Genomic DNA, 55,962 nt, shown 5'->3' on the forward strand with positions numbered 1-55,962 from the left:
GCACTGGCCTGCAAACGCTGCCAGCCTGCCACCGGTTCGGGCGGTGTGTCGCCGGGCAGGAACTGGCGGACCACGTCAAGCAGGTGCCGGACGCGGTAGACCTCGGTACCAGGCACCAGTGCGGCTTCCTCGGCGCTGCCTTCCGGCAGCACGAGCCGGGGCTTGGCCGCGGTGGCATCCAGCCCCGGCAGGGCCAGGCTCATGGCCAGTGCCCCGCGGATCGGTCGCAACTCGCCGCCCAGCGACAGCTCGCCGGCGAATTCGTAGCCTTCCAGCTTGCGGGCGTCGAGCTGCCCGCTGGCCGCCAGGATACCCAGCGCGATCGGCAGGTCGAAGCGGCCCGAATCCTTGGGCAGATCGGCGGGCGCCAGGTTGACCGTGATGCGTTTGTTGGCCGGAAACTCCAGGCCGGTATTCTGGATGGCGGAGCGCACCCGCTCCCGGGCCTCCTTGACTTCGGTTTCTGCCAGCCCCACCAGGGTGAAGCTCGGCAGTCCGTTGGCCAGGTGCACCTCCACACACACGGGATGCGCCTGCATGCCCAGCAGGGCACGGCTTTGCACTAAAGACAGGCTCATGGCTGATTCCTCCCTGTTATGCACCACAAATGCGCATTCTGGTGCGCACCAAAGAAGTGCAAATCTTGTATTTATTTCCGTTCTCTTCAACGTGGCAGCCTTTGCAGGCGACGACAACAAGCTACAAGCCTACAAAATTTGGCACGCTCTGTGCTAAAGGAAACCCGTATTCGACAAACACGTCTTTTCCACCAACTCTTTATTCTGGAGCCATCGATGAAATTCAAAGCCACCCACATTGCCGTCGCCGCAGCTTTGCTTGCCGCGGGCAGCGTGTTCGCCCAGGCCGCAGCGCCGGCGCCCGAATCTACAGTGTCCTACAACATCGGTGCCACCACCGACTACCGCTATCGCGGCATTTCGCAGTCCGGCAAGAAGCCGGCAATCAATGGCGGCATCGACTATGCGCACAGCAGCGGCTTTTACCTCGGTACCTGGGCTTCGACCATCACCTGGCTGAAAGACACCACCGCCAACCCCAACACCACCAAGGGTCCGGTTGAAATCGATTTCTACGGCGGCTACAAGGGCTCTCTCGCCGAAGGCGTCGGTTACGACGTGGGTGGCCTGTACTACTGGTATGCCGGCAACAACATGAAAAAGACGGCCGGGCAGATCAGCCCCAACACCTTCGAGCTGTACGGCGCCCTGACCTTCGGGGTGGTGACCGCCAAGTACTCCCATGCCACGACCAATCTGTTTGGTGCTGCCAACAGTAAAAACAGCAGCTACCTGGACTTGAGCGCCAACTTCGATCTCGGCTCTGGCTGGTCGATTGTTCCGCACATTGGCGCGCAGAAAGTCAAGAACGGCAACTCATACACCGACTATTCGGTCGCCGTGAACAAGGACATCGATGGCCTGATCTTCAGCTTGGCTGCCGTCGGCACCAGCGGCCTCGGCCCAATCACCTTTGCACGCACGGGCACCCGCGACATGGCCAAGGATGGCCTGGTGTTCTCGATCAAGAAAAATTTCTGAAATAACACGCATTTAGCTGAGGTAAAGGAGAACTCATGAAACTCGTAACGGCCATCATCAAACCGTTCAAGCTGGACGAAGTGCGTGAAGCGCTGTCCGGTATTGGCGTGCAGGGCATCACCGTGACCGAAGTCAAGGGCTTCGGTCGCCAGAAGGGCCACACCGAGCTGTATCGCGGCGCTGAATACGTCGTCGACTTTCTGCCCAAGGTCAAGATAGAAGCGGCTGTGTCCGACGAACTCGTTGACCGCGTGATCGAAGCGGTCGAGGGCGCAGCCCGCACCGGCAAGATCGGCGACGGCAAGATTTTCGTCTACAACCTGGAGCAGGTCGTGCGCATCCGTACCGGCGAGACCGGCAAAGAGGCGCTGTAAGCCCTCCATCCATCAAGAGAACACCCATATGAAAAAACTACTTGCCTCCCTGGCTTTGGGTTTGAGCCTGTTCACCGGCACCGCCGCTGTGCTGGCCCAAGCCCCTGCTGCCGCTCCCGCCGCGTCCGAAGCCGTGGCACCCGCTGCCGCTGCCGAAGCCGCACCAGCACCCGCTGCAGCCGCTCCGGCTGCAGCTGCTGAAGCCGCGCCCGCTGCCGCTCCAGTGCCCAAGCTTGATTCCGGCGACACCGCCTGGATGCTGACCTCCACCATGCTGGTCATCCTGATGACCATCCCCGGCCTGGCGTTGTTCTACGGTGGCCTCGGCCGCTCCAAGAACATGCTGTCGGTCCTGATGCAGGTCTTTGTGATCTTCTCCCTGATTAGCATCCTGTGGGCCGTCTACGGCTACAGCCTGACCTTCTCCGGTGACGGCAACTTCTTCGGCGGCATGGACAAACTGTTCCTCAAAGGCGTCACCACCGAGACCTTCGGCGCGCTGATCACCATTCCCGAATACGTCTTCGTGGCGTTCCAGGGCACGTTTGCCGCCATCACCGTGGCGCTGATCGTGGGTGCCTTCGCAGAGCGCGCCAGGTTCTCCGCCGTGCTGCTGTTCGCTGTGTTGTGGTTCACTTTCAGCTACATCCCCATGGCGCACATCGTCTGGGGTGGCGGCTACCTGGGCAAGGAAGGCGCGCTCGACTTCGCCGGGGGCACCGTGGTGCACATCAATGCCGGTATCGCTGGCCTGGTGGGCGCCTACATGGTGGGCAAGCGTATTGGTTACGGCAAGGAGGCCATGGCGCCTCACAGCCTGACCCTGACGATGGTGGGTGCTTCCCTGCTGTGGGTGGGCTGGTTTGGCTTCAATGCGGGTTCTGCCGGTGCTGCCAACGGCGGTGCAGGTCTGGCCTTCATCAACACCATCCTCGCCACCGCAGCGGCAACGTTGTCCTGGATCGCTGGTGAAAGTCTGCTCAAGGGCAAGTCGTCGATGCTGGGCGCTGCTTCCGGTGCCGTTGCTGGCCTCGTCGCTGTGACGCCGGCTGCAGGTTTTGTCGGCCCCATGGGCTCCATCGTTATCGGCCTGCTGGCCGGCCTCGTCTGCCTCTGGGGTGTGAGCGGCCTGAAGAAGATGCTCGGCGCAGACGACGCGTTCGACGTGTTCGGCGTGCACGGTGTGGGCGGCATTCTGGGCGCCATCCTGACCGGTGTTTTCGCTTCGCAAAGCCTGGGTGGAACCGGCGGCCTGACGCCCGACACCTTCGCCATGGGCCCGCAAGTCTGGATCCAGCTCAAGAGCGTGTTGTTCACCATCGTCTGGTCCGGCGTGGTTGCCTTCATTGCCTTCAAGATCGCCGACGTGACCCTCGGTCTGCGTGTCAGCGAGGAAGACGAGCGCGAAGGTCTCGACATCACCTCCCACGGCGAAACTGCCTACAACCGTTAAACGGCACACGCCACGGCTGCCAGCAGCCGTGGCAGGATTTTGAAATAGCGAGAGTCTCCTTTGGATGTTTGGCCCGCAAGAACTTCGGTTCCTGCGGGCCACTTTTTTTTGCCCGCGCGCCCAGGTATTTCTTTTCAAGCAGGGGCCGCGGGTCCGGCCCTGGCGGCCCGCAGGCGCAGCGCCGCCGTCGGGGCCTCCTTCGACAGGCTCAGGACGAACGGGAATCCGCGTACGAACGTGGGGGCACTGATTTGCACTGCACAATGGCGGCAGGAGACGCCACATGACCAACGATTTCATCACCCTGTCAGGAAGCGGCCTGCGCTGTGAGGTCAAGCCCGCGCTGGGTGGGTGTATTGCTGGCCTTTGGTTCGATGATGTTCCGGTGCTGCGCTCCACGCCGGCCGCCGAGCTCGCCACCGTGCGACTCGCGGGCAGCTACCCGCTGGTGCCTTTTTCGAATCGCGTCGGGCACGCCACACTGAAGTGGCAAGGCACCAGCCATCCGCTGGTGCAGAACAATGGGCCCGAGCCGCACGCCATCCACGGCATCGGCTGGCAACGGCCCTGGGAGGTGTTGGAGCAAGACGGACAAGTGCTGATGCTGGCCTGCGAACACCGCGCCGACGCGGCCTGGCCGTTTGCTTTTGACGCCTCGCAGACCTTCTGCATCCGGGGCGATGTGCTCGAGCTGACGCTGAGCATGACCAACCAGTCGGCCGTGCCAGCGCCAGCCGGCCTCGGTTGGCACCCCTACTTTGTCAAACGGCCCGGCAGCCACATCAGCTTTGAGGCCGCGGGACGATGGGAGATGAGCGGCGAGAAATTGCCCACCCATCGCCAGCCGTCGCGCGGCCTGGACACGGACTGCGCGGGCCTTGATGTGGATCATTGTTTTGATGGCTGGGGCAGCACCGTCCTGCTGCGCGACGAACTGCTGAATACACGCATTGCTTCCAGCCTGAGCCGGCTGGTGGTCTTCACCAACAGCACGCGCGACTTTGTGGCGATCGAACCGGTCAGCCATGTCAACAATGCGGTCAACCTGTTGCAGGCCAGCGCCGCAAGCGCCGAGGACCTGGGGCTGGAAGTGCTGGCGCCGGGCGAATCGATGAGCGCACAAATGAGCATCAAGGTGGAGCGCGCGCCGTGAGCTCTGACTGGCAGGTGGTTTCAAAGACGCCCTGCGAAGTCGGCGAGTCACCGTTCTGGCATCCGCAGGAGCAACTGCTGTACTGGGTCGACATCGCGGCGAAGAAGATCCATCGTTGCAATGTATTCATGGGTACGGTGGAAAGCTGGGCCATGACCGCCCCGCATGACCTGGAGCCCGGCTGCATCGCGCCCGCCGCTGGTGGCGGGCTGGTGATTGCGCTGCGCGACGGCATCTACCGCTCGAAAAGCTGGGGCGGGGCGCTGCAACGGCTGGCAGCGGCCAGCCACCACAGCACGACCACACGTTTCAACGACGGCAAGTGCGATCCGCTGGGCCGCTTCTGGGCCAGTACGATTTACGAGCCACGCGATGCGCGTCACGCCGCACTGTTTTGCCTGCAGGGCGGCGCGCTGGCCCGTATAGCCGGTGACGCCACCGTCGGTAACGGCCTGGCATGGTCCGCCGACAGCCGCACCCTGTACTGGTCCGACACCACCGCCCATGTGATCCGCGCCTGGGACTGGGATAGCGTCGGCAATACCCTGTCCAAAGCGCGCGTGTTCATGCAGTTTCCCTTCAAACCTGCGGGCTGGCAGCCCGGCAAGCCCGGTTATGGCGGGCGCCCCGATGGCGCGGCGGTGGACAGCGAAGGCAACTACTGGGTCGCCATGTTTGAAGGCGCGCGCGTGCTCAAGCTGTCGCCTGCCGGTGAACTGCTGGCCGAGATCGCCACCCCGGTGCAATGCCCAACCATGGTGTGTTTCGGTGGCGACGACCTGCAGACCCTGTACCTGACCAGCGCGCGCCATGGCCGTCCGGCCGCCGAGCTGCAGGCCATGCCCTTGTCGGGTGCCGTGTTGTCCCTGCGGGTGGATGTGCCGGGGCTGCCGGTCAACTTCTTTGCCGGCTGAGGCAGCAGCTATCAAAAACCGAACGCCCGCCGTTCAAAAAAATCAAACTGCCCCGCAGCAGCCAGCCTTACCATCACCGCCATGGATTCAGCACTTCAATTGATCATCGACCAGGTGCGGGCGGCCGCAGCCTCCCGCACCGCCCTGCAAATCCGCGGGGGCGGCAGCAAGGATTTTTACGGCGAACCCGCTGTGGGCGAGCTGCTGGACACCGCCGCCTTGACGGGCGTCACCAGTTACGAGCCGACCGAGCTGGTAGTGACCGTGCGGGCCGGCACCAAGCTGGCCGAGCTGGAGGAACTGCTCGCTGAGCGTGGCCAGTGCCTGCCGTTTGAGCCGCCACGCTTTGGGCCAGGCACAACGGCAGGTGGCATGGTCGCCGCCGGGCTCAGCGGCCCGGCGCGCGCCAGTGTGGGGGCAGTGCGCGATCATGTGCTGGGCTTGACCTTGCTCAACGGCAAGGCGGAGCTGCTCACTTTTGGCGGACAGGTCATGAAAAACGTGGCTGGGTACGATGTCTCGCGCCTGATGACGGGTGCCATGGGCACGCTGGGCCTGCTGACAGAAATCAGCCTCAAGGTGCTGCCGGTGGCGCCTGCCGAGGCCACGTTGAAATTCGGGATGAGCCAGGCCGAAGCACTGGCGCAGCTCAACATCTGGGGCGGGCAGCCGCTGCCCCTCAACGCCAGTTGCTGGGTCGATGACGCAGGTACCGCGACGCTATACCTGCGCTTGCGCGGTGCCGTCGCCGCCGTAGAAGCAGCGTGCAAAACACTGGGTGGCGAGCGCCAGGACAACGCCGCCACCGCGCCCGACTGGACGCTGTGCCGCGACCAGCAACTGCCCTGGTTCGCGGAGCGCGGTGAGCGTGACCTGTGGCGCCTGTCGGTACCGCAAACTGCGCCGGTATTGGATTTGCCAGAACCGCCGCTGGTGGAGTGGCATGGCGGTTTGCGCTGGGTGCGTGCCACGTCTGATGACGCGCCCCGCCTGCGGGCTGCGGCCTCAGCTGTGGGCGGAATTGCTACGCTTTTTATAGCTGGCGGCACAAATCAGCAAAGGGCTGGAGGCCGATTTGATGCCTTAAAACCGCCGCTGAACCGAATCCACCGTCAGTTGAAGAAAGAATTCGATCCGGCGGGCATCTTCAATCGTGGCCGACTCTATCCAGACCTTTGATACCCGACTTCTGATGCAAACCCACCTCGCCCCCGAATTCAAGAACACCGCCGACGGCCAGGCCGCCGAGGCGATTTTGCGCAAGTGTGTGCACTGCGGTTTTTGTACCGCGACCTGCCCGACCTACCAGTTGCTCGGTGACGAGCTCGACGGCCCGCGCGGACGTATCTACCTCATCAAGCAGGTGCTCGAAGGCGAAGTACCGACGCGCAAGACCCAGATGCATCTGGACCGCTGCCTGACCTGCCGCAACTGCGAAACCACCTGCCCCAGCGGCGTGCAGTACGGCCACCTGGTCGATATTGGCCGAAAGCTCGTCGATGAGCGGGTGCCGCGCCCGGCCGGCGAAAAAGCGTTGCGCTGGGCGCTGAAAGAAGGCTTGCCCTCGCCCCTGTTTGCGCCGGCCATGAAACTTGGCCAGGCCGTGCGCGGCCTGCTGCCGGCGGCGCTGAAGACCAAGGTGCCCGCGCGCCAGCCGTCTGGTGTGTGGCCGCAGCGCGAACACCCGCGCAAGGTGCTGATGCTGGCCGGTTGTGTGCAGCCCGCGATGATGCCCAACATCAACAGCGCCACCGCGCGTGTGCTCGATGCTGCCGGTATCCAGGCGCTGTTGGCACCGAAAGCCGGTTGCTGCGGTGCCGTCAAGTTTCACCTGAACGACCAGGACGGCGGCAAGGCCGAAATGAAGAACAACATTGATGCGTGGTGGCCGCATGTGCAGGCAGGTGTGGAGGCCATCGTCATGAACGCATCGGGCTGCGGCGTGACCGTCAAGGAGTACGGCTACCACCTCAAGGACGACGCAGCCTATGCGGCCAAGGCGGCACGCATCAGTGAGCTGACCCGCGACTTGAGCGAGCTGTTACCTGAGCTGGTGGCGGCTCTGCGGGGCAAAGTGTCGGCCCAGGCCAGTGCCATCGCCTTCCACCCGCCCTGCACCTTGCAGCACGGCCAGCAATTACGCGGCGGGGTGGAAAAATATCTGAGTGAACTTGGCTTCAAGGTCAGCACTACTCCGAATGAGGCCCACCTGTGCTGCGGCTCGGCCGGCACCTACTCGGTACTGAACCCCGGACTCGCCACCCAGCTGCGTGACCGCAAGCTGTCGAATCTGGGCCAGATGCAGCCAGACGTGATTGTGTCGGCCAACATCGGCTGCATCACCCACCTGCAAAGCGGCACCGCCACACCGGTGCGGCATTGGGTCGAGGTGGTCGATGACGCGCTTTTGCTATCAATAAAATAGCTGGTTACGTACCTGACCAAAGGGCTGGAGGCCGATTTGATTGACGTTCAGCTGCCAAGCGCGTCGCGGTAACGCCGACTGCAGGGCACCTGGCTACCGCCTTTCATGCGCAGACGGGCGTCGCCGCTGTCCAGCGGCTCAATTTCGGCCACGCGGTCCAGGTTGACGGCGAAGCTTCGATGCACCTGGACAAAACGGGCCGGGTCTAGCTGAACGAGGAAGTCCGACAGGGTCGAGCGCAGCAGGTAGTCGTGCCCGTTGACGTGTATGCCGACGTAGTTGCCCTGGGCCTGCAGCCATTCAATGTCCGCCGCAGCAATCAGGAATTCGCTGCGCAGCTTGCGCACCAGAAAACGCTCGGGCCGCAGCAGTGGGCCGGGGGCAGGCGTGGTGTCGCTCGCAGGTTCCGGCGCATCCAGCACGCGGGCTTCTCCCTGCGCGCGCAGCAGCAGCAACCGGTAGCCAAGCAAGGCGCTCAGGATCAGCACGTAGCTGCGCACGTCCTTGAGGTACTCGTAGGCGAAGACGCTGGCCCAGGGGCCGGTGGTGTAGCTGGTGCCCGCGGCTGCATAGGCTGCCTTGCGCAGCGCCATCATCACCAGCACATGCGCGCCGCAGAACATCAGCGTGCCCGCCATGTGCCAGGGCAGGTTGCGGCCCAGCGTGTCCCAGCTCAGGGGGAAACGCCGCTCGAACGCGATCAGGAAAGGTATCAGCAGGCCAACGGTCAGGTTGCTCGTCAGCTCCCAGACCAGGGGCTGGGCAAAAGGCGTGGTGCGAAGGTCGATCCAGGTGGTGATGCTGTTGGTCAGCATCTGGATCAGCAGCACAAGCACCCAGAAGCCGATTTCGGCCCGGCGCCGGTAGGGCTGGTAACGCGCCAGCCAGGTGCTTGCTTGGTCGGACATGGCTCGAGTCTAGAAGAATTGCGCCGGTTTTCGTCCCCGACCGCCACCGCTTGTCACAAAAGGCCCTCGGCTTGTCCCATGGGTTTGCTTCCCGCCACCGCGCCGTTTCATGATCACGGCCAATTGCCTCGTATTCCGGAGAACAGCATGAACCGCCGTCATGATATCGACGCCTTGCGCGCCCTCGCTTTTGGCCTCGTCATCCTCTATCACGTCGCCATGTACTACGTGGCCGGCTGGCCCTGGCATCTGAAGAGTCCGCACGCGGCCGAATGGCTGCAGATGCCGATGAGGGCGCTCAATTTATGGCGCATGGACCTGGTCTTCCTGATCTCAGGGCTGGCTCTCAGCTTTTTGCAGCGTCGCCAGGGGGCTGGGGCCTTGCTGCGCGGACGCAGTGGGCGCCTGCTGCTGCCGCTGGTTTTTGGAATGGCGGTGGTGGTGCCCTTTCAGGCGTATGCGCAGGGCGTGGCCAATGGCAGTATCGCGCCAGGCTTTGGCGCTTTCCTGCTGCGTTATGCCGGAGGCGGGCCCTGGCCGAAAGGCGCATTTGACGGCTCAGACTTCGGCGTGACCTGGAACCATCTGTGGTACCTGCCCTACCTGTGGCTCTACACCTCCGTGCTGGTCCTGCTGCTGCCGCTGCTCTTGTCGGCGGTGGGTCAGCGCTTGAGCCGGGTTTTTACCGGCTTGCGCGGCGCAGCCCTCCTGCTCGCACCAGCCCTGCCGCTGATGGTCTGGTCCTTGCTGCTGTGGCCGCACTTTCCCCCGACGCACGATCTGGTCGGTGATGGCTGGCTGCACGCGGTGTATTTCACGCTGTTCCTCTACGGCTGGTGGATAGGGACGAACGAACAATGGTGGGCCGAGGCGGCCCGGCTGCGCTGGCCCGCGCTGGGTATCGTGCTGGCATTACTGGTGGTTTTTACCATGCTGCGCGAGGTGCTGCCGGTACAAACACCAGGCCCTGCACGCCAGTTTCTGCGCCTGATCGGTGACCTGTACATGTGGACGACAATCCTGGCGATTCTCGGCTGGGCCCATGTAACGCTGAACCGCCCGTGGCGCTGGCTGCCGTGGGCCAACGCGTCGGTTTACCCCTGGTATGTGTTGCACCAGACGCTCATCATCGTGCTCGCCTGGTGGCTGGCACCGCTGCGGCTCGGCCCGGTGGTCGAGCCGCTGCTGCTGATCGCTGGGACGTTGCTCGGCTGCTGGGCGCTCACGGCGCTGGTGCGCCGCTCGGCCTGGCTACGGCCGTTGTTTGGGCTCGGTCCCCGCGAGGCGGCCGTGAAGCTCAGGCCGCCAGGGCGGCCTCCACGTCTTTCGACAGATCAGCCGGCTTGTCGGTCGGCGCATACCGCCGGATGACCTGACCGTCCTTGCCGACCAGAAATTTGGTGAAATTCCATTTGATGGCCTGGCTGCCCAGCAGGCCTGGTGCTTCGGAAGACAACCATTTGTACAGTGGGTGCGCGGCCGGGCCGTTGACGTCGATCTTGCCCATCATCGGAAAACTCACGCCGTAGTTGACCTGGCAGAACTCGGCGATTTCGCCATCGGCGCCCGGGTCCTGCGAGCCGAACTGGTTGCAGGGAAAGCCCAGCACCACCAGGCCCTTGCCGGTGTAGGCCTTGTGCAACTCTTCCAGGCCGCCGAACTGCGGCGTGAAGCCGCACTTGCTGGCGGTGTTGACTATCAGCATGACCTTGCCCTTGAATTGGGACAATGCAATGTCCCTGCCGTTGATCTGCTGGGCCTCAAAGTCGTAGATGCTGCTCATGGGTCACTCCTGTAGGTGAGGGTTGGTGGCTTACGGATGTTGCGCTTTTCCGGTCTGAGCGGGTGCCATGGCTGCCAGCAAGGCGGCCAGCACAATCAGGCTGCCGCCCACCAGGGTGCGGGGGCTGAACTCTGCCGCGCCCAGGGCTGCAGCGGACAGACTGGCAAACAGAATTTCAGTCAGCATCACCAGCGCTGTGGTGCTGGCCGCCAGCCGCGCCGCGCCATATTGCAGCGCCATGTTGCTGATCAGGAAGGCCAGCCCCAATCCGAGCGCCACGGGCAGCCACGCCGTCGTCCAGACCGGCGCTGAGACGATGCCGCCGGCCAGCCCCAAGAGCGCCGCAGCACTGGCCAGGACGCCGCCGCCGCCGAACATGGCCAACATGCGCGATGCGCTGGGCGTGTATTCAAGCTTGCGCAGTAATACGTTGGTAGCGGCAAAACTCAGGCCGCCCATCAGCGCCAGCCAGTCCGCGATGCCCTGCGGAACCGGCCAGGGGGAGCCAGGCGCTTTGAGCACAATCAACACGCCGGTCATCGCCAGCAGCAGTCGAAGCAGTGAAGCGCGGGTCGGTGTTTCCCCGAGTACGGCCCAGGCCAGCAGCACCGACCAGGCCGGCATGAGGTAGAACAGCAGCACCACACGCACCACATCGCCCACCGTCACCGCCCAGTTGAACCCCACGTTGGTCAGGCCGGCCGCAAGGGCCAGCAGCCACAGCTGCGGATGCTGTACAAAGCTGCGCCAGGCGCCTGGCCGCCACACGACAATACAGCCCAGCGAGAAAAAGTAGATCAGCGCCGTGGACCACAGCGGATGCAGTCCCAGCGACTGCAACTCGCGAAATGGCCACCACGACATGCCCCAGACGGCGGCGTTGATGATCAGCGCAGCGACTGGCAGCGCAACATGCGGTCGGTTCAGCGCAGCTAAAGCGTGATGCACGGAAGAAAGGGCCCGCGTACGCAGCGAGCCGACTTGGCTGCAATGGTCGGCATCAGTGAGACTTGTCGCTGCGGGCGATGCTCAGCAAGTGGTCCACCTGCTCTTTGTGCTTGATGCAGTTGCTTTTGTGCCAGCGCTGAATCAGCCACATGAAGCCCGCCACCACCACGCCAAAGGTGGTGATCGCGCCGAAGGCCGACAGGCCCATGCCGGTGGACAGGCTATAACCTGCCCCGAGTGCCAGAATGCAGGCCTGCTCGTTGAAGTTCTGCACGGCAATCGAGCGGCCGGCACCCATCAGGTTGTGGCCCCTGTGCTGCAGCAGCGCGTTCATGGGTACCACCAGAAACCCGCCGAGTCCGCCCAGCAGAATCAAAAACGGCGCAGCCACCCAGACGTTGGAGATGAAGTTCATCAGGATCACCAGCAATCCCATGGCGATGCCCAGCGGCATCACGCTGGTGGCGTGTTCCAGCCGCATGCGCATGGACGCCAGGATGGCCCCCGCGGCCGTGCCAATCGCTACCACGCCCACCAGCGACGACGCCTGTGTGGTGCTGTAGCCCAGCGCGGCGGCGCTCCATGCCAGCACGATGTAGCGCAGGTTGCCAGAAACACCCCAGAACAGGGTGGTGGTGGCCAGCGAGATTTGCCCCAGCTTGTCGCGCCACAACGCCGAATTGCAATTCCAGAAATCCGGCAACAGCTCCAGCTTGTTGCGCGGCATGGGCCGCATCTCGACGCCGGTCAACGGTATGCGGGTGTTGAACCAGGCGGCAATCGCATAGAGAACGATGAGTGAACAGATCGCCGCCTCGGGCGGGGTGTCGATGCCGGTGCTGATGACCGGGAAGTCGAACGACAGCAGCAGATGCGAGACCGAGTGCCCGACCAGCTGGCCGCCCAGCAACACGCCCAGAATGATGGAAGCGATTGTCAGGCCCTCTATCCACCCATTGGCCTTGACCAGTTGTGAAGCCGGCAGCAGCTCGGTGAGGATGCCGTACTTGGCGGGCGAATAGGCGGCGGCGCCGAGGCCGACAATCGCGTAGGCCAGCAGCGGATGTGTGCCGAACAGCATCATCAGGCAGCCCACCACCTTGATGGCGTTGCTGATGAACATGACCTTGCCCTTGGGCTGGGCGTCGGCGAAAGCGCCTACAAAAGGCGCCAGCACCACATAAAACAGCGCAAACATGGGCACCAGCGCCGCCGGCTGCCACTTGGGCGCCCCACCGCTGCGCAGCAGCTCCACGGCAGCCACAAACAGCGCGTTATCAGCCAACGAGCTGAAAAACTGGGCTGCCATGATGGTGTAAAAACCGGGCTTCAGCTTCATTGAACCGTTTTGATCACTGTGCGCATACATCAGAAGTCCTGATGCGGCACGATAGTTGTGAATGTCTCCTGACGTTGAAGGTTTATAGCATGCGGCAAGCTGGCAGAATCGACAAATAGCCCTTGACAAGCAGGGCGTAAAGCCACGCGATCCGATTTTCTGTTTCAACCAGCCACAGGCCGACATGCCCCGTCCCATTCTTGCCACTGTCCATGCTGCTGCCCTTGGGCACAATTTGTCGCGCGTGCGCAGCAGCGTGCCGGACGCCCGCATCTGGGCGGTTGTCAAGGCCAACGCCTATGGCCATGGCATCGAGCGTGTGTTTGATGCGCTGCGCAGCGCCGATGGTTTTGCCTTGCTGGATCTGGCTGAGGCCCAGCGCCTGCGCGCGCTGGACTGGCGTGGTCCCATCCTGTTGCTGGAAGGCTGCTTCGAGCTGCGCGACCTGGAGCTGTGCTCGCGCCTGGGCCTTTGGCATACCGTTCACTGCGATGAACAGATAGACATGCTGGCCACGCACAAGACCCAGCTGCCGCACCGCGTTTTCCTGAAAATGAACTCGGGCATGAACCGCCTCGGCTTCACGCCCGGGCGCTACCGAGCCGCCTGGACGCGCCTGAATGCGTTGCCGCAGGTGGAAGAGATTTCGCTGATGACCCATTTCAGCGACGCCGATGGGCCCAAAGGCATCGCCGCACAGGTGCAGGCGTTTGAAGCGGTTACGCATGACCTGCCTGGAGAACGTACGCTCAGCAACAGCGCCGCCGCCTTGCGCCATGTCGCGGAAATGGGAGAAAAGTCGGACTGGGTGCGACCGGGCATCGCGGTGTACGGCAGCGCGCCCGATTACCCCCAGCGCAGTGCCGCAGACTGGGGCCTGCAGCCGACCCTGACACTGGCGTCAAAAATCATTGGCCTCCAGCAGCTGCAAGCGGGCGACACGGTGGGCTACGGTTCCAGCTTCACCGCCGAGGGCCCTTTGCGCATCGGCGTGGTGGCCTGCGGGTATGCCGACGGTTATCCGCGGCACTGCACCACCGGCACGCCGGTACTGGTCAATGGCGTGCGTTGCCGCATGGTGGGGCGCGTCAGCATGGACATGATCACGGTGGATCTCACGCCCGTGTCCGAAGCCGGTATGGGCAGTGACGTGGTCTTGTGGGGACGGTGTGCAAGCGGTGTAGTGCTGCCGATTGATGAAATCGCCCAGTCGGCCGGTACCGTGGCCTATGAGCTGATGTGTGCACTGGCGCAGCGGGTACCGGTGGTGGCTGCGGAATGATCAGCCTGTCGAACTGGCGATCGGTTCGGCTGTGGGAAAGCGGCGTGGAGAGGCGGTTGCGTCAAACGCACCGGCTGTGGCTGCACGGGGCTTGCATCGGCTCCATCGTGATGGGGGTGATGTGGGCGTCGGCGTATTTGCAGATGTTGTCGGGCCCGGATTCACTGGCTTTGCGTTACGCCATTACTCTGGGCGTCGGCTACCTGGCTTACCTGGTGGTTCTGCGCCTTTGGGCAGCGGCGCTGATTGGGCGTGGGTCTCCTCTGGATGGTTCGCATGCCGATGTCCCTTTGCCAGATCCGGGAACTCGAGTGAACCCCGCCGGGCCAGCCCGGGACGCTGATTTCCAGTCAGGCGGTGGTGGTGATTTCGGCGGTGGCGGCGCATCAGGTGATTTTTCAGCAGGGACCGAGCTCTCCGGGAGCCTGGGAGACGTCGCCAGCGGCGCGCTGGAAGCTGCCGGCAGTGCCGACGAAGGGGCCATTGTTGTGATCCCCGTGGTGGCCGTTTTCCTGATCGGTTGTGCCGTTTTCCTCGGGGCCGGGTCGATGCTGCTGCTCTACTTCGGTTGGGAAGTCCTGCTCACGGTAGCGGTAGAGCTGGCGTTCTCCTATGTTTCGGCGCGCACCGCGGTGCGTGTGGTGCGCGAAGGCTGGTTGTCGGCCGCCGTGCGCCTGACCTGGAAACCCTTGTTGGGTGCCTTCTTTTGTGCGGTGTTTCTCGGTGCCATGCTGGATTATTTTGTTCCGGCTGCGCACTCCCTGCCCCACGCGATCAAGCTGATCAGGGCAGGCGCCTGAACAGGCGGGTACCGCTGGCCTGAGCCTCAACGCTTGCGCAAACCCAGCACCATCACTGCACCCACCACCAGCAGGGCGCCGGCGACCTGAACCGGCGCAATCGCCTGGCCAAGAATCAGCCAGGCCAGTACCAGCGCGAACACCGGCTCTACATTCATGATGGCCGAGTTGCCAACCACACCAAGTCTGGGCAGCACGGTGAACATGATGGTGAATGCCGTGCCGTACAGAACCGTCAGCGCCGCCAGGCCGCCCCAGCCGGCCGGGGCCTGCGGCAACTGAAAGCCGCCCTGCAGGCCGACCATGCCGAGTGCCATGAAGCCGGCGATCGCCATGGTGGTGGCGGTACGTACCCGGCCGTCTACGTCGCCGGTCTCATGTTGGGTCAACACCAGCGCCAGGCCGAAGGTGCCCGCTGCGGCCAGTGCAAAGGCCACACCAACGCCGATGCGGCTCCATTGGCCGGACGCGCCCAGACCCGAGGCGGCGCCCAGAACGTCAAGCGCGAGCGCCAGGCCGAGCAGGATCACCGGCATGGCGATCAGCATGGCACGTTCCGGCCTTTGCCGGTAAACCACCCAGGCCCACAGCGCTGTCCAGATCGGATAGGTGTTGAAAGCCAGCAAGGCCAGCGCCACCGGCAGGCGCGCCACGGCGGAATACAGGCACAGGCTTTGAACGCCGATCAGCAGGCCAATCACCGGCAACATGTATTTGTGGCGTGGGCTGAAACGGATACGCACCCGCTGGATGAGCAGAATGGCCACAATCACGGCGGCGGTGACCGCGCTGCGAAAGACCACGGCCGTAGCCACATCCACGCCGTTGTTGAACGCAATACGCGCCGCCACATGGTTGGCACCCATCATCAGCGCGACAATCAGCAGCGTGGCAAACGCGGTGCCACCGATGGCTTTGCCCCCGGTCATGAATAGAGTCGGTGAACGCGGGCATGCAGGCGGGAGAGGCCTAACAGCGCATCCGTGAAAGGCGTCGGCACCTGCGTCAGCTGACCCAGTTCCCGCACCACAGTCACCAGCGCATCAATCTCGACCGCCTTGCCGGCTTCCACGTCTTGCAGCATGGATGTCTTGAAGGCGCCCAGCTTGAGCGTGACGGCATGGCGGTCTTCGGGTTGCTGGTTGATCGGGATGCCGATACGTGCGCCTATCTCTTTGGCTTCGAGCATGACTTTCGAGATGAAGTCGCGCACCAGGTCATCGCCCAGAATCAGGTCGGTTGTGGCGCCGGTGAAGGCGCTGATGGGGTTGACCGTCATGTTGCCCCAAAGCTTGTACCAGGTGTCTTTCTGGATTTGTGCGGACACGCTGGCAGTGAAACCCGCGCGTTGCAGCAGTTCGGCCAGCGCTTGCACCCGTTCGCTGACTTGGCCCGACGGCTCGCCGATGATCAGCCCGTTGCCAAAGTGGTGGCGAATCAGGCCAGGCGCGTCGACCGAGCAGCTCGCATGCACGACGCAGCCGATGATGCTGGAGGCGGGGATAGCTGCGGCTATCTCGCCGGTGGCGTCCACCGCCTTGAGTGGTGCGCCTGCGTAGGGACCACCAAACCCCTGAAAAAACCACCACGGCACACCGTTCATGGCGGTCAGGACGATGGTGTCGGGGCCGATGAGTGGCGCAATCTCGCGTGCCACGTCAAGCAGCGCCGGCGCCTTGACGGCGATGACCACCAGGTCCTGCACGCCAATTGCGGCAGGGCTTGCGCTCGCCTGCACAGCCGCAGAACGGGTGTCGGGACCGCTGGACACACGTAAGCCCTGCGTGATCAAGGCATCGAGCGTCGCGCCACGTGCAACCACGCTGACGCTACATCCCGCCGCCGCCAGCCCGGCGCCTATCCAGCCGCCAATCGCGCCAGCACCGTAGATGCATGTTTTCTGAATATTTTTGTAAGTCATTTTGGCCTGTAGCCCTTGTCTAGGCTGCGTGAGCAGCTCTAATTTTGATAGCTGATGTCAATTTTGTTGACCTGTCGGACCAGTGCATCGAACACGTCCTGACCCGCGCCGAACTGCGCGTCGAACTGGAATGAGTCGTGGGTGGTTTTCCTGGCGACAGCCTCGGGCACCCTGATGGCTGGGCCCATTGCCGCCTGCGCCATCTGTATGTCGCAGGCGCGTTGCAGGGTCCACAGCCTAACGAAGGCCAGCGGCAGGGTTTTGGCCCAGGCCAGCAGGCCGTGGTTGCGCAGGATCACCACCGGCTTGTCGCCGATGTTCTTCAGAAGGCGTGGCGCTTCGTCGGCATGGATGGTGATGCCTTCAAAGTCGTGGTAGGCCACCAGCCCATGCAACTGGGCCGAATAAAAATTGTTCTGCGCCAGCCCGCCCTCGGTACAGGCCACCGCAATGCCGGAGGTGGTGTGCGTGTGCATCACGCAATGCGCGTCCGGCAGGCCGTCATGAAGCGCCGCGTGTACGGTAAAGCCCGCCGGGTTGACCGGCCAGGTGTTGTCGTCCAGCTTGTTGCCCTTCAGGTCGATCTTGAGCAGATTGCTGGCGGTGACTTCTGAATAGTGCAGGCCAAATGGGTTGATCAAAAACTGCTTTTGCCCCTTTGTCGAACTGTCCGGCAGGCGCACCGTGATGTGGTTGTAAATCATCTCGGTCCAGCCGAGCATAGCGAACACGCGGTAACAGGCGGCGAGCTCGACACGGGCTTTCCATTCGTCGGGGTGTATGCCGGGTTTTGGAAGAATGGCGTTCATGGCTGTCTCCCCGTCAATAGGTTTTGCTGGCCGGCAGCACCGGTGCACTGGCCTTGAAGCGCGCGGCCAGCGCGCTGGTGTGGCGCACCAGCAGATTGGTATCCAGTCCGACGGCCACAAAAGTGGCGCCCAGGTCCAGGTAACGCCGCGCCAGGGTTTCGTCCGGTGTCAGGATGCCGGCGGCCTTGCCAGCCTTCACGATGGTGTTGATCGCCGCTTCAATGGCCGTCTGCACCTCGGGATGGTTGGGGTTGGCCACATGGCCCATGGACGCAGACAGATCAGCCGGGCCAATAAAAACGCCGTCGATGCCGTCGGTGGCAACAATCGCTTCGAGGTTGTCGAGTGCGGCCTGGGTTTCTGCCTGCACCAGCAGACAGACCTGCGCATTCGCTTCATGGGCGTACTGCGGATAGCGGCCCCAGCGAGAGGCGCGGGCACCACCCATACCGCGAATGCCTTGCGGCGGGTAGCGACTGGCCCGCACCAGCGCGGCAGCTTGCTGCGGCGTGTCCACCATCGGCACCAGCAGCGTCTGTACGCCAATGTCGAGGTACTGCTTGATCAAGGCCTCGCCCACATAGCCGTGGCCCATGGGGACCCTTGCGATCGGGTGCGAACCCGGGTAGGCCGCAATCACCTGCAGCTGCGCCAGGATGCTGTTGATGTCGTTGGGTGCGTGTTCGCCATCCAGCAGCAGCCAGTCGAACCCGGCGCCAGCGCAGATCTCGGTGCTGTAGGGGTTGGCCAGCCCGAGCCAGAGGCCAATCTGGGCCTGTTTGTTCTGCAGTGCCAGTTTGAAAGTATTGATGGGTGTTTGCATATCTTGTGCTCAGTAGAAAGAAAATTCAAAGCGGCCCAGCGGGCCATAGTCGGCGTCGAAGCGGTCGCCGGTTTTGGCGACGACCGGGCGGGTGAAGGAGCCGGCCAGCACCACCTCGCCGGCCTCCAGGCATTCGCCCCAGGGTGCAAGTTTCATCGCCAGCCAGGCGACACCGATAGCCGGATGGCCCTGCACGCCGGCGGCCAGGCCGGTTTCCTCCACCACGCCGTTTTGCCGCAGGATGGCGCCGACCCAGGGCAGGTCCACCTCGCGCGGCGACACCTTGCGCCCGCCCAGCACGATGCCGGCATTGGCGGCGTTGTCGCTGATGGTGTCGTACACCTTTCGCGGCGCTTTGGTGTGGCGGTCGAACTGCTCGATGCGGCCGTCGATTATCTCGATGGCCGGTTGCACGTACTCGGTGGCGTCCAGCACGTCTTCGATGCTGATCTGTGTGCCTTCCAGTTTCTTCTTCAGGATGAAGGCCAGCTCGACCTCGACGCGTGGGGCGATAAAGCGTGCCGCCGGCATATCGCCAGGCTCAAAAAACATGTCGTCCAGCAAGGTGCCGTAGTCGGGCTCGTCAATCTGGCTGGAGATTTGCATGGCGCGCGAGGTCAGGCCGATCTTGTGGCCGCGCGCGACCCGGCCTTCGGCGATTTTCATCTGCACCCAGGCGCGCGAGACGGCATAGCCGTCCGCTACCGTCATGTCCGGATAACGTTTGGAAAAATGCTCGACCTGCACGCGCGTTTTTTCGCTCTGGTGCAATTCAGCTGCAAGCTGACGGATGAGATCGGTGGGCAACATGGCTTATTTGCTGAACAACGTGTGCAGGTTGCTGTGTTTGCCGTCATAGACCTGCACGCCCTCATCAATTTGCAGCGTGATACCCAGCGTTCTCTCTGAAAACAATGAAGAAAAATGGGCCTTGGCCCTTTCCAGAAGCGCGTCACCAGCTATCGTTTTCATAGCGTCGCTGCGCCCGATGGCGATCCGCAGATTCAGGTACACAAAGGCATGGTCGCCACCGTCGGCCACCGCATGGTGCGGTGCCGGGTAGGCCAGTACGCGCGTGCCGCCCAAGGGGAAAAGCGGCAGGCCTTGTTCATCCTTCAGGCTGCCCAGCACCTGCGCCAAGCCCCGGCATAAGGTGCCCATGTCGGCCTGTGCCTCGATGTTGTCGGTGTATTCAATTTTCAGGTGTGGCATGTCCGGCCTTTTTTTGCGTGATTTCTGGCGTGGTTTCAATCAAGGGCGTGACCGGGAAAATCGCATTGATCTGCCCAGTGCCCGAACTGCCGAAGTAAGGCGTGATGACTTCCACTGGTGCGCTGTAGCTGTCCCAGCCGAGCAGGCCCAGCAGCATGGCGGTGTCGTGCATGTCGCCTTCGCCCCAGCATTTCTCGGCATACATGGGCAGCATGCCGATGAAGGTTTTCCAGTCACCGGCTTTCCACAGTTCGACCACGCGCTGGTCCACCTGTTCGAGGAAAGGGTTGTAGACCTTGTGCATGAACTCGGGCGCGCGTCCGTTGTCGGCAAAGTGGTGCGACAGCGAACCGCTGGCAAACACCGCTACCGTGCCGTCGTAGCTGTCCTCGATGGCCTTGCGCACGGCCAGGCCGAAACGCCCGGACTCGGCCAGGTCGTGCCAGTCACACCAGCCGCTGATGCTGATGACCTTGTAGTGCTGGTCGCTGTTCATGTAGCGCATCGGCACCAGCGTGCCGTAGCCGAGCTCCAGCGTGGTGTCCGAATGCGCGCGGCTTTTCACCCCCATGGCATTGGCCATGTCGGCCATCAGGTGGCCGAGCTCCGGGTTGCCGGGGTAGGCATAGGGCATGTTCTTGATGAAGTGCGGCAGCTCGTTGCTGGTGTAGTTGCCGTCGAACCGTGGCCCGCAGTTGATGTGGTACTCGCTGTTGACCTGCCAGTGCACGTCGAACACCACAATGGTGTCCACGCCAAGCGCGCGGCAGCGGCGGTCGATTTCCCTGTGACCCGCGATGGCGGCGTCGCGGCAGCCGAAGTTGGGCCCCGGAAACTCCGACAGGTACATCGACGGGACGTGGGTGATTTTTGCTGCGAGTGCTAGCGTGCCCATGTTGATCCTCCTGCGTGGTTGGCGCGTGCGGCTCGCGCTTCGCTGCTGGACGGTGCGATTCCCGCACGTGGCCCGCGTGCCAGCGGCACCAGGCGCCCGCCTCCGCTCCTGTCCCCCGTGCCGGGCTGCGCCCGGCTCTCCTCCTTGACCTCGCTGCGGCGGGCACCTGGCACCGCTGGCACGCTCCGCGATGATCTTGCAGCCGCGTTTCCCTCCAACAGGCAGAGGGCGGAAGGGCGGGGTATTCTGCGCAGCGCAATCAAGGAGGAGGGCGGGGCGAAGCTCTGCCCGGAGGACATGCGCGGAGCAGAGTGCCCCGCCCTTCCGACCGGGGCAAACCACCAAAGCAGATGTGGCCACATCTCACACCCCCCAATGCGGAATATGGTGCGAACCGAGCGACACCGCCACGTTTTTCGGCTCGCAAAATACCTCATAACTCCAGGTACCGCCTTCGCGGCCCGTGCCCGATGCCTTGGTGCCGCCAAAGGGCTGGCGCAGGTCGCGCACGTTCTGGCTGTTGACGAAACACATGCCGGCTTCGACGGCCGCGGCGACGCGGTGCGCCTTGCCAATATTTTCGGTCCAGACATAACTGGACAGGCCGTACTGCGTTTCATTGGCCAGGCGAATGGCCTCGGCCTCGTCCGTGAAAGGAATCAGGCAGGCCACGGGGCCGAAAATTTCTTCCTGCGCAATGCGCATGCGATTGTCTACATCGGCAAACACGGTGGGCAAGACATAGTTGCCCATTTTCACCCGGTCCGGCAGGTCCGGCGTGCCGAGCCCGCCGCACAGCAGGGTGGCGCCTTCTTTTGGGCCCAGCTCAATGTAGCTGCGTACCTTGGCCAGGTGAGCCTGCGAGATCATCGGGCCGATGGTGGTGGCCTCATCCAGCGGGTCGCCTACCTTGATGCGTTTGGCGCGTTCGACAAACTTCGCAGTGAAGTCGGCATAAATGGATTGCTGCACCAGAATGCGTGAGCCTGCGGTGCAACGCTCGCCGTTGTTGGAGAAGATCATGAAGATCGCTGCATCGAGGGCGCGCTCCAGGTTCGCATCCTCGAAAATCACAAACGGTGATTTGCCGCCGAGTTCCATGCTGAATTTTTTCAGGCCGGCGGCCTGCACGATGCGGTTGCCGGTGGCCGTCGATCCGGTGAACGAGATGGCGCGCACATCCGGGTGGCTGCACAAGGGCTCGCCCGCTTCCTTGCCGTAGCCGTGCACGATGTTGAGCACCCCCGGTGGGATGCCGGCTTCAAGTGCGAGTTCGCCCAGGCGAGCCGCGGTCATCGGCGAGAGTTCGCTCATCTTGAGCACAGCGGTGTTGCCGAAGGCCAGGCAAGGCGCCACTTTCCAGGTGGCCGTCATGAAAGGCACGTTCCACGGCGAGATCAGCGCACACACGCCGGTCGGGTGGTACAGCGTGTAGTTCAAGTGCGTTTCGGTCGGGTAGCTGTGGCCATCGACCCGGGTACACATCTCGGCGAAGTAATAGAAGTTGTCGGCCGCGCGCGGAATCAGCTGCTTGCCGGTCTGCGCAATCACCTGGCCGCAGTCATTGGTCTCGGTCTGCGCAATCTCCGGCACATGCGCGGCGATCAGGTCGCCGAGCTTGCGGATGATTTTTGCGCGCGCCGGCGCGGCCATGCCGGCCCACATTGGAAAGGCGTCTTTGGCGGCGGCGACGGCAGCGTTGACTTCGGCCTCGCCGCCGGATGCGACTTCAGCAAGAACTTCCTGCGTGGCAGGGTTGACCGTTTCGAAGTAGCTCCGGGCGGTGACATTCTTGCCGTTGATAAGGTGATCAATTTGCATGGTCATTCAATGGTATTGATGAGGTTGCCCAGGCCTTCGATGCTGGTGACGATGACGTCGCCGGCCCGGCAATCGACCACGCCGTCGGGCGTGCCGGTCAGGACCAGGTCGCCCGGTTGCAGGGTCATGAAACTGCTGAAGTACTCGATCAGGAAGTCCACGCCGAAGATCATGTCCTTGGTGTTGCCCGACTGGGTGAGCTTGCCGTTGACAGTGGTTTGAAGTGCCAAGGCCATGGGGTCAGCGATGTCGGCGGCATCCACCAGCCAAGGGCCCAGCGGCGTGCAGGTATCGCGGTTCTTCACGCGCAGGTTCGGGCGGTACCAGTTTTCCAGGTAGTCGCGGATCGCGTAGTCGTTGGCGATGGTGTAGCCGGCGATGAAGTCAGGGGCATCAGCGCGCTTGACGTTTCTGGCAGTCTTGCCGATCACGATGGTCAGTTCACATTCGTAATGCATGAGCTGCACGTCGGGCGGCCGGTGTGTCCGTTGCCTGTGGCCGATAAGCGTGCTTTCGCCCTTGATAAAAACCAGCGGTTCCTCGGGCGCCTTGAATTCCAGTTCTTTCGCATGGTCGGCGTAGTTCAGGCCCAGCGCGAGGATGGTGCGCGGGCGCGGCGTCGGCGCCAGCGGTGGCAACCAGGTCACCACTGTTTCGGCGACGAGTTGTCCGTTGTCCAGCAGGAGCTGGCCGTCGCGCTCGGTGGCCGCATGCACCTGGCCTTGATAAACGACGCGGGCGTGTTTCATGTGGCCTCCGCGACGAGTAGGTTGCTCAGCGTGCCGAAACCTGGCGCCGCGATGTCAACGCGGTCACCGGCTTTGGCCCGCGGCCTGCCCAGTTCACAACCGAGCATCAACACATCGCCAGGCTGCAGGGTCATGAAGTCGTTCACATCGGCCAGCAGTTGCGCAACGGGGCGAACCAGCTTTGAAAAATCCACGGACTGCTTCAGCTCGCCGTTGATGCGCACTTCCAGCGAGAAGGTTGACGGATCGCCGGCCTGTTCCACCGGCAACATGCGCTCGCCGATGCCCAGGAAGCCGTCCAGGCATTTGAACTTGACGGGTGGACGGAAAAAACTGGTGTGCGGCACCGACAGGTCGTTCATCAACACATAGCCGGCAACCTGCCCGTGATCACCGATCACCATCGCGATGGTGGCGCCGACTTCGACTTCCGGCACACGGGTAGGCACGGCGATCGCCGCGCCGTGTGCACTCCATGTGTTGGCGGTTTTGACATACAGCACCGGTGCTTTCGGTGGCGCCTTGTAAGGCGGCTGGTTCATTTGTGGTGTCAGCGCCTCGACCTCGGCGCGGAAGTTCAGCAGCGTGCCGTAAACCGTTCCCTCAGGCATCCAGCTCATGGCTGCTCCAATTCAATCAATTGGTCGAGCAGTTCATAGAGTTGGGCAAGGTTCTGTTTACCCAGTGTTTTTTCCATCCAGGCGTAATGCGCTTCAATGGTTTGCGACAGGGTGTGGACCAGCCGCGCACCCTTGTCGGTGGCTTCAACCACGGTGCGGCGCTGGTCGGCCGGGTCGCGCGCGCGGCGGATCAGGCCGTCGCGCTCCATGCGGCTCAGCACGCCGGTCAGGCTGGGGCCGAGGATGAAGGCTTCGCGTGCCACTTTGCCGGTTTCGACCACGCCGTGTTCGCCCAGCACGCGCAGTACCCGCCATTGCTGGTCGCTCAAGGCATGTTCGCGCAGGCGCGGCCGGGTGTGCGCCATCACGGATTCGCGTGCCTGCAGCAGCAGGCGGGGCAGATTGCGATGGGTAAAAGGGGTGGTCATGCGGGGGCCGTCAATTATTTAACATGTTAAATGAATTGACGCTTTCCTGCCCAGTCTCTTGCTCTCCAGAGTTACCCGCACTGTGATTAATTACAGTAATATCGCCGCATGGCCAAAGACAAGACAATTTTCAGCTGTACCGAATGCGGCGGCAGCAGCCCCAAGTGGCTGGGCAAGTGCCCGCAATGCGGCGCCTGGAACACCCTGATTGAGTCGCTGGCTGAGAGCCAGTCGCCTGTCAAAAACCGTTTCGCCTCGCTGGCCAAACCTTCGGAAGTCGCCACCCTGGCCGACATCGAGGCCACCGACATGGCGCGCACGCCCACCGGCCACGAGGAGCTGGACCGTGTGCTGGGCGGCGGCATTGTTGAAGGGGGTGTGGTGCTGATTGGCGGCGATCCCGGCATCGGCAAATCGACGCTGCTGCTGCAGGCGCTGGATTCCCTGCAGCGCGCCGGTCTCGACACCCTGTATGTCACCGGTGAGGAAAGCGGCGCGCAGGTCGCCTTGCGTTCCCGTCGGCTCGGGCTGGATGGCTCGCAAGTCAAGGTGCTGGCGGAGATTCAGCTTGAAAAAATCCTCGCTACGCTGGAAGCGACCCGACCGGCGGTGGCCGTGATCGACTCCATCCAGACGGTTTACTCCGACCAGCTCACGTCTGCGCCGGGTTCGGTCGCGCAGGTCCGCGAATGCGCCGCCCACCTGACGCGTGCGGCCAAGTCCAGCGGCGTCTGCATCATTCTGGTCGGGCACGTGACCAAGGAAGGTGCGCTGGCCGGCCCGCGCGTGCTGGAGCACATGGTGGACACGGTGCTTTACTTCGAAGGTGACACACATTCGAGCTTCCGGCTGGTCCGCGCGATCAAGAACCGCTTCGGCGCGGTCAACGAAATCGGCGTGTTTGCCATGACTGAAAAAGGCCTGAAGGGCGTGACGAATCCCAGTGCCATCTTTTTGAGCCAGCACAGCGAGCCGGTGCCCGGTAGCTGTGTGCTGGTCACGCTGGAAGGAACACGCCCGCTGCTGGTTGAAATTCAGGCGCTGGTGGACAGCGGCGGTCCGAGCCCGCGCCGGTTGTCTGTGGGCCTGGACCGTGACCGCCTGGCCATGCTGCTGGCGGTGCTGCACCGTCACGCCGGCATCGCCTGCATGGACCAGGACGTGTTTGTCAACGCGGTCGGTGGTGTGCGCATCAGCGAGCCGGCAGCCGATCTGTCGGTGATGCTGGCGATCACTTCCAGCCTGCGCGGCAAGCCGCTGCCCAAGGGTTTTATCGCTTTCGGCGAGGTGGGGCTGGCTGGCGAAGTGCGCCCCGCACCGCGCGGCCAGGAGCGCCTGAAGGAAGCGGCCAAACTCGGTTTCAGCGTGGCCGTGGTGCCCAAGGCCAACGCGCCCAAAAAGCCTATTGAGGGCCTGACCATTCATGCGGTGGAGCGGGTCGAGCAGGCCATCGAGTTGGTGCGCAGTCTGGCTTGATCGCCGGCTTGACCTGGCGTGCTCCTGAAATGATAGCGAATTACGCCCGTTTGGCAGGGGCTAGCGACTCTTTCGATACCCCCAGTGCGTCGCCTGGCGTCACTACGCACTCCCCGCAGCCGACCGGTTGCCGGGGCCTGCGAAAATGGTGCCATGAACTTCCAGAAAATTTTCGTCCCGATTGCCGGTGCGGCGGCGGTGGCCATGGCCTACCGTGTGTACGGCTGGGCCGGTGTTGCGGTCGTGGCCACGGTGGTCGTGATGTGGGTACTGCTGCATTTCACCCGCATGATGCAGGTCCTCAAACGCGCCGCCGACCGGCCTGTCGGTTACGTGGACAGTGCGGTCATGCTCAATGCCAAACTCAGGGCGGGGCATACGCTGTTGCACGTGCTGGCCATGACAAGGAGCCTGGGCGCACGCCAATCTGAAAAAGATGTGCAGCCCGAGGTCTTTCGCTGGACGGACGGCAGCCAGTCGCATGTAACCTGTACCTTTGTCGGCGGCAAACTGGCAAGTCATGTGCTTTTCAGGCCTGCGCTGCCTGATCCCGTGCAGGCTACAGACGGGTCGTCCGACGCCCCGTAAAATCAGCCTTTCCGGTTTCTCCGGGGCTCCTGCCGCAATGAGGACAGTCCGTTCCGGCTTCGCCCCTTATTTCATGACATTTATCACAGGATCAGCACCATGTCCCCAGTAGCCCCCTCCATGGAAGACCGCGACGGCAAAATCTGGATGGACGGCCAGATGGTCGAATGGCGCGACGCCAAAATCCATGTCCTGACACACACACTGCATTACGGCTGTGGCGCGTTTGAAGGCGTGAGGGCTTACCAGCTGCAGGACGGCAGCACCGGCATCTTCCGCCTGGAAGAACACACCGAGCGCCTGTTCAACAGCGCCAAAATCCTGCGCATGAAAATTCCGTTCACCCCGGCCGAGGTCATGCAGGCCACGCTGGATGTGGTGCGGGTCAACAAGCTGCCAAGCTGCTACATCCGCCCCCTGACCTGGATCGGCTCCGAAAAACTAGGTGTCTCGCCAAAAGGCAACAAGATTCACCTGATGGTTGCGGCTTGGCCCTGGGGTGCGTATCTGGGTGATGAGGGCTTGCGGCGCGGCATTCGTGTGAAGACATCAAGCTTCACGCGCCATCACGTCAACATCACCATGATCCATGCCAAGGCGGTGAGCAACTACACCAACTCGATTCTGGCCAACATGGAAGCCACCGACGAAGGTTACGACGAAGCGCTGTTGCTGGACCCGCAGGGTTTTGTCTCCGAGGGTGCGGGTGAAAACGTGTTTGTGGTGCGCAAGGGGGTGGTGTACACGCCGGATTCCAGCGCCGGCGCCCTGAACGGCATCACGCGCAACACGATTTTTTCAATCTGCGCCGACCTTGGCATATCCATCCGTGAAAAGCCGATCACGCGCGATGAAATCTACATCGCCGACGAAGCATTTTTCAGCGGCACCGCCGCCGAAGTCACACCCATACGCGAGTTGGATCGGGTGGAGATCGGCAACCGCGGCGATGGCGGCTCGCGCGGGCCCATCACCGAGAAAATCCAGGCAGCGTTTTTTGACATCGTGAACGGGCGCAACCCCAAATACGCCTCCTGGTTGGCCAAGGTTTGATCATGACGACTTCTTCTGTAGTTGAGTTGCTGGCCCAGGACCTGAACCCCCAGGGCGGTGTGTTCTGCCCCAGCCCCAAGGCTGCGATGGCGGTCTGGAGCAATCACCCCAAGGTCTACCTCGACGTGGCGCGCACCGGCCAGGCCAAGTGCCCGTACTGCGGTACGGTGTACAAACTCAAGGCAGGCGAGCACGTCGGCTCTGGCCATTAGAGACCCTCGGCATCACTCCCGCCATGCGCGTTCGGGTCCACAACGGGATGATTTGCTCGCCAACACCACGCAGCGTGTGCCGAGGCACACGCAAGGGGTTTGGTGGGCAAAGCGCCCGTTTTGGTCCGAACCCGAAGGGGCGTGGTTTTGCGGGCGATCCACTTCGTTCCAAAACCAGGCAAGGCGGTAAGCCTTGCCTTGGGTTTTGCGCCTCGCGGCTCATCCCGCAAAACCACGCCGCGCTCGGCGCGAGTGATGCCGAGGGTCTCTAACGTGTCTGTTCCCCTTCAAGCGGCCGCCGCGGAACCGGCTTTGCCGGGCCGCAGGCGGCGCCCCCCTGGGGGGGAGCTGGCCGAAGGCCGCTTCGGGGGGGCATCGTTAGTCATTGCGCCGCAGTGGATAGGCGACGCGGTGATGACCGAGCCGCTGCTGCGGCGCCTGTACGCGCGTGGTGAGCAGATCACCGTTGGGGCCTTGCCCTGGGTGGCGCCGGTGTACCGCGCCATGCCGCAGGTACACGATGTCATTGAGTTTCCATTCGCCCACGGTGGCCTGCAGCTAAGGGCCCGGCGCCTGCTGGCAGGTCGCATCGCCGGCCAGTTCGACACCGCCTATGTGTTGCCCAATTCGCTCAAAAGTGCCTTGCTGCCTCTGCTGGCTGGCATTCCCAAACGCGTCGGTTACCTCGGCGAAGCGCGAATCGGCCTGCTCACACACCGGCTGAAAAACCCGGCCAAGGGCCAGCGCCCGCCCATGGTGGCGTTTTACTCGGCGCTCAGCGGCGACACCGCGCTGGACGCAGACCAGCCAGAGTTGCGGCTGCCGCCAGCCGACGTGGATCAGGCGCTGGCCGAACTCGGTTTGCAGCGCGGTACTTACGTGGTGTTTGCGCCGGGCGCTGAATACGGGCCTGCGAAACGCTGGCCGGCCGCACACTTTTCGGCACTGGCGCAAAAGCTGAATCTGCCGGTGGTCCTGCTGGGCTCTGGCAAGGAGGCCGCGTTGTGCGAAGAGATCGCCGCGCCCGTCAACGCCCTTCGTGCAGGCCAGTGCCTGAACTTCGCCGGGAAAACCACGCTGGTGCAGGCCTTGTGTGCGATTTCTGCCGCCAGAAGTCTGGTCAGCAATGACTCGGGTCTGATGCATGTGGCGGCCGCTTTTGGCGTTCCGCAGGTGGCAATTTTTGGATCGTCCAGCCCCCTGCATACACCGCCACTGAACGAACGCGCCACCGTGTTGTGGCTGAAAACCGATGCAGCCTACCAGCCACCGCTGGACTGCGCGCCTTGTTTTGAACGCGAGTGCCCGCTGGGCCATACGCGCTGTCTGAATGACATCAGCGCCGAGAGGGTGCTGGCGGCCCTTCCGGTTTAAGCGGGAAACGCGTCCAGCGCGCTGAAGCCGGCCTGAGGCTGGCCGGGCGTGCGCGCCACATTCATCACCCAGCACACAAGGGTGAAGTACCCGACCAGTGTGGTGAGTTCAACCACACCTTGCTCGCCGAAAAGCGCCAGGGCGGCGGCGTAGCTGTTGTCGCTCACGCCGTGGTGCTGCAACAGCTCGGTCACCAGATCCACCGCAGCGGCCTCATCGGCTGCGCTGCTGTGTGGGTAGCGGCCGGCCGCGATGGCGTCCAGGCTGCTTTGGGGCACCCCGGCCTTGAGCGCCAGCGGCGCATGCATCAACCACTCGAACTGGTTGGACACGTGGCGCGCCACCAGGCACATCGCCAGCTCGCGGATACGCACTTCCAGGATGCTGTCGAAGCGCAGATATTCGCCGACCTGGCCGACGCGCGACATCAACTCAGGGCTGCGGATCAATGGAATGAAGGGGCCAAACACCGCCTTGCGTGGGCCGGCGATCAGGGCTTCGGCGGCGGCGCGTTGTGCGGCATTCATCTGCGTCGGTGGCAGCAGCGGCAGGCGCTCCTGCGGTGCTTGCGAAAATCCCTGGCTGACAGGCGCAGCCGGATGGCTTGGGGTCACGGTAAAACTCCTTTTGGGTCCGGCGATGTTATCGCGTCAACCGGGCGCAACCGGCAAAAAAAAGCCGCCTCGCGGCGGCTTGTGGAACTGTGTGTGGCCCGTTTTTGAGAGGGCTGCGGTCTGTTGTCCGACCTGTTGTCCTCGCCTTTTTATTTTGCCTGTCTGGCCTTTTCGGATGTTGTCACAGCAACCTGCCGACTGTAGCGGCGACAGGCCCTTGCCCGCATCCCCCAAATGAGGGAGAGATGTCGCTTTTGAGATGAAAACTTCCGTACCCGGCCCTGTTTGTCGACGGCGTTTAAACCACCTGATGATCGCAGTGCCCAATCTGCCGCCCAGTACGCCTGTTCATGTCGACGTTTGCATCGGCAACTCCACCACAAAGGAAGCACCACCGCCTGGTCGGTCTTCGCAGCGCACGGTGCCCCGGTGGCGTTCGGTGATGGATTTGACCAGTGCCAGTCCCAGGCCGACGCCGCCCTCGCGTTCGCTGGCGCCCGGCAACCGGTAAAAGGGTTCAAAAATCCGCTCACGCTGGCCGACCGGTACACCTGGCCCCCGGTCGTTGACACGAATCACGGCGCGCCGCTGCGCACCGGTGCCGGTTTGCGTCAGCTCCAGGCTGACTTCGCCGGTCCCGTAACGCCGGGCGTTTTCCAGCAGGTTGCGGATCAGGCGGCGCAGCAGGCGCGCCGAGCCCTGAAGCATCAGGCTGTGTGTTTGCATGGCGGTGCCCAGTTCAGCCTGCATACGTGCGCATTCCTCGGCGGCCAGGCCGGTGAGGTCCAGCATTTCAAACGGTTCGGCATCGGCCTGGCGGGCGTCGAGCCGGCTGGCCAGCAAAATCTCGTCGATCAGCTGGTCCAGCTCGTTGATACTGCGCGAGACTTCAGCACGTTGCGCAGAGTTCGTGCCACTGTCCATGAGTTCCAGTCCCATCCGTATGCGTGCCAGGGGCGAGCGCAACTCATGGGAGGCGTTGGCCAGCAGGGATTTGTGTGAGACCAGCAGGGATTTTTGCGTCTCCATCAGCGTTTCAATTCGTTCGGCCGCATGGTTGAAGCGCTCTGCCAGAAAAGCCACCTCATCGGTGCCATGTACCGTCACCCGCGCCGACAAGTCCCCGCTGCCCCAGCGCTCTACGCCGCGTTGCAGGCCTTCAAGCCGCTGCGTCAGCCGCCTGACGATGGGGTAGGTTCCGAGTGCGACTGCCAGTGCCACCAGCCCCAGCATCCAGCCAAAACCGAAGGGCGGGCGGTTCCAGGAACTGGTGGGCGGGCGCTTGGGCCGTGGCAACATCAGGTTCAGGGTCTGGCCATCGCTGGTCTGCACTACAAATTCCAGGTCGTCACCGCGTTTGCGGTCGGGTCTGGTCTGCGCCTTGCCAATCACGGCCCCCGTCTGGTTGTGTACAAGGACTTCGCGGATTGGCAGCTGGGGCGGATCTGCACTGAGGCGCCATGCGGCCCCCACCGCGAAGGCCAGCACCAGTACGGTGGCCACCACGGCCAGCCAGATGCGTACATACAGGTGCGAGGTAAAACGTGACCACATCCCGGACATCAATCCTGCTGCTTGGCAAACACGTAGCCGACACCACGCACGGTGAGAATGCGTTTCGGATCTTTGGGGTCGAGTTCGATGGCGCTGCGAATGCGCCCCATGTGCACGTCGATCGAGCGGTCAAAGGCCTCCAGCTCACGGCCGCGCACGGTCTCCATGATCTGATCACGACTGAGCACGCGGCCAGCGCGCTCGGCCAGCGCCACCAGCAGGTCAAACTGGTAAGAGGTCAGCTCGCAGGCCTTGCCTGAGACCGTCACGGTGCGCGCGTCGCGATCAATTTCCAGAGAACCGAAACGCATGGCAGGCTGGCTGCCCGCTGCGCTGGCGTTTTCGCCACCGCGCCGCAATACCGCGCGGATGCGGGCCAGCAACTCGCGCGGCTCAAACGGTTTGGGCAGGTAATCGTCCGCGCCGATTTCAAGACCTACGATGCGGTCCATCGGGTCGCCCTTCGCGGTCAGCATCAGCACGGCTGTGCGCGCGCTGTCAGTGCCCGAACCCTTGATGCGGCGGCAGACCTCCAGCCCGTCCATGTCGGGCAACATCAAATCCAGAATCACCAGATCTGGTTTGCAGCTTTGCAGCGCTTCCAGGCCTTTGGCGCCGTCGGCTGCGTGGGTGAAGCCGTAGCCCGACTGGCGCAGGTATTCGCCCACCATGGTCGCCAGACGGGTGTCGTCTTCAATCATTAGAAGTTGTTGTGTCATGGGCTGACTCACTGGGCGGGTGTTGGTGGTCTGGTCAGTGTAGCCATTGGGCGCCGGGGCGGCACTGGGCGCCAGCACATCCGTGGTGAAAGGGCTTGCGGTGCGGTCACTCATGAGGGGGTTCCTTGGGGGATGGACCCATTCATGGTGCGCGCCCGGCGACAAGCCGGGTTGAAGCACCCGTAAAGTTAGGTAAACCGCCGCGTCCTGCCGGGGGTCTTTTCCATTGGCTGTTGATGTGCTATAAAATTAATAGCTGCTTGCGCACGTCAATCATGGGCCGGAGGGCATTTTCATGCGTGAAGCCAGCCACACAAGCAGCAACACCGGTAACCCCAACAAGGCCGTCACCGTGAAAAAGTTGGCGTAACCAAATGCGTCCACAAACACGCCGGAGTAGCCCGCCAGAAACTTCGGCAGCAGCAACATCATGGAGCTGAACAATGCGTACTGCGTGGCCGAATAGTTGATATTCGTCAGGCTGGATAAATAGGCAATAAACGCGGCTGAGGCAATGCCGCTGGACAGGTTGTCGGCCGAAATGACAAATACCAGCGCCTGCACATCGTGCCCGCGTGATCCCAGCCACGCAAACAGCAGGTTGCTGGCGGCGCTCAGCACCGCGCCCAGCATCAGCACCCGCATCACGCCAAGCCGCATGGCCAGCACGCCGCCCAAAAACGCGCCCACCAGCGTCATGATGACGCCGTAAATCTTGGTCACGGTGGCCACCTCGTCCTTGGTGTAGCCCATATCAACATAAAACGGATTGGCCATGATGCCCATCACCACATCGCTGATGCGGTACACCGCGATCAGCATCAGGATCAGCACTGCGTGTTTTCCGTAGCGCCGCAAAAAGTCGGCAAAGGGTTCGACCAGCGCACTTTGGAGCCATTCGGCAGCGTTGCGGGCAGGCGGCAATTCGCGCCGTGCCGGTTCAGGTGAAAACAGCACCGTCACCACGCCCAGCAGCATGGAGGCGGCCATGACCAGGTAGGCGGTTTGCCAGGCGCCGTGCTGGTAGGTGGCCACACCCGCTGCATTGACCACCTCGGCGCGTGCGGCGATCCACAGTACCCCGGCGCCGGCCCAGATCATCGCCATGCGGTAGCCGGTTTGATAGGCTGCAGCCAGCGCCGCCTGGCGCTGCACTTCGGCAGACTCGATGCGAAAGGCGTCGAGCGCAATGTCCTGCGTGGCCGAGGCAAACGCCACTGCCAGCGCGCACCACACCACCGGCAGCAAGGCGAGTTTGGGGTCGGTCAGCGCCATGCCGACCAGGGCCGCCATGATGACCGCCTGCGACAGCAGCAGCCAGCTGCGCCTGCGCCCGAGCAGCCGCGTCAGCAGCGGGATGGGCAATCGGTCCACCAGTGGCGCCCAGACCCACTTGAAGCCATAGGCCAGGCCCACCCAGCTCAGGTAACCAATGGTGGTGCGGTCAATGCCGGCTTCGCGCAGCCAGAAACTCAGGGTGCCAAACACCAGCAGCAGGGGCAGCCCGGCAGAAAAGCCCAGCAGCAACATGCGCAAGGTGGGCGCTTCGGTGTAAACAAGCAGGGTCTGCGCCCAGCCGGGGCGCGGTGACCCCGCAGCATCCCCGTCGGACGCAGCGGCAGCAAAATGCGGTGTTGGCTGACGCAGCGGCTGTGGTTTGTCGGATAAGGTCTCTCTCATGCGGGAATAATACGCCGTGAGAAGTCTGGCGCCCCGCGTCTGAAACCCCAAGCCCCGTACTCTGGAGATGGCGATGAAATTTGCTGCAAGTTGGACCCTGGCCGGACTGGCTGCCGTGTTGTTGATCACCACCCCGCCCGCCATCGCCCAGAACGAAGGGGTGCAGGTGGGCCGCAACTCCGGCTTTACCAAACTGGTGCCCGCAGAGGATATCGAGCAGGCCTCCAGACAACAATACGCCAAGATGATGCAGGAGGCGGCGGCGCAGAAGGCGCTGGCCCCGCCCGGCCACCCGCAGTTGCAGAGGCTGCGCGGTATTGCGCAGCGCATCATCCCGCACGCGGTGGCATGGAACCCGAGGGCTAAAAGCTGGCAGTGGGAGGTGAATCTGATCGGCAGCAAGCAGATCAACGCCTTTTGCATGCCGGGCGGCAAGATCGCTTTCTACACCGGCATTCTTGAGCAGTTGCAGCTGACCGACGACGAGGTGGCGATGATCATGGGCCACGAAATGGCCCACGCCCTGCGTGAACACGCGCGCGAACGCATGGGCAAATCGGCGGCCACCAACATAGGCGCCAGCTTGTTGTCGCAGTTGCTCGGGCTTGGTGATTTGGGGCAGACCGTCGCCAGCCTTGGGGTAGATCTGATCAACCTCCGTTTTGGCCGTGAAGACGAGTCCGAGGCCGACCTTGTTGGCATGGAGCTCGGTGCACGCGCCGGTTTTGATCCGCGTGCGGGCATCACGCTGTGGCAGAAAATGGCCGCTGCCAACAAGGGCGCCCCGCCGCAATGGCTCAGTACGCACCCGGCAGGTGCCACCCGCATAGCCGATATGCAGCGCAACTTGCCCCGGGTTCTCCCTCTGTACGAGCGCGCCCGCAAGAGCTGAAGCCGTGCTCCAATAGGGGCACCTTGCAAAAAATTCTCCGTCTTCACTTGTGCCAATGCAACCGGCTGCGGCGCTTCCAGGCATGAGCACCCCGCAACAACAGTTCCAGCAGTTTCTCGATGAGCAGCGCCAGGCGTACGGGCGCAGCTTGCCGGGCAAGGTGGGTCAGATCGAGGCGATTTGGCGCCTTGCAGTAGCGAACTCTGGGGTGGCGTCGCTGGCCGAACTTGAGCGTCTGGTGCATACGCTGGCAGGCACCGCAGGCACCCTGGGTTTTGTGGCCACAGGTCACGCCGCCAAGGCGCTCGAGCTGCTGCTGCAACGGGTGGTGCAGTCTGGCGCGGGCGTCGCTGGACTGCACTCTGATATCGAACGCGCCATCGGATCTTTGCAGGACAGCCTGCCAGTGACCGATGCAGCGGCGGCAGAAACACCGCCACACGCGACGGGCACCGCAGAAGAGGGCCTGTGAAAACCTCTACCCCTGTCAGGATCAATCTCGCGCTGGGACTGGGCGCGGCCATGGTGCTACTGGTGGCGGTTGCGGCCTACAGCACGATTGACGAGCTGATCGGTGACGCGCAACAATCTTTGAAGGTGCAGCAGTCAACCACCTTGCTGGAGCGCGTGGGGCGCAGTCTGGCCAACGCAGAGTCCACGCAGCGCAGATTTTTGATCGAGGCAAGTGATGAGCACCTGTTTGATTATGAGGAGGCGCGCTCCCGGGTGGTTGTGGTTTTGAGCCAGCTGCGAGCCGCTGATGCGGTCAATGCGGCCGACCCTAAATTGCCGGCACTCGCTGGCTCTGTTGACCGGCGTCTTGGCATGCTGGATGAGGCGGTTCGGGCGCGGCGCGCAGAAGGTTTGACGGCTGCCAGCATGGTGGTCAACAGCGATCTGAATCGCCAGCTCAAGGAAGAAATTGACTCGCTGTCCGAGTTGCTGGCTGAGGGCAAGATGCAGGATCTGGCCCGCGCCCAGGCGGCCAGCCAGAGCGACGCACGGCAGACAGAGTTGCTGATCGCTGGCGGCGGGCTGCTGACGCTGGTGCTGATCATCGGAGCGCTGAGGTCCGTCAACCATTACCATGCCACGCAGCAACGTGCCGAAGACCAGTTGCGCGACAGCGAGGCCATGAGCCGGGCGGTGACGCGCAGCATGGCCGAGGGGGTGGTCACCACCGGCGTGGACGGGGTGATCACCGAAGCCAACCCCGCCGCCCTGAAACTGTTTGCTTACTCGCGCGATGAAATTCTGGGGCGCCAGGTGACCCACCTGGTGCCAGAGCGTTACCGGGGGCAGTTTGACATGTTGCTCGACGATTTGCGGGAGCGCAAGAGCGGCTTCAGCGAAGCCGGCCGCGAGGTAATGGCCATGCGAAAAGACGGCTCTGAATTTCCGGTGATCGTGTCCTTTGGCGATGTGGTGGTAGCGGGAAAACGCCTGTTTTCTGCCATCGTGCACGACATCACCGAGCGCGTGCGCAGCGAAGAGGCCCTACAGGCCAGTGAATACCAGCTCCGGCAGATCACCGATTCGGTGCCGGCACTGATTGCTTACCTGGACCGCGATGGTCGTTATATTTTTCACAACAAGGCCTATGGCGAAGTCATTGGGCCGCGCGTCGGCGCCATCGTCGGAAAAACCCTTCAGGAAGTGCTTGGCGAGGCGCTGTACCAGGACATTCGCCCGAACGTAGAGCGGGTACTGGCCGGCCAGACCGTGAATTACGAGCGTACCCAGCGCTCTGCGGTGCTCGGCGAGCGGGACTACGCGGTCAGCTATGTGCCGAGGTATGAGGCCGAAGATCAGCAGGGGCGGGTGACGGGCTTTTTTGCGATGGCGACAGACATCACCGACATGAAACGCATGGACCGGATGAAAAGCGAGTTTGTATCCACCGTCAGCCACGAGTTGCGGACTCCGCTGACCTCGATACGTGGCTCTCTCGGCCTGATCGCTGGCGGCATAGCCGGCCCGCTGCCACCGGCTGCCCAGGGCCTGGTGGACATCGCCAAAAACAATTGCGAGCGTTTGATCCGGTTGATCAACGACATTCTGGATATCGAAAAAATCGAGTCAGGCCAGATGCGCCTGGCCTTGCAGACCGTACCGTTGCAGCCCCTGCTGCTACAGGCGATCGCTGCCAATGAAGGTTTTGCCGGGCAGCATGGTGTGACCTTGCGCCTGCAGGCCCCCGATGCTGCGGTGCTGGCCAGCGTGGACACCGACCGGCTCACGCAGGTGCTCACCAATCTGCTGTCGAACGCGGTGAAGTTTTCGCCCAGATCCGGTGTGGTGGAAATCACGCTGTCCGGCCGCGCGGAGCGCGTGCGGGTGGAGGTGCGGGACCACGGGCCTGGTATACCGAAAGAATTCCGCCAACGGATTTTCCAGAAGTTCTCGCAGGCCGACTCGTCCGACACCCGGCAAAAGGGCGGCACCGGCCTGGGTCTGAACATCTCCAAAGCGATTGTCGAGAGAATGGGCGGAAGCATCGGGTTCGACAAGGCCCAGGGGGGCGGTACGATTTTTTTCTTCGAGTTGCCGCGTATCCACGAGCCGCAAGCGTTGGCCCCGAGTACATTGGCCAGACCCGTTGCCCAGGGTACCAGGCCGCGTATTCTGGTTTGCGAGGGCGACCGCGACGTTGCGCGCCTGATTGTCCTGATGCTGGAGAAAGCGGGATTTGACGCCGACGTGGCGCACAGCGCTGACCGCGCGCTGGCCATGTTGGCCGAGCAGCCATTTGCAGCGATGACGGTGGACCTCACCTTGCTGCCCGACCAGGACGGCGCGGCGCTGATCACCGCCGTGCGGCGTGATGCGCATACCGCCAATTTGCCCATCGTGGTGATTTCTGTCAGCGCAGAGCAGGGGCGGCAGCGCCCGGATCATCAAGGCCTGGGCGTTGCCGACTGGATTGAAAAGCCGATCAACGAACATTTGATGGTGCGCAGCCTTCGCGGCGCCATTCAGGGCGTACCTGGCGGGCGGCCGCGCATTTTGCATGTGGAGGACGATCTGGACATTCAGCGCATTGCTGCAGCCATCACCCAGGAGTTTGCAACCTTTGAATTTGCAACCTCGGTGCAGGAGGCCAGAACAGCCCTGCGGGCGCAACACTTTGACCTGGTGCTGCTGGACCTGAGCCTGCCAGGCGGTTCTGGCTGGGATCTGTTCCCGGACATCGACGCCTTGCCGCACCGGCCGCCAGTGGTTGTTTTCTCCGCCACCGATGTCACCGCTGCAGATGATCGCGGCGCTGCCGCCATTCTTGTCAAAGCGCAGACCAGCAACGAGGAGTTGCTGTCAACCATCCAGCGCGTGCTGAAAACGCCCTCTCCCCCCCCGGCCACACTGGCCGCTGAATCCGGAGATTCCTGAATGTCCAAACCACTCGCTCGCAGTACGGCTCCATTGAAACAAGCAGCATGCTGGAACCTTTAAAACCCCTTGACGAGACGGCGCGTCTGGCCGAGTTGCTGGACTTGCGCTTGCTCGACAGTCCGCCAGAGGAGCGTTTTGACCGGTTGACCCGCCTGGCCCTCAAACTGTTTGGCGTTAAAACGGCGCTGGTGTCGCTGATTGACCATGAGCGCCAGTGGTTCAAATCGCGGCAGGGGCTGGATGCCCCTGAGACGCCGCGCAATATCTCTTTTTGTGGTCACGCGATTTTGAACGATGGCCCTTTTGTCATTGAAGATGCCAGCAGCGACGCGCGTTTTGCCGACAACCCGCTGGTCACAGGCGGGCCCTGCATCCGGTTTTACGCCGGCATGCCGCTGAGGGGTCCGAATGGCTTCAAGGTCGGGACGTTCTGTCTGATCGACCCGGTTGCGCGTCGCTTTGATGAGGAAGACCGTGCGGCGCTGCGCGATCTGGCGGCTGTGGCGGCAGCAGAAATCGCCAACAAGGACCTGAGCATCGCGCTGCACACCTCCAGCGAAAATGAGCTCCGGTTGCGGCAGATCACCGATGCCGTTCCGGCCTTGATTGCCTACGTCGATGCCGGGCAGCACCTTGTTTTTCACAACCGTGCCTACGAAGAGGTTTTTGGGTTGACGGCGCAGGATATCCAGGGCAAAACCTTGCGCGAGGTGATGGGCGAGGAGTTATATGAGACCGTGTGCCGCCACGTTGACAAAGCGCTGGCCGGTGAGGCGGTCCGTTATGAAAGGTTGCAGCCAGTTGCCGGACAGCAGGCGCGCGAATACGCGATGAATTACTTTCCCCGGTATGGCGAGGGCGCGCAGCGAGAGCAGGCCATTGGCTTTTATGTGCTGGGCACCGACATCACCGAGATGAAGCGCCTGAACCGCATGAAAAGCGAGTTTGTCTCCACCGTCAGTCACGAGCTGCGCACGCCGCTGACCTCGATTCGCGGCTCGTTGGGGCTTCTGGCCGGCGGCGTGGCGGGAGCCGTGCCGGATGCGGCTCGCAACCTGATCGATATCGCCAAGAACAACTCCGAACGCCTGATCCGGCTGATCAACGACATTCTGGACACAGAAAAAATCGAGTCAGGCCAGATGCGCCTGGCGCTTCAGGTGGTGGCGCTGCAGCCCCTGTTGCAACAGGGGCTGGCAGCCAATGAAGGGTTTGCCAGCGAGCATGGCGTGACTCTGCAACTGCATGCGCCCGCCGAGCCGCTGTGGGTCAACATCGACAACGACCGCATTACCCAGGTGCTGACCAACCTGGTCTCCAATGCAGTGAAGTTTTCCCCTCGTTCTGCTGCGGTCGAGGTCACGCTGTCAAGGCGGGATGCATGGGTGCGCATTGAGGTCCTTGACCACGGACCGGGCATTCCCGACGAGTTCCGTTCGCGCATCTTCCAGAAATTTTCGCAGGCTGACGCCTCTGATACGCGTGTGAAGGGCGGCACCGGCCTTGGGCTGGCGATCTCGAAAGCAATTGTCGAGCGGCTCGGCGGCAATATCGGTTTCACTTCGACAGTCGGCGTGGGCAGCTGCTTCTTTTTTGAGCTGCCCGAATGGCAAGCTGCGCCGGTTCCCGCCGCAATCGGTCTGCCAGCGTCGGCACAGCGCATCCTTGTCTGCGAGCCCGATCCGGATATCGCCCGGCTGATCAGCATGATGCTGGAGAAGGCCGGCTTCGAGGTTGATGCGGTCCATGGCTGCCAGCAGGTACTGGCCCGTCTGGCAACGCGGCCCTATGCGGCGATGACGGTGGACCTGCAGCCGACCGACCATGCGGGTGTTGCGTTGATTCTGGCATTGCGCAGCGACGCCCGCACGCGCAACCTGCCTATTGTGGTGGTTTCGGCCGCAGCCGGTGAAAGCCAGATCCGTTTCAACAACCAGCAGCTGTCGGTTTCCAACTGGTTGAACAAACCGATTGACGAAAACCTGCTGGTATGCGGCCTGCGCAGCTCAATTGCCAGCATGGCCGCCGGTTTGCCGCGCATCCTGCATGTGGAGGACGATCTGGATATTCAGACCATCACCGCTGCGCTGGCCCAGGATTTTGCAGTCTTCGAATTTGCGGCAACGCTGCCGCAGGCCAGGGCGCAACTGCTGGCACAGCGTTTTGACCTGGTGCTGCTGGACCTGAGCCTGCCGGGTGGTTCCGGCTGGGACCTGTTTCCCGACATCAACGCCTTGCCGCATCGGCCGCCAGTGGTGGTTTTTTCTGCCACCGATGTGACCGATGGCGATGATCGCGGCGCCGCGGCCATACTTGTGAAAGCCCAGACCAGCAACGAGGAGTTGCTGTCAACCATCCAGCGCGTGTTACAAATCACCCCTGCCACCGACTCCAAGGATTCCTGAATGTCCAAACCACTTGCCCGTATTCTTTATGTCGAAGACGAACCCGATATCCGGGCCATTGCCCAGATGGCGCTGGAGGCCGTGGGCGGCTTCACGGTGATTGCCTGTGCGTCCGGCAGCGAAGCGCTGGCCAACGCGCCCGGCGCCGGCGCCGACCTCTTGTTGCTCGACGTCATGATGCCGGGCATGGACGGCCCCAGCACACTCAAGGCCTTGCGCGCGCTGCCGGCCACCGCCAGCACCCCGGTGATCTTCATGACGGCCAAGGTCCAGGCGGCAGAAGTGGCGCAATACCGTGAGCTGGGCGCCATTGACGTCATTCACAAGCCCTTTGACCCTATGGAATTGTCGGCGCAGATCAGCCGCATCTGGGAATTGCAGGGGCAGTAAATCCTGCCGGCCCTCGTGGCCCGAAGCCTTGCGCAGCGCAAGGCTCCTGGCGGCGTTCCAGCAGCCCGCGCCGGCTGCCGCGACAATAGGCCATGCCCGATCCCCGACCGCCAGACCTGAAGGGCACACCTGTGTCGCCCGGTCATGACCCCGCTTCGCTCTCGGCCTGGGCGCCCTTGCGGGCGCCAGTGTTCCGCATGTTGTGGGGCACCTGGATGGCGGCCAACATCTGCATGTGGATGAATGACGTGGCGGCCGCCTGGCTCATGACTTCATTGACGACCTCGCCGATCTGGGTGGCGCTGGTGCAGTCGGCATCAACCCTGCCGGTTTTCCTGCTGGGCCTGCCCAGCGGCGCGCTGGCCGACATTCTGGACCGGCGCCGCTACTTCATCATCACGCAGTTCTGGGTGGCCGCGGTGGCGCTGGTGTTGTGCCTGACGATTGTTCTGGGCGCCATGACCGCGCCGCTGTTGCTGGCGCTGACCTTTGCCAATGGCATTGGCCTGGCGATGCGCTGGCCGGTGTTTTCTGCGATTGTTCCCGAGCTGGTGCCGCGCGCCCAGTTGCCCGCTGCGCTTGCGCTCAATGGCATCGCGATGAATGCCTCGCGCATCGTGGGGCCCCTGGTGGCTGGTGCGCTGATTGCCGGAGCAGGCAGCGAATACGTGTTTGTGCTCAACGCGGTGCTGTCGCTGGCCTCTGGTTTTGTGATCATGCGCTGGCGCCGCGAACATGTACCCAGCCCGCTGGGGCGCGAGCGCCTGATCAGCGCCATGCGCGTGGGTGTGCAGTTTGTGCGCCAGTCGACGCGGCTGCGCGCAGTGCTGCTGCGCGTGGCGCTGTTTTTCTTTCACTCCACCGCCTTGCTGGCGCTGTTGCCGCTGGTGGCGCGTGGTCTGCACAGCGGCGATGCCGCCACCTTCACGCTGCTGCTGGCGTCCATGGGTTTTGGCGCCATTTTTGTGGTGGCATTTCTGTTGCCCAGGCTGCGCCGCAGCTTCTCGCGCGACGCGCTGGTGCTGGGCGGCATGCTGCTGCAATCGGCTGCCACGGCCACCGTGGCCTTTGCGCCGAATGTGTACATCGCCGCGCCGGCGATGTTTCTGGCCGGCGCCGCCTGGATCACCACGGCCAATACCCTGAGTGTTTCTGCGCAGCTGGCCTTGCCCGACTGGGTACGTGCGCGCGGCATGTCGATTTTTCAAATGGCCATCATGGGCGCCAGCGCGCTGGGCGCCGCTGTCTGGGGCCAGGTCGCCACCCTGAGCAGTGTGCCGATCAGCATGCTGGTCGCGGCCCTGACGGGGGTGGTGGCGATCCTTGCCACCCAGCTGCTGCTGCGCGACCGCAGCATCGAAGAGGATTTGACACCCTCGCGCGAGTTCAAGGTGCCGAGCGCCGAGGCGCCGCCACTGACCGGGCAGGTGCGCATCACGATTGAATATCACATCGACCCGGCCCGCGCCGCCGAGTTTCGCGCGCTGATGCAGGAGAGCCGCCGCAGCCGATTGCGCCAGGGCGCGCTGGCTTGGGAATTGCTGCGCGACATCACCGAGCCCGGCCGATATATCGAGCAGATCACCGATGAGTCGTGGACAGAGCACCTGCGCCGCTTTGACCGAGTGACCACGGGTGACGTCGCGCTGCGCGACCGCAAGCTGGCTTTTCACCTGGGCGAATCACCGCCTGTGGTGACGCGCCTGGTACTGGAAACATAAGGCCCCCGCCGGGCGGCAAAGCTGCCTGAAAATCCGGCCCTGCTCCTTTTGTGGGCGCCGACCACGGACCGTGCCCGGGGCCGACCCGAGGCTGTCGGGTCGTTCTGGCCTCCAGGAAATTTCGGTTGCAGCCCTTGTTGAACATGCGCAGACAGCTATCTATTCGATAGCATTTTTACCGGTTCTCGGCACCCAGACACAGCGGTTGCGTGTCCCCGATGCGGCTGGCACGCACCTTGCATCTCATCTTGTACACAAGTATGGATGCTTCAAATTGGTGCAACTTTCCTTAAATTCTGAAGTGGCGGCGGCCCCGGGCGGGCGCGGCGCCGTGCTTCCAGTTGGCGGCGCTTTCGCGCCGCAGGCCTGGATCAGCCGCGCGCCGCCGCCGGACGCTGCGGCCATCGCACCGGCGGGGGCGCTGGCAGGGCTGACGTTTGCGGTCAAGGACAACATCGATACCGCCGGCCTGGCCACCACCGCTGCCTGCCCGGCCTTTGCCTACCAGCCCGACGCCCATGCGGCGGTTGTGCAGAAGCTGCTCGATGCTGGTGCATCTTTGCTGGGCAAAACCAACCTGGACCAGTTCGCCTGCGGCCTGAACGGCAGCCGTTCGCCTTATGGGGCGGTACCCAACGCCTTTAACCCGGCTTATGTATCGGGCGGCTCCAGCGCGGGCTCGGCCTATGTGGTGGCCACCGGCCAGGCCGACTTTTCGCTGGGCACCGACACCGCCGGATCCGGCCGCGTGCCGGCCGGCCTGAACAACATCGTGGGCCTCAAACCTTCGCGCGGCCTGATCAGTGCGCGCGGCGTGGTACCAGCGGCACAGAGTGTGGATTGCGTGTCCATTTTTGCGCGCACCGTGGCCACCGCGGCAGCGGTGCTGCAATCTGCCATGGGGCACGACGCGCAGGACCCCTGGTCGCGCAAGCTCGCACTGGCCACTGAACCGTTCTCCGCCGCATTCCGCTTCGGCGTGCCGGATCTCCTGGACTTTGATGGCGACGCATCCGCCCGTGCCGCGTTTGCGCAAGCGGTGACGCGGCTTGAAGCGATGGGTGGCACGGCGGTCACTATCGACTTTACGCCCCTGGCAGAAGTGGCCGAGCTGCTGTACGAAAGCGCGCTGGTGGCAGAGCGCTACACCGCCATACGGGGCTTTTTCGACACGCACGAAACCGAGGTGATCGAGCCGGTACGCGGCATCATTGCGGCAGGCCGCCATTACAGCGCCGCTGATCTGTACGCGGTGCAGACCGAAGTCAAACGCCTGGGCCAGCGCGCCGATGCCATGTGGAGCGGTATTGATGTGCTGCTGGTACCTACTGCGCCCACCCATTACACGCTGGCCCGGATGCAGCAGGAGCCGGTGGCGCTGAACCGCAAGCTTGGTACCTATACCAACTTCGTCAACCTGCTGGACTACGCCGCCCTGTCGGTGCCGAGTGCGCTGCGCGAAGACGGCCTGCCTTTCGGCGTCACCCTGATTGCGCCCTGCGGCAGTGACTGGCAGCTGGCCGATCTGGGCCAGCGTTACCACCACTCCACCGGGCTGGCGCAGGGCGCCACTGGCGTGCCTTTGCCGCCCATGCGCCCGATAGCTGCCCTGCGCAAACCGGCGGCAGTGAAGGTGGCGGTTGTGGGCGCGCACCTCTCGGGTATGCCGCTGAACAGCCAGCTGACCGAACGCGGCGCTACCCTTGCCGCGAGCGCAGACACCGCGCCGCACTACAAATTTTTTGCATTGCCCGGCACCGTGCCGCCCAAGCCGGGCCTGCTGCGTGTGGCGCCTGGCACGGGCAGCCGCATCGCCGTTGAAGTGTGGGACATGCCGGTTGAGCATTACGGCTCTTTCGTGGCGATGATCCCCGCGCCATTGGGCATAGGCACGCTGGAACTGGCTGATGGCAGCCAGGTCCAGGGCTTTCTTTGCGAGGCCCTGGCAACGGCTGGCGCGCAGGACATCTCGCATCTGGGCGGATGGCGCGCCTACATCGCCTCGCTGGCGGCCCCGCGACCCTGAGCTGCTTTTTGAAAACCCCGTCTCTCAACCCTTTTTTATCCAGGAGATTTCCATGAACACGCCCCACCGTCCACAGTCCCCTTCGGCCACACGCAGAAAAGTATTGCAGACCGGCGCTGCCGTGCTGGGCGTGATGGGAATGCCTGCCATCGTGCGCGCCCAGGCCGCGCCAAAAATCCGCATCGGCTACTGGCCCATCGCAGCCGGCCTGCCGTTTTACGCCGCCATCGAGCTGGGCTACTTCAAGGAAGCGGGCCTGGACGTGGAGCCTCTTAAATTCGCAGGTGCCCAGCAGGTCATGGAAGCAGTGCTCTCTGGCCGCTCGGACGGCACCGCCAACGGCACCGGGTCGGCCAACATCGCCATCGGCGAACTGGCCCAGCCCGGCACCTTCAAGATATTCTGTGCCAACCCAAGCAATGTGAAAAACGTGCTCGACGAAGTCATCGTCCCGGTGGCCAGCCCGGCCAAGGTGATGGCCGACCTCAAGGGCAAGCGCATCGGCTCGGGCCCCGGCATCCAGAACGTGACCTTGGCCAAGACCATCCTTGAGCGTGGTGGTGCCACTGGAGCCACGGTGGTCGAGCTGCCGATCGGTCAGCATGTGGCCGCGCTGGCCGCCGGCCAGATCGACGGCGCCTACACGCTGGAGCCCACCGGCACCATCGGCCGCATGAACGGCACCACGCGTGTACTCGAAGCCGGTGTGATTTCCCAATACGTGCTCGGTGACAACATGGCGCCCTGGTTCGGTGGTTCGGCCTCGCTGTCCTCGGACTTCATCAAGAAAAATCCGGACGCCGCCAAAAAATTCATTGCCGCCTACGGCAAGGGCGTGGCCTATGTCCGCACCAAATCGGTCGAGGCGCGCCAGTATCTCAAGGGCTACACCCCGATCGAAGGCGCGCTCACGGGCGAGGTACCGCTGGCGGCCTACATGATGTACAACGAATTCAAGCCGTCTGACGTGGCGCACTTCCAGAAGTTCTTCGACCTGTTTTCCGAAAAAGGCATCTTCAGTTCGCGCCTCATGGTGGACACCATGCTCTACAAGGGCTGAACAGGATGACCACCACCTCTGGAACGGCTGCGCCGGCTGCACCCGCCAAACCCTGGGCGCCGCCAGCAACGGTATCGGCGGGGACTGTGCAGCGCAAGCCAGCGCTGGACAGGGCGTTGCCCTTCGTCGGCCCGGTGGTGCTTTTCATCATCTGGGACCTCGTGGTGCGTTTCGGTTTCATCAAGGCCATCCTGCTACCGCCGCCGCTGGACGCGCTGGGCGCGCTGGTCAATGGCCTGGCCGGCGGACCGCTGCTCAAGGACTTTGCCGTCACGGTGTGGCGCACGGTCCAGGCTTTCATGATTGCCGCGGCCGTCGGCATGCCGTTGGGCGTGCTGCTGGGCAGCAACGAGAAGGCCTACCGCAGCGTCGAGTTCCTGATCGACTTCTTCCGTTCCACACCCTCATCGGCGTTGATTCCGCTGTTCCTGATGATTTTCGGTGTGTCCGACATCAACAAGGTGGCAATTGCCGCTTTCGGTGCGCTGCTGATCGTGATCTTCAACAGCGCCTACGGTGTGATCAACGCGCGCAAGCAGCGCGTGATGGCGGCCAAGGTCATGGGTGCCTCGCGCTGGCAGGTGTTCAAGGACGTGCTGATCTGGGAAAGCCTGCAGCCGAGTTTTGTCGGTCTGCGATCGGCGGTTTCGATGGCACTGGTGATCGTGATTGTGGCCGAAATGTTCATCGGGGCAGATAGCGGCCTGGGCAACCGCATCATCAACTCGCAGCAGGTCATGAACGTCAAAGACATGTATGCGTCCATTCTGGCAGCGGGTGTGCTGGGTTATGCGCTCAACGTCTTGTTCCTGCTTCTCGAGCGCCGCATTGTTCATTGGAGTGGAAGGTAGCCATGACTGAAGTTCTTAACGCCCCAGTGTTTGCCGATGTACCTGTGCCGAGCTTTCAGCCTGGTCCGGCTGGCACTCACATCACCATTCGAGGCCTGACCAAATATTTTGCCGGCTGGCCGCTGTATGAGGACTTCAACCTCGACATTCCCAAGCACAAGATTGTCTCGGTGTTTGGCCCCAATGGATGCGGCAAGTCCACGCTGATCAACATGATTGCCGGGCTGGTGCCGATTGATGCCGGCGAAATCCTGTTCGACGGCAAGTCCCTGAAAGACACCAAGATCGGCTACGTCTTCCAGAACTACCGCGAAGCGATGTTCCCCTGGATGCGCACCATCGACAACATCGCCTATCCCCTGAAGCTGGAGGGCAAATCCAAGGCCGAGGTGGACAGACGCATGGCCGAGCTGGTGGCCTCGTTTGACGTGAAGTTCGACCTCAAGCGCTACCCGTATGAACTCTCGGGCGGGCAGCAGCAAACCGCGTCCATCATGCGGGCGTTGGCGCCCAAGCCCGAGGTGCTGTTTCTGGACGAGCCGTTTTCTGCACTTGATTTCGAGATGACGCTGTTCATCCGCGAAAAGCTGCAGGAGGTTTTCATGCAAACCGGGACCACCATGCTGCTGGTGTCGCACGACCTTGAAGAAGCCGTGTATTTGGCCGATCAGGTGCTGCTGTTGACAAAGCGGCCCACGCGGGTTGCCGAAATCCTGCCCTATGGCGACCCCCGGCCGCGCACCGTGGACACGCTGTCTGAGCCCGGCTTTGTCAGTACGAAAAAACGCAGCCTGGAGATTTTCCAGCGCGAAGTCAGGCGTTGAGGAACCCGTCCATGACCGATCAAGAAGTTCTGAGCTATGTCAAGGCCGCGTCTGTGGCGCTGGGCCTCACGCTGGACGAAGCCCAGCAGCAACGCGTGGCGGTGCATCTGGCCCGCACGGCGGGGATGGCTGGGCAGCTGACCGCGTTTGGGCTCACGGTAGCCGACGAGCCGGCCGAAATATACAGTCCTTTGCCGTTCCAGGCCTCATACAACCTGCGCGAGCAGCTATGAAAACAGGAGCGCTTGAGGGCCTGGCTGTGGTGCGTGCCATCGCTGCGGGCGAGCTCAGCGCCGCCGAGGCGCTGCAGCAGGCCATCGACCGCATCGAGGCCACGGACGGCCAGGTCAACGCTTTCACTGGCCGGAGTTTCGCCCGGGCCCGCGCTGAAGCCGCGGCCGTGGACACCAGACGCGCACGCGGCGAGACCCTGCCACCGCTGGCCGGGCTGCCCTATGCAGTAAAAAACCTGTTCGACATTGCCGGGGGAGTGACGCTGGCTGGCTCCACCATCAACCGCAGCAACGCACCCGCTGCCGAGGATGCGGTGCTGGTTCAGCGCCTTCGGGCGGCCGGCGCGGTGCTGGTGGGTTCGCTCAACATGGACGAATACGCCTACGGGTTCACCACCGAAAACACGCATTACGGCCCGTGCCGCAACCCGCACGACCGCACCCGCATTGCGGGGGGGTCGTCGGGCGGCTCCGGCGCAGCGGTGGCCGCAGGGCAGGTGCCGCTGGCTCTTGGCTCGGACACCAATGGCTCGATCCGTGTGCCGGCATCCCTGTGTGGTGTGTGGGGCCTCAAGCCGACCTTCGGGCGCTTGTCGCGCCGTGGCACTTACCCCTTCGTTCACAGCCTGGACCACCTCGGCCCGCTGGCTGACAGCGTAGAGACGTTGGCGCTGTCTTACGACGCCATGCAGGGCGCCGATGCTTTGGACCCGGGCTGCCACGCGCTGCACGTGCAAGCCGTGAGTTCTGTCCTTGGCACCGGCGTACAGGGCCTGCGCATCGGCGTGCTGGGGGGCTATTTCAGCGATCACGCGACCCCCGCAGCGCGTGCCGCAGTGGCCAGCGCAGCGGCCATACTCGGCGCGAACGATTCGGTCGAATGGCCCGATGCGGCGCTTGCGCGCGCGGCAGCATTCATCGTTGGCGCCAGCGAGGGGGGCACCCTGCACCTGAACGACTTGCGTACCCGCGTGACCGAGTTCGAGCCACTGTCGGTGGACCGCTTTATTGCCGGTGCACTGCAGCCAGGCGCCTGGTATGTGCAGGCACAGCGCTTTCGCCGCATCTACCGCGACAAGGTCAATGCCCTGCTGCGCGACTGGGATGTGCTGCTGGCGCCTGCCACCCCGGTCAGCGCGCCAGAGATCGGCACCGAGTGGCTGGACATCAATGGCACGCAAATGCCCTGCCGGCCCACAGTGGGTTTGCTCACACAGCCAATTTCCTTTGCGGGTTGCCCCGTGGCTGTGGCGCCGATGTGGCCCGACGGTACAGGCGGCATGCCGATTGGTGTGCAACTGATCGCAGCACCATGGCGCGAAGATCTTTGCCTGCGGGCAGCCGCAGTCTTGCAACGGGCTGGAGTTGCCCACTTGCGAAAGGCACCCTTGTGATGGACGTCAATCTGCCCGAGGTGCTGGCCGAAGTCACGGCCGTGTTCGAGCGTTATGAGCAAGCGCTGGTCAGCAACGACGTGCCGGTGCTCGACGAGCTGTTCTGGAACAGCCCGCACACGCGCCGCTATGGGGCTGGCGAGAACCTGTATGGTTTTGACGCGATCCAGGCGTTCCGCGCCAGTCGACCTGCACAAGGTCTGGCGCGCACGCTGCTGAAGACAGCCATTACGACTTACGGTCGTGATTTCGCCACGGCCGACTGCGAGTTCCTGCGCGAAGGCAGCAGCAGGACCGGCCGGCAAAGCCAGACCTGGATGCGTACGGCAGAAGGCTGGCGTGTGGTGGCCGCCCATGTCAGCCTGCTCGCATGAATGAATGACTTTTTCGGTTCCCTTCAGCACTTCCTCAACTTTACCCACGGAGAAACCTATGATCACCCCTAACTTCAATCGCCGCGACACCCTCAAGTCTCTGGCTGCGCTGAGCGCTGCGGGGCTCAGCCCGCTGGCCTTTGCGCAAAAGCCCATCACGGTGGGCGTGATTTATGTCGGCCCGCGTGACGACTACGGCTACAACCAGGCCCAGGCCGAGGCCGCTGCGGCGCTGAAAAAAATGCCTGGCGTGAAAGTGGTCGAAGAAGAAAACGTGCCCGAAACCGCGGCGGTGCAAAAAACCATGACCGGCATGGTGGCGCAGGACGGCGCGTCGCTGGTGTTCCCGACTTCGTTTGGTTATTTTGATCCGCACATGCTGGCCGTCGCCGCGAAGTTTCCGGAGGCCCGGTTTGCCCATTGCGGCGGCATGTGGACCGACGGCAAACACCCGAAGAACACCGCCAGTTATTTTGGCTACATCGACGAATGCCAATACCTCAACGGCGTGATCGCCGGCCACATGAGCAAAAGCGGAAAGATCGGGTTTGTCGCCGCCAAGCCGATTCCGCAGGTGCTGCGCAACATCAATGCCTTCACCCTCGGTGCGCGTTCGGTCAAACCCGGCATCACCACCAGCGTGATTTTTACCGGTGACTGGTCCATGCCCGTCAAGGAAGCCGAAGCCACGAACAGCCTGGCCGACCAGGGCGTGGATGTGTTCACCATGCATGTGGACGGCCCCAAGGTGGTGGTCGAGACCGCCTCCAAGCGCGGCAAGATGGTCTGTGGTTACCACGCCAGCCAGGCCAAACTGGCGCCCAATGCCTACCTGACGGGTGCCGAGTGGAACTGGCTCACCGCCTACACCACCTTCATTGAAGCGGCACGCAGTGGCAAGCCGCACCCCAACTTCATCCGCGGCGGCTTGAAGGAAGGCTACGTCAAGATGTCGGCCTACGGCCCCATGGTCACCGACGCTGCGAAGAAGCAGGCAGACGGCATCAAGGCGCAGATGGTGGCCGGCAAGTTTGACATCTTCAAGGGCCCGCTCAAGGACAACAAGGGCGGCGTGGTGGCTGCGGCCGGCAAGTCGTACAAGCAGACCGATCTGGAACTGGAAAAAATGAACTACCTGGTGGAAGGGGTGATTGGTTCCATCTGAAGTTCCGTTCGCCCTTAGCCTGGCTAAGGGCCATTGGCTTCGACCAGCTCAGCCCGAACGGTAAAACCCCATGCGCAATTCCCTCGCCAGCATCTTCCTGCCGATAGCCGCCATCGCCGCAGCCTTGCTGCTGTTCGGTGTGTTTGTGTGGTTTGCCGGTGTCAACCCGGTCGAGGTCTGGCTGCTGCTGTTCAAGGGCGCTTTTGGCGATTGGTACTCGTGGCAAAACACCCTGCAGCGCGCCGCGCCGTTGATGCTCACCGCCCTGTGTGTGGCCATTCCGGCGCGTGCCGGGCTGGTGGTGATAGGGGCCGAGGGTGCGCTGGTGCTGGGCGGGCTGGCCGCGGCGGCGCTGGCGCACGCCGTGCCCCTGCCGGCCAGCAGCGTCGGCACGGTGATGGTGTGTCTGGCGGGTGCGCTGGCTGGGGCGGTGTGGATTGCGCTGGCCGGCTGGCTGCGCCAGTACCGTGGCATCAATGAAACCATCAGCAGCCTGTTGCTGGCCTATGTGGCCATCGGCTTGTTCAAACACCTGGTGGAAGGGCCGCTACGCGACCCGGCCAGTTTGAACAAGCCCTCGACGTTTTCGCTGGCCGAGGGTTTGCGCATCAGTGGCATTGCAGGGTCCGACGTGCACTGGGGCCTGGTACTTGGCGTGCTGGTGTGCCTTGTGGCAGGTCTGTGGCTGCGTATTACACCGTCTGGTTTTGCGGTGCGTGTGGTTGGCGGCAACCCGCGTGCGGCCCAGCTGGTGGGGTTGCCGGCTTCGCGCCTGATTGTGCTGGCCTGTGCGCTCGGTGGCGCCTGCGCCGGTCTGGCAGGTGCGGTGGAAGTGGCTGCCGTGCATTACAGCGCCAACGCATCGCTGATCGCGGGTTATGGCTATGCCGGCATTCTGGTTTCCTTTATCGCGCGGCACCAGCCGGTTGCGGTCATTCCGGTCGCCATCGTGTTCGGCGGTTTTGGTGCAGCGGGCAGCCTGCTGCAGCGCCGGTTGGGTCTGCCCGATGCCTCAGTGCTGCTGCTGCAGGGCATTGCCTTTGTGCTGATTCTGGCCAGCGAAGCCTTGCGCGACACCGACTGGAAAGCGCTGTGGGCACGGGTGGTGCGTGTCGCCGGACCGCGTATCGCCGTTGCCGTTCCGCCGCGTGCCCAGGCCAACGAGATCACGCCATGACCGCCGATCAGCTCCTCATTTTTCTCGCCGGTATCGCCGGCGGTGCCTTGCGCGTGGGCGCGCCCTTTCTGTTTGTCAGCCTGGGCGAATGCCTGACGGAAAAGTCCGGGCGGGTGAACCTGGGCCTGGAAGGTGTGCTGGTGCTGTCGGCCATGGCGGCCTTTGGGGGTTCTTACCTCAGTGGCTCGCCCTGGATAGGTGTGCTGGCTGCGGCCGCCACGGGCGCGCTGCTGGCCACGCTGCACGGTGTGCTTTGTTCGCTGCCGCGTGTCAACGATGTTGCCACCGGTATCGCCCTCATGTTGCTGGGCATGGGGCTGGCGTTTTATCTGGGCAAGCCGCTGATCCAGCCGCAGGCGCCGCAGCTGCCCTTTATTGCGCTGGGCAACTGGAGCGACTCGGCTGCTGTGCGCTCGGCCTTGCAGGTCAACGCGCTGCTGCCGATTGGCCTGGCGATTGCGCTGGCGCTGTGGTGGGCCTTTGCCAACACCCGCGCCGGCCTGCTGGTGCGTTTGGCGGGTGACTCGGCCAATGCCACCCGGGCGCTCGGTTATTCGGTGTCGGCCATCCGGATTGCAGCAACAGCCGGTGGCGGCATGATCGCCGGCCTGGGTGGCGCCTGCCTGACGCTGTTTTACCCGGGCAGCTGGAACGAAGGCATCTCCAGCGGCCAGGGGCTGATTGCGGTGGCACTGGTGATTTTTGCGCGCTGGAGCCCCTTGCGCTGTGTAGGCGCCGCTTTGCTGTTTGGCGGCGCCGGGGCAATTGGCCCGGCCCTGCAGTCCATAGGTGTGGGCTGGGGCTACCACCTGTTCAATATCGTTCCCTATGTACTCACCTTGCTGATTCTGGTGATCACCTGCCGTCCGGGCAGTGCGGTCAGCGGCAGCCCGGGCGAGCTTTCTTCCCGGCAATAAGCTTCAGGAGCCAGACGTGACAGGATTAGGCGGACTCAACAAATCGGCGCATGGCGTGGTCATGGGCCTGGTGCAGCTGCAACTGCCGGTGGTTGAAACACCTGCGCAGCTCGCCGCGCAAACACAGCGCATCTGCGACATGGTGGGCAAGGCGAGGCGCAACCAGGCCACCATGGACCTGGTGGTGTTTCCGGAGTACTCGCTGCATGGCCTGTCGATGGACATCAACCCGGCCATCATGTGTTCACTCGACGGCCCGGAAGTGGCCGCCTTCAAGCAAGCCTGCGTGGACCACAAAATCTGGGGCTGCTTTTCCATCATGGAAGCCAACCCCGGCGGCAACCCCTACAACAGCGGCCTGATCATTGACGACACGGGTGCCATCAAGCTGTATTACCGCAAACTGCACCCCTGGGTGCCGGTCGAACCCTGGGAGCCAGGCAACCTCGGTGTTCCGGTCTGCGACGGGCCGAACGGCAGCCGCATCGCACTCATCATTTGCCATGACGGCATGTTTCCTGAAATGGCGCGCGAGGCCGCTTACAAAGGCGCAGAAGTCATCATCCGCACCGCCGGCTACACCGCGCCGATTCGCCACAGCTGGAAAATAACCAACCAGGCCAATGCCTTCTGCAACCTGGCCGTGACCGCCAACGTGTGTATGTGCGGCAGCGACGGCAGCTTTGACTCGATGGGCGAGGGCATGTTCTGCAACTTTGACGGCACGGTGCTGGTCGAGGGCAGCGGGCGGGTCGATGAAATCATCACCTGCGAAGTCCGGCCCGATCTGGTGCGCGAAGCGCGTATCGGCTGGGGTGTGGAAAACAATATGTACCAGCTGTACCACCGGGGTTATGTGGCGGTGAAGGGCGGTGCCCAGGACTGCCCCTACACCTATATGCACGACATGGCGGCCGGCACTTACAAGCTGCCGTGGCAAGTGGCGGTGACCGACGGCAGCTCCTGCGGCTTTGAGGCACCCACACGTATCTACAAGGGGCCTGAGGCGCATCCGCTGGAGCCTGATTCGCCGGCCATGCCTTTGAAGAAGGCCGCCTGAGGGCGAAGCAGCATGCAGCGTTTCATTCAAGCCAACCCTTATGCCTGGCCCTACAACGGGGACTTGCGGCCAGCCAACACCGCGCTGCTGGTGATCGACATGCAGACCGACTTTTGCGGCGTGGGCGGGTACGTGGACAAGATGGGTTACGACATCTCGCTGACACGCGCGCCCATAGAACCTTTGAAGATAGTGATGGCCGCCATGCGCACGGCAGGTTACAGCGTGATGCACACACGTGAAGGCCACCGGCCAGACCTGAGCGACCTGCCGGCCAACAAGCGCTGGCGCTCGCAGCAAATTGGCAGCGGTGGTGTCGGCATTGGTGACGACGGCCCGTGTGGCCGTATTCTGGTGCGCGGCGAGCCGGGCTGGGAAATCATCCCCGAGCTGGCGCCGCTGACCGGCGAGGTGGTGATCGACAAACCCGGCAAAGGCTCGTTTTACGCCACCGATCTGGAGATGGTGCTGCGCACGCGCGGCATCAGCAACCTGATCCTGGCCGGCATCACCACCGACGTCTGCGTGCACACCACCATGCGCGACGCCAACGACCGGGGGTTTGAGTGCCTGCTGCTGTCGGACTGCACCGCCGCCACAGACCGGGGCAACCACGAAGCTGCGCTGAAGATGATCACCATGCAGGGCGGGGTGTTCGGCGCGCACACGACCTCGCAGGCTGTGCTGGACGGCTTGCTTTGAAAGCATTGCCATGACCATGCACGTCGACCCCATGCCGCTGCCCACGGGTGCCATGGCGCTGGAAACCTACGAGTTGACCAAACGTTTTGGCAGTTTCACCGCGCTCGACCATGTGACCATGAAAGTCGCGCCCGGGTCCGTGCATGCGTTGCTGGGTGAAAACGGGGCCGGCAAAAGCACCCTGGTCAAATGCATCGCGGGCTTTCACCGCCCCGAGGAAGGCAGCATTCTCACCGACGGACGCGAGCACGAGATCGCCAATCCGGTGGCGGCGCGGGCACTGGGTATTGGCATGGTGTATCAGCACTTCACCCTGGCCCCGGGCATGACCGTGGCCGAAAACCTGCTGCTGGCCAGTGGCCAGATACCGGCTGTGATCGACTGGCGCGCCAAACGCGCTGAACTGAAGGCCTTTCTGGCCCACACCCCTTTCAGCCTGGACCTGGACGCTCGGCCCTCCGAGTTGGCTGCGGGCGAGAAGCAGAAGCTGGAGTTGCTCAAGCAGCTTTACCTGCGGCCTCGCCTGCTGATTCTGGATGAGCCGACGTCGGTGCTGACGCCGCAGGAAGCCGACGAGGTGCTGGGCCATGTGCGCGAGTTCGCGCGCAGCGGCCTGTGCACGGTGCTCATCATCACGCACAAGTTCCGTGAGGTCATGGCCTATGCCGACGACGTGACCGTGTTGCGCCGGGGCAAGGCCGTGCATCACACCGCGGTGGCTGTCACCGGCCCGGCGCCGCTGGCCCGGGCCATGATGGGTGAGGCTACAGCTGTCGCTGGCAGCCATGAGGCCAAACCCTCAGAGGAAAATACGGCCCCAGCCCTTTCGCTGCCTGCGCAAACAGCTATTAAAAACATAGCAAATGATGGTTTGACTCCGACCTTGCAGGTACAGCAGCTTTCGGTCATGGGAGACCGTGGAACGCTGGCGGTGCGTGGGCTCAGCCTGCAAGTCGCGCGCGGCGAGATCCTGGGTATCGCTGGCGTCTCTGGCAATGGCCAGCGCGAGCTCGTGGAAGCCCTGGTCGGACAGCGCGCGCGGGCGGCCGGAACGGTGACGGTGCAGGGCCAGCCTTATGCCGCCCGGCGCGAAGAAAACCACCGCCTGCAGGTGCGCAGCCTGCCCGAGGAACCGCTGCGCAATGCCTGTGTGGGGGATCTGTCTGTGGCCGAAAACATGGCCTTGCGCGACTTTGACCGCCCGCCGCTGTGTCGTGGCGGGCGTCTGCACTTCAGTGCCTGGCGCAGCCGCGCGCGCGATTGGATCGCCAGCTACGGCATCAAGACCCAGGGTGAAAACGCGCCGATTCGAAGCCTGTCCGGAGGCAATGTGCAGCGCGCGGTGCTGGCGCGCGAACTGGCCGGAGAGATCAAGGTGCTGATCGCCGCGAACCCGGTGTTCGGTCTGGATTTTGCGGCCGTGAAAGAAATCCACACCCGCCTGCGCGGCGTGCGCGACCAGGGCGCTGCGGTGCTGCTGATCAGCGAGGACCTGGATGAGCTGCTGGAGCTGGCCGACCGCATCGTGGTGATGAGTGAAGGGCAGATTGTGTTTGAAACTTCCGCTGCGGACGCCGAGCGGCATGTCCTTGGCGCGCATATGGGTGGGGGGCATCATGCGCCTGTGCTGGAGCGTGCCGCGTGAAGCCGGGCTCCGTCTTTGGCTGCGATGGCATGCAAAGTCTGCTTGCAACTGCTGTTCAGGTTGGGCTTGTTGAAGCGTTCTTCGATCCGGCGTTTGTGGATCGCCAACAAGCCGGGGGTTGCCCGGCGGCAAGTAACTTTCTTTTGCGTCGCTGTATGGACAGGAGACATGGGAAACAGGTGTGCGAGGACATAGGAAACACTTCTTGCTTGCGATCAACGCAAGGAGAGGCCCATGCCCTGGCAACCGA

General features: G+C 63.2%; 55 protein-coding genes. 35 read left to right on the plus strand and 20 right to left on the minus strand.

Annotated elements, in window-relative coordinates; translation table 11 throughout:
- Positions 1-578 (minus strand): magnesium chelatase domain-containing protein (locus Q8L50_RS08055; RefSeq protein WP_305348148.1); only part of this gene is annotated, 578 nt, incomplete at its 3' end.
- Positions 579-794: 216 nt separating this feature from the next.
- On the opposite strand from Q8L50_RS08055, the gene Q8L50_RS08060 reads away from it, so the two are divergent.
- From Q8L50_RS08060 to glcF, 7 genes are all read left to right on the plus strand, one after another.
- Positions 795-1,559 (plus strand): TorF family putative porin, encoded by a 765-nt coding sequence (locus Q8L50_RS08060; RefSeq protein ID WP_305348149.1) that lies wholly within the window; start codon positions 795-797, stop codon positions 1,557-1,559.
- 35 nt (positions 1,560-1,594) lie between these two features.
- Positions 1,595-1,933 (plus strand): P-II family nitrogen regulator, encoded by a 339-nt coding sequence (glnK, locus tag Q8L50_RS08065; protein ID WP_188706387.1) that lies wholly within the window; start codon positions 1,595-1,597, stop codon positions 1,931-1,933.
- 28 nt (positions 1,934-1,961) lie between these two features.
- Positions 1,962-3,386: an ammonium transporter gene (locus tag Q8L50_RS08070; protein ID WP_305348150.1), complete on the plus strand. Its 1,425-nt coding sequence runs from the start codon at positions 1,962-1,964 to the stop codon at positions 3,384-3,386.
- A 283-nt stretch (positions 3,387-3,669) separates the two neighbouring features.
- Positions 3,670-4,539, plus strand: a complete 870-nt coding sequence (locus Q8L50_RS08075; RefSeq protein WP_305348151.1) for an aldose 1-epimerase — start codon at positions 3,670-3,672, stop codon at positions 4,537-4,539.
- Positions 4,536-5,453, plus strand: coding sequence for an SMP-30/gluconolactonase/LRE family protein (locus tag Q8L50_RS08080; protein WP_305348152.1), 918 nt, complete (start codon positions 4,536-4,538; stop codon positions 5,451-5,453). Before Q8L50_RS08075 ends, Q8L50_RS08080 begins: the two co-directional genes overlap by 4 nt.
- An 81-nt stretch (positions 5,454-5,534) precedes the next feature.
- Entirely contained in the window at positions 5,535-6,632 is a 1,098-nt protein-coding gene (gene glcE, locus Q8L50_RS08085) for a glycolate oxidase subunit GlcE (protein WP_305348153.1), read from the plus strand.
- A gap of 13 nt (positions 6,633-6,645) precedes the next feature.
- Positions 6,646-7,878 carry a glycolate oxidase subunit GlcF gene (gene glcF, locus Q8L50_RS08090; protein WP_305348154.1) on the plus strand — a complete coding sequence of 411 codons (1,233 nt, stop codon included), beginning with the start codon at positions 6,646-6,648 and terminating at the stop codon, positions 7,876-7,878.
- A gap of 47 nt (positions 7,879-7,925) precedes the next feature.
- Here the strand turns inward: glcF and Q8L50_RS08095 are convergent, their stop codons facing one another.
- Positions 7,926-8,786 (minus strand): LytTR family DNA-binding domain-containing protein, encoded by an 861-nt coding sequence (locus Q8L50_RS08095; RefSeq protein WP_305348155.1) that lies wholly within the window; start codon positions 8,784-8,786, stop codon positions 7,926-7,928.
- 147 nt (positions 8,787-8,933) lie between these two features.
- On the opposite strand from Q8L50_RS08095, the gene Q8L50_RS08100 reads away from it, so the two are divergent.
- Positions 8,934-10,157, plus strand: a complete 1,224-nt coding sequence (locus Q8L50_RS08100) for an acyltransferase (protein ID WP_305348156.1) — start codon at positions 8,934-8,936, stop codon at positions 10,155-10,157.
- Here the strand turns inward: Q8L50_RS08100 and Q8L50_RS08105 are convergent.
- Genes Q8L50_RS08105 through lplT form a run of 3 tightly spaced genes read right to left on the minus strand, consistent with a single transcriptional unit; the run spans position 10,084 to position 12,850 of the window.
- Positions 10,084-10,569 carry a glutathione peroxidase gene (locus tag Q8L50_RS08105; protein WP_305348157.1) on the minus strand — a complete coding sequence of 162 codons (486 nt, stop codon included), beginning with the start codon at positions 10,567-10,569 and terminating at the stop codon, positions 10,084-10,086. The two genes, Q8L50_RS08100 and Q8L50_RS08105, sit on opposite strands and share 74 nt — an antisense overlap.
- A 30-nt stretch (positions 10,570-10,599) precedes the next feature.
- Positions 10,600-11,517, minus strand: coding sequence for a DMT family transporter (locus Q8L50_RS08110; protein WP_305348158.1), 918 nt, complete (start codon positions 11,515-11,517; stop codon positions 10,600-10,602).
- 52 nt (positions 11,518-11,569) lie between these two features.
- On the minus strand, positions 11,570-12,850 hold the full coding sequence (lplT, locus tag Q8L50_RS08115; protein ID WP_305348198.1) for a lysophospholipid transporter LplT: 1,281 nt from the start codon (positions 12,848-12,850) through the stop codon (positions 11,570-11,572).
- A gap of 190 nt (positions 12,851-13,040) precedes the next feature.
- Between lplT and alr the strand changes: the two genes are divergently transcribed.
- Together alr and Q8L50_RS08125 are read left to right on the plus strand one after the other, a co-directional pair.
- Positions 13,041-14,138: an alanine racemase gene (gene alr / locus Q8L50_RS08120; RefSeq protein ID WP_305348159.1), complete on the plus strand. Its 1,098-nt coding sequence runs from the start codon at positions 13,041-13,043 to the stop codon at positions 14,136-14,138.
- Positions 14,135-14,938: a hypothetical protein gene (locus Q8L50_RS08125; protein WP_305348160.1), complete on the plus strand. Its 804-nt coding sequence runs from the start codon at positions 14,135-14,137 to the stop codon at positions 14,936-14,938. Before alr ends, Q8L50_RS08125 begins: the two co-directional genes overlap by 4 nt.
- Before the next feature lie 26 nt (positions 14,939-14,964).
- Here Q8L50_RS08125 and Q8L50_RS08130 read toward each other — a convergent pair whose 3' ends face one another.
- From Q8L50_RS08130 to hpaR, 11 genes are all read right to left on the minus strand, one after another.
- Positions 14,965-15,867: a DMT family transporter gene (locus Q8L50_RS08130; RefSeq protein ID WP_305348161.1), complete on the minus strand. Its 903-nt coding sequence runs from the start codon at positions 15,865-15,867 to the stop codon at positions 14,965-14,967.
- Positions 15,864-16,859 carry a 2-dehydropantoate 2-reductase gene (locus Q8L50_RS08135; protein ID WP_305348162.1) on the minus strand — a complete coding sequence of 332 codons (996 nt, stop codon included), beginning with the start codon at positions 16,857-16,859 and terminating at the stop codon, positions 15,864-15,866. The genes Q8L50_RS08130 and Q8L50_RS08135 overlap by 4 nt, the downstream gene beginning before the upstream one ends.
- Positions 16,860-16,897: 38 nt before the next feature.
- Positions 16,898-17,668, minus strand: coding sequence for a class II aldolase/adducin family protein (locus Q8L50_RS08140; protein ID WP_305348163.1), 771 nt, complete (start codon positions 17,666-17,668; stop codon positions 16,898-16,900).
- Between the two features lie 13 nt (positions 17,669-17,681).
- The gene (gene hpaI, locus Q8L50_RS08145) at positions 17,682-18,491 is read right to left on the minus strand and encodes a 4-hydroxy-2-oxoheptanedioate aldolase (RefSeq protein ID WP_305348164.1); all 810 of its coding nucleotides are present in this window, start codon (positions 18,489-18,491) and stop codon (positions 17,682-17,684) included.
- Positions 18,492-18,500: 9 nt separating this feature from the next.
- Entirely contained in the window at positions 18,501-19,301 is an 801-nt protein-coding gene (gene hpaH, locus Q8L50_RS08150; protein ID WP_305348165.1) for a 2-oxo-hept-4-ene-1,7-dioate hydratase, read from the minus strand.
- A gap of 3 nt (positions 19,302-19,304) precedes the next feature.
- Positions 19,305-19,703 carry a 5-carboxymethyl-2-hydroxymuconate Delta-isomerase gene (locus tag Q8L50_RS08155; RefSeq protein WP_305348166.1) on the minus strand — a complete coding sequence of 133 codons (399 nt, stop codon included), beginning with the start codon at positions 19,701-19,703 and terminating at the stop codon, positions 19,305-19,307.
- Positions 19,684-20,598 (minus strand): 3,4-dihydroxyphenylacetate 2,3-dioxygenase, encoded by a 915-nt coding sequence (hpaD, locus tag Q8L50_RS08160; protein ID WP_305348167.1) that lies wholly within the window; start codon positions 20,596-20,598, stop codon positions 19,684-19,686. The genes Q8L50_RS08155 and hpaD overlap by 20 nt, the downstream gene beginning before the upstream one ends.
- A gap of 363 nt (positions 20,599-20,961) precedes the next feature.
- Positions 20,962-22,419, minus strand: a complete 1,458-nt coding sequence (gene hpaE / locus Q8L50_RS08165) for a 5-carboxymethyl-2-hydroxymuconate semialdehyde dehydrogenase (RefSeq protein WP_305348168.1) — start codon at positions 22,417-22,419, stop codon at positions 20,962-20,964.
- Positions 22,420-22,421: 2 nt separating this feature from the next.
- The gene (locus Q8L50_RS08170) at positions 22,422-23,168 is read right to left on the minus strand and encodes a fumarylacetoacetate hydrolase family protein (protein ID WP_305348169.1); all 747 of its coding nucleotides are present in this window, start codon (positions 23,166-23,168) and stop codon (positions 22,422-22,424) included.
- Positions 23,165-23,788, minus strand: coding sequence for a fumarylacetoacetate hydrolase family protein (locus tag Q8L50_RS08175; protein ID WP_305348170.1), 624 nt, complete (start codon positions 23,786-23,788; stop codon positions 23,165-23,167). The genes Q8L50_RS08170 and Q8L50_RS08175 overlap by 4 nt, the downstream gene beginning before the upstream one ends.
- Positions 23,785-24,216: a homoprotocatechuate degradation operon regulator HpaR gene (gene hpaR / locus Q8L50_RS08180; protein WP_305348171.1), complete on the minus strand. Its 432-nt coding sequence runs from the start codon at positions 24,214-24,216 to the stop codon at positions 23,785-23,787. The genes Q8L50_RS08175 and hpaR overlap by 4 nt, the downstream gene beginning before the upstream one ends.
- Before the next feature lie 108 nt (positions 24,217-24,324).
- Here hpaR and radA point away from each other — a divergent pair, with 108 nt between their 5' ends.
- The 5 genes from radA (at position 24,325) to waaF (ending at position 28,919) form a co-directional block, all read left to right on the plus strand.
- Positions 24,325-25,692, plus strand: coding sequence for a DNA repair protein RadA (radA, locus tag Q8L50_RS08185; RefSeq protein ID WP_305348172.1), 1,368 nt, complete (start codon positions 24,325-24,327; stop codon positions 25,690-25,692).
- A 153-nt stretch (positions 25,693-25,845) separates the two neighbouring features.
- Complete coding sequence (locus tag Q8L50_RS08190; RefSeq protein ID WP_305348173.1) at positions 25,846-26,280, plus strand: glycerate kinase; 435 nt, start codon at positions 25,846-25,848, stop codon at positions 26,278-26,280.
- A 99-nt stretch (positions 26,281-26,379) separates the two neighbouring features.
- Positions 26,380-27,333, plus strand: a complete 954-nt coding sequence (locus Q8L50_RS08195) for a branched-chain amino acid transaminase (RefSeq protein ID WP_305348174.1) — start codon at positions 26,380-26,382, stop codon at positions 27,331-27,333.
- A gap of 2 nt (positions 27,334-27,335) precedes the next feature.
- Positions 27,336-27,545 carry a zinc-finger domain-containing protein gene (locus tag Q8L50_RS08200; protein ID WP_305348175.1) on the plus strand — a complete coding sequence of 70 codons (210 nt, stop codon included), beginning with the start codon at positions 27,336-27,338 and terminating at the stop codon, positions 27,543-27,545.
- A 384-nt stretch (positions 27,546-27,929) separates the two neighbouring features.
- On the plus strand, positions 27,930-28,919 hold the full coding sequence (gene waaF, locus Q8L50_RS08205; protein WP_305348199.1) for a lipopolysaccharide heptosyltransferase II: 990 nt from the start codon (positions 27,930-27,932) through the stop codon (positions 28,917-28,919).
- Here the strand turns inward: waaF and Q8L50_RS08210 are convergent.
- From Q8L50_RS08210 to Q8L50_RS08225, 4 genes are all read right to left on the minus strand, one after another.
- Positions 28,916-29,533 (minus strand): carboxymuconolactone decarboxylase family protein, encoded by a 618-nt coding sequence (locus tag Q8L50_RS08210; RefSeq protein ID WP_305348176.1) that lies wholly within the window; start codon positions 29,531-29,533, stop codon positions 28,916-28,918. The genes waaF and Q8L50_RS08210 overlap by 4 nt on opposite strands.
- A 348-nt stretch (positions 29,534-29,881) precedes the next feature.
- Positions 29,882-31,087, minus strand: coding sequence for an ATP-binding protein (locus Q8L50_RS08215; protein WP_305348177.1), 1,206 nt, complete (start codon positions 31,085-31,087; stop codon positions 29,882-29,884).
- An 8-nt stretch (positions 31,088-31,095) separates the two neighbouring features.
- Complete coding sequence (locus Q8L50_RS08220) at positions 31,096-31,806, minus strand: response regulator transcription factor (protein ID WP_305348200.1); 711 nt, start codon at positions 31,804-31,806, stop codon at positions 31,096-31,098.
- A gap of 273 nt (positions 31,807-32,079) precedes the next feature.
- Complete coding sequence (locus tag Q8L50_RS08225) at positions 32,080-33,486, minus strand: AmpG family muropeptide MFS transporter (protein ID WP_305348178.1); 1,407 nt, start codon at positions 33,484-33,486, stop codon at positions 32,080-32,082.
- Between the two features lie 73 nt (positions 33,487-33,559).
- Here Q8L50_RS08225 and Q8L50_RS08230 point away from each other — a divergent pair, with 73 nt between their 5' ends.
- The 20 genes from Q8L50_RS08230 to Q8L50_RS08325 all read left to right on the plus strand — a co-directional run.
- Positions 33,560-34,378, plus strand: coding sequence for a M48 family metallopeptidase (locus Q8L50_RS08230; RefSeq protein WP_305348179.1), 819 nt, complete (start codon positions 33,560-33,562; stop codon positions 34,376-34,378).
- 82 nt (positions 34,379-34,460) lie between these two features.
- A complete protein-coding gene (locus Q8L50_RS08235; protein WP_305348180.1) occupies positions 34,461-34,850 on the plus strand; it encodes an Hpt domain-containing protein in 390 nt (129 codons plus the stop codon).
- Positions 34,847-37,765, plus strand: coding sequence for a PAS domain S-box protein (locus Q8L50_RS08240; RefSeq protein ID WP_305348181.1), 2,919 nt, complete (start codon positions 34,847-34,849; stop codon positions 37,763-37,765). Before Q8L50_RS08235 ends, Q8L50_RS08240 begins: the two co-directional genes overlap by 4 nt.
- A gap of 47 nt (positions 37,766-37,812) precedes the next feature.
- The gene (locus Q8L50_RS08245; protein ID WP_305348182.1) at positions 37,813-40,173 is read left to right on the plus strand and encodes an ATP-binding protein; all 2,361 of its coding nucleotides are present in this window, start codon (positions 37,813-37,815) and stop codon (positions 40,171-40,173) included.
- Positions 40,174-40,563, plus strand: coding sequence for a response regulator (locus Q8L50_RS08250; protein ID WP_305348183.1), 390 nt, complete (start codon positions 40,174-40,176; stop codon positions 40,561-40,563).
- A gap of 92 nt (positions 40,564-40,655) precedes the next feature.
- The gene (locus Q8L50_RS08255) at positions 40,656-42,284 is read left to right on the plus strand and encodes an MFS transporter (protein WP_305348184.1); all 1,629 of its coding nucleotides are present in this window, start codon (positions 40,656-40,658) and stop codon (positions 42,282-42,284) included.
- A 331-nt stretch (positions 42,285-42,615) separates the two neighbouring features.
- Positions 42,616-44,310, plus strand: coding sequence for an allophanate hydrolase (gene atzF / locus Q8L50_RS08260; protein WP_370869766.1), 1,695 nt, complete (start codon positions 42,616-42,618; stop codon positions 44,308-44,310).
- Between the two features lie 52 nt (positions 44,311-44,362).
- Complete coding sequence (locus tag Q8L50_RS08265; RefSeq protein WP_305348185.1) at positions 44,363-45,370, plus strand: ABC transporter substrate-binding protein; 1,008 nt, start codon at positions 44,363-44,365, stop codon at positions 45,368-45,370.
- A gap of 5 nt (positions 45,371-45,375) precedes the next feature.
- Positions 45,376-46,221 (plus strand): ABC transporter permease, encoded by an 846-nt coding sequence (locus Q8L50_RS08270; protein WP_305348186.1) that lies wholly within the window; start codon positions 45,376-45,378, stop codon positions 46,219-46,221.
- A gap of 2 nt (positions 46,222-46,223) precedes the next feature.
- Positions 46,224-47,045, plus strand: a complete 822-nt coding sequence (locus Q8L50_RS08275) for an ABC transporter ATP-binding protein (RefSeq protein WP_305348187.1) — start codon at positions 46,224-46,226, stop codon at positions 47,043-47,045.
- An 11-nt stretch (positions 47,046-47,056) separates the two neighbouring features.
- A complete protein-coding gene (locus Q8L50_RS08280) occupies positions 47,057-47,278 on the plus strand; it encodes a DUF4089 domain-containing protein (RefSeq protein ID WP_305348188.1) in 222 nt (73 codons plus the stop codon).
- Positions 47,275-48,672, plus strand: a complete 1,398-nt coding sequence (locus tag Q8L50_RS08285; protein WP_305348189.1) for an AtzE family amidohydrolase — start codon at positions 47,275-47,277, stop codon at positions 48,670-48,672. Before Q8L50_RS08280 ends, Q8L50_RS08285 begins: the two co-directional genes overlap by 4 nt.
- A complete protein-coding gene (hpxZ, locus tag Q8L50_RS08290) occupies positions 48,672-49,046 on the plus strand; it encodes an oxalurate catabolism protein HpxZ (RefSeq protein ID WP_305348190.1) in 375 nt (124 codons plus the stop codon). The genes Q8L50_RS08285 and hpxZ overlap by 1 nt, the downstream gene beginning before the upstream one ends.
- Before the next feature lie 58 nt (positions 49,047-49,104).
- Positions 49,105-50,211, plus strand: coding sequence for a BMP family ABC transporter substrate-binding protein (locus Q8L50_RS08295; RefSeq protein ID WP_305348191.1), 1,107 nt, complete (start codon positions 49,105-49,107; stop codon positions 50,209-50,211).
- A gap of 70 nt (positions 50,212-50,281) precedes the next feature.
- Positions 50,282-51,388 (plus strand): ABC transporter permease, encoded by a 1,107-nt coding sequence (locus Q8L50_RS08300; protein ID WP_305348192.1) that lies wholly within the window; start codon positions 50,282-50,284, stop codon positions 51,386-51,388.
- Positions 51,385-52,305, plus strand: coding sequence for an ABC transporter permease (locus tag Q8L50_RS08305; protein ID WP_305348193.1), 921 nt, complete (start codon positions 51,385-51,387; stop codon positions 52,303-52,305). The genes Q8L50_RS08300 and Q8L50_RS08305 overlap by 4 nt, the downstream gene beginning before the upstream one ends.
- Before the next feature lie 16 nt (positions 52,306-52,321).
- Entirely contained in the window at positions 52,322-53,365 is a 1,044-nt protein-coding gene (locus tag Q8L50_RS08310) for a formamidase (RefSeq protein ID WP_305348194.1), read from the plus strand.
- Between the two features lie 12 nt (positions 53,366-53,377).
- Positions 53,378-54,067, plus strand: a complete 690-nt coding sequence (locus Q8L50_RS08315) for a cysteine hydrolase family protein (protein ID WP_305348195.1) — start codon at positions 53,378-53,380, stop codon at positions 54,065-54,067.
- Positions 54,068-54,077: 10 nt separating this feature from the next.
- A complete protein-coding gene (locus Q8L50_RS08320; RefSeq protein ID WP_305348196.1) occupies positions 54,078-55,712 on the plus strand; it encodes an ABC transporter ATP-binding protein in 1,635 nt (544 codons plus the stop codon).
- On the plus strand, positions 55,709-55,962 hold a 254-nt coding region (locus tag Q8L50_RS08325), incomplete at its 3' end, for a hypothetical protein (RefSeq protein ID WP_305348197.1). The genes Q8L50_RS08320 and Q8L50_RS08325, both read left to right, overlap by 4 nt.

Origin of the sequence: Polaromonas sp., assembly GCF_030680935.1 — a bacterium.
Taxonomy (GTDB): domain Bacteria; phylum Pseudomonadota; class Gammaproteobacteria; order Burkholderiales; family Burkholderiaceae_C; genus Polaromonas.

Bases quoted from the DNA above. Each gene is read 5' to 3' on its own strand.
- Q8L50_RS08060 (WP_305348149.1), top strand. From the start codon at position 795: ATGAAATTCAAAGCCACCCACATTGCCGTCGCCGCAGCTTTGCTTGCC.
- glnK (WP_188706387.1), top strand. From the start codon at position 1,595: ATGAAACTCGTAACGGCCATCATCAAACCGTTCAAGCTGGACGAAGTG.
- Q8L50_RS08070 (WP_305348150.1), top strand. From the start codon at position 1,962: ATGAAAAAACTACTTGCCTCCCTGGCTTTGGGTTTGAGCCTGTTCACC.
- Q8L50_RS08075 (WP_305348151.1), top strand. From the start codon at position 3,670: ATGACCAACGATTTCATCACCCTGTCAGGAAGCGGCCTGCGCTGTGAG.
- glcE (WP_305348153.1), top strand. From the start codon at position 5,535: ATGGATTCAGCACTTCAATTGATCATCGACCAGGTGCGGGCGGCCGCA.
- glcF (WP_305348154.1), top strand. From the start codon at position 6,646: ATGCAAACCCACCTCGCCCCCGAATTCAAGAACACCGCCGACGGCCAG.
- Q8L50_RS08095 (WP_305348155.1), bottom strand. From the start codon at position 8,786: ATGTCCGACCAAGCAAGCACCTGGCTGGCGCGTTACCAGCCCTACCGG.
- Q8L50_RS08100 (WP_305348156.1), top strand. From the start codon at position 8,934: ATGAACCGCCGTCATGATATCGACGCCTTGCGCGCCCTCGCTTTTGGC.
- Q8L50_RS08105 (WP_305348157.1), bottom strand. From the start codon at position 10,569: ATGAGCAGCATCTACGACTTTGAGGCCCAGCAGATCAACGGCAGGGAC.
- alr (WP_305348159.1), top strand. From the start codon at position 13,041: ATGCCCCGTCCCATTCTTGCCACTGTCCATGCTGCTGCCCTTGGGCAC.
- Q8L50_RS08125 (WP_305348160.1), top strand. From the start codon at position 14,135: ATGATCAGCCTGTCGAACTGGCGATCGGTTCGGCTGTGGGAAAGCGGC.
- Q8L50_RS08130 (WP_305348161.1), bottom strand. From the start codon at position 15,867: ATGACCGGGGGCAAAGCCATCGGTGGCACCGCGTTTGCCACGCTGCTG.
- Q8L50_RS08135 (WP_305348162.1), bottom strand. From the start codon at position 16,859: ATGACTTACAAAAATATTCAGAAAACATGCATCTACGGTGCTGGCGCG.
- Q8L50_RS08140 (WP_305348163.1), bottom strand. From the start codon at position 17,668: ATGAACGCCATTCTTCCAAAACCCGGCATACACCCCGACGAATGGAAA.
- hpaI (WP_305348164.1), bottom strand. From the start codon at position 18,491: ATGCAAACACCCATCAATACTTTCAAACTGGCACTGCAGAACAAACAG.
- hpaH (WP_305348165.1), bottom strand. From the start codon at position 19,301: ATGTTGCCCACCGATCTCATCCGTCAGCTTGCAGCTGAATTGCACCAG.
- Q8L50_RS08155 (WP_305348166.1), bottom strand. From the start codon at position 19,703: ATGCCACACCTGAAAATTGAATACACCGACAACATCGAGGCACAGGCC.
- hpaD (WP_305348167.1), bottom strand. From the start codon at position 20,598: ATGGGCACGCTAGCACTCGCAGCAAAAATCACCCACGTCCCGTCGATG.
- hpaE (WP_305348168.1), bottom strand. From the start codon at position 22,419: ATGCAAATTGATCACCTTATCAACGGCAAGAATGTCACCGCCCGGAGC.
- Q8L50_RS08170 (WP_305348169.1), bottom strand. From the start codon at position 23,168: ATGAAACACGCCCGCGTCGTTTATCAAGGCCAGGTGCATGCGGCCACC.
- Q8L50_RS08175 (WP_305348170.1), bottom strand. From the start codon at position 23,788: ATGAGCTGGATGCCTGAGGGAACGGTTTACGGCACGCTGCTGAACTTC.
- hpaR (WP_305348171.1), bottom strand. From the start codon at position 24,216: ATGACCACCCCTTTTACCCATCGCAATCTGCCCCGCCTGCTGCTGCAG.
- radA (WP_305348172.1), top strand. From the start codon at position 24,325: ATGGCCAAAGACAAGACAATTTTCAGCTGTACCGAATGCGGCGGCAGC.
- Q8L50_RS08190 (WP_305348173.1), top strand. From the start codon at position 25,846: ATGAACTTCCAGAAAATTTTCGTCCCGATTGCCGGTGCGGCGGCGGTG.
- Q8L50_RS08195 (WP_305348174.1), top strand. From the start codon at position 26,380: ATGTCCCCAGTAGCCCCCTCCATGGAAGACCGCGACGGCAAAATCTGG.
- Q8L50_RS08200 (WP_305348175.1), top strand. From the start codon at position 27,336: ATGACGACTTCTTCTGTAGTTGAGTTGCTGGCCCAGGACCTGAACCCC.
- Q8L50_RS08215 (WP_305348177.1), bottom strand. From the start codon at position 31,087: ATGTGGTCACGTTTTACCTCGCACCTGTATGTACGCATCTGGCTGGCC.
- Q8L50_RS08220 (WP_305348200.1), bottom strand. From the start codon at position 31,806: ATGACACAACAACTTCTAATGATTGAAGACGACACCCGTCTGGCGACC.
- Q8L50_RS08225 (WP_305348178.1), bottom strand. From the start codon at position 33,486: ATGAGAGAGACCTTATCCGACAAACCACAGCCGCTGCGTCAGCCAACA.
- Q8L50_RS08230 (WP_305348179.1), top strand. From the start codon at position 33,560: ATGAAATTTGCTGCAAGTTGGACCCTGGCCGGACTGGCTGCCGTGTTG.
- Q8L50_RS08235 (WP_305348180.1), top strand. From the start codon at position 34,461: ATGAGCACCCCGCAACAACAGTTCCAGCAGTTTCTCGATGAGCAGCGC.
- Q8L50_RS08245 (WP_305348182.1), top strand. From the start codon at position 37,813: ATGCTGGAACCTTTAAAACCCCTTGACGAGACGGCGCGTCTGGCCGAG.
- Q8L50_RS08250 (WP_305348183.1), top strand. From the start codon at position 40,174: ATGTCCAAACCACTTGCCCGTATTCTTTATGTCGAAGACGAACCCGAT.
- Q8L50_RS08255 (WP_305348184.1), top strand. From the start codon at position 40,656: ATGCCCGATCCCCGACCGCCAGACCTGAAGGGCACACCTGTGTCGCCC.
- Q8L50_RS08265 (WP_305348185.1), top strand. From the start codon at position 44,363: ATGAACACGCCCCACCGTCCACAGTCCCCTTCGGCCACACGCAGAAAA.
- Q8L50_RS08270 (WP_305348186.1), top strand. From the start codon at position 45,376: ATGACCACCACCTCTGGAACGGCTGCGCCGGCTGCACCCGCCAAACCC.
- Q8L50_RS08275 (WP_305348187.1), top strand. From the start codon at position 46,224: ATGACTGAAGTTCTTAACGCCCCAGTGTTTGCCGATGTACCTGTGCCG.
- Q8L50_RS08280 (WP_305348188.1), top strand. From the start codon at position 47,057: ATGACCGATCAAGAAGTTCTGAGCTATGTCAAGGCCGCGTCTGTGGCG.
- Q8L50_RS08285 (WP_305348189.1), top strand. From the start codon at position 47,275: ATGAAAACAGGAGCGCTTGAGGGCCTGGCTGTGGTGCGTGCCATCGCT.
- hpxZ (WP_305348190.1), top strand. From the start codon at position 48,672: ATGGACGTCAATCTGCCCGAGGTGCTGGCCGAAGTCACGGCCGTGTTC.
- Q8L50_RS08295 (WP_305348191.1), top strand. From the start codon at position 49,105: ATGATCACCCCTAACTTCAATCGCCGCGACACCCTCAAGTCTCTGGCT.
- Q8L50_RS08300 (WP_305348192.1), top strand. From the start codon at position 50,282: ATGCGCAATTCCCTCGCCAGCATCTTCCTGCCGATAGCCGCCATCGCC.
- Q8L50_RS08305 (WP_305348193.1), top strand. From the start codon at position 51,385: ATGACCGCCGATCAGCTCCTCATTTTTCTCGCCGGTATCGCCGGCGGT.
- Q8L50_RS08315 (WP_305348195.1), top strand. From the start codon at position 53,378: ATGCAGCGTTTCATTCAAGCCAACCCTTATGCCTGGCCCTACAACGGG.
- Q8L50_RS08320 (WP_305348196.1), top strand. From the start codon at position 54,078: ATGACCATGCACGTCGACCCCATGCCGCTGCCCACGGGTGCCATGGCG.